This is a genomic window from Euzebya tangerina (assembly GCF_003074135.1).
GTDB lineage: Bacteria > Actinomycetota > Nitriliruptoria > Euzebyales > Euzebyaceae > Euzebya > Euzebya tangerina.
On sequence record NZ_PPDK01000001.1, the window covers coordinates 3,329,989 to 3,387,048 of the forward strand.

Here is a 57,060-nt window from a genome sequence, read left to right on the forward strand (position 1 = left end):
CATCTCGATCTCCTCCACCGTCCTGCACTTCGCCTACGGCGAGTGGCGCTTCAACCTGCTCGACACTCCCGGCCACGCCGACTTCTCCGAGGACACCTACCGCACCCTGTGCGCCGCGGACGCCGCGGTGATGGTGCTCGACTTCGCCAAGGGTCTCGAGCCGCAGACCCTGAAGCTGTTCAAGGTCTGCGCCGACCGGGGCCTGCCGATCGTCACCTTCATCAACAAGTGCGATCGTCTCGGCATGGCCCCCCTCGGCCTGCTGGACCAGATCACCGAGCAGATCGGCATGGAGCCCGTCCCGATCACCTGGCCGGTCGCCGATGGGCGCGAGTTCGCCGGCATCGTCGATCGGCGCACCGGGGACCTGCACCGCTACGAGGACACCGAGGGCGGCTCCAAGCGGGGCGACATCACCGTCGAGCCGTTTGCCGATGCCGATCCCGGCCGCTGTCCGATCGAGCGCTGGCAGGCCGCCGCGGAAGAGTTGGAACTGCTCGATCTCGAAGATCGTCAGCTTGACGACGAGGCCTTCCTGGCCGGCCGGCAGACCCCCGTCTTCTTCGGCTCGGCCCTGCAGAACTTCGGGGTCAAGATCCTGCTCGAGGGGTTCGCCGGTCTCGCCCCCGCCCCCGGCCCGGCCGTCGTCGACGAGCCCGAGGACCAGACCGCCCAGCCCGTCGAGGCACCGTTCAGCGGCCAGGTCTTCAAGGTCCAGGCCAACATGAACCCCCGCCACCGGGACCGGATGGCGTTCGTCCGGGTCAACTCCGGCGTGTTCGAGCGTGGGATGAGCGCCACGCTGGCTCGAACCGGCCGGTCCTATCAGCTGAAGTACGCCCACCAGCTGTTCGCCGCTGACCGCAACACCGTCGACGTGGCCGTGGCCGGCGACATCGTCGGCCTGACCGGCGCCACCGACATGGTTCCCGGCGACACCCTCTTCGTGGACGACGAGGTGCTGTACCCCCCAATTCCCACGTTCTCGCCCGAGAAGTTCGCCTCCGTCCGCTCCACCGACACCAAGCGCTACAAGCAGTTCCGACGCGGCCTGGTCCAGCTGGACGAGGAGGGCGTCATCCACGTCCTGCGCCGCCCCGAGTTCGGCGACCAGGAGCCGATCCTGGCCGGGGTCGGTCAGTTGCAGTTCGAGGTGGCCGAGCACCGCTTCGAGCACGAGTTCGGCTGCCCGGTCGCCATGAGCCCATTGCCCTGGGAGGTGGCCCGCCGCATCCCCGCCGACGCAGCCGACCAACTGCGCAACCAGTTCAAGACGATCATCGTGACCGACTCGCGGGACAACCACATGGCACTGTTCGCCTCCACCGTGGCCCTCGACAAGGCCCAGAAGGACCACCCGGACATTCCCTTCGAGCCGTTGGGGACGGGCCTGGCACGCCGGGTGGCCTGAGGCTGGCAGCGCATGGCTGAGGAGGTGACGCGGACCCTCTGGGTCGGGACCGCGCTGGCCGACCTCGGTGGCGTCGACCCCAGCCACCGGGCCATCCTGACCGCCGGCCCGCAGATCGTCTGGACCGGTCAGCCGGAGGAGGCCCCGACCCGCGATGTCACCGTCGACCTCGGTTCGGCGTGGCTCACCCCAGGGTTCGTCGACGCTCACGTCCACGCCACCGCGACGGGGATGCTCGAGTTGGGGCTCGACCTGACGGCCGTGGGCTCGGCAGCCGAGCTCCTGGCCCACGTCCGCCGGCACGCCACCGCTCGTGCGGCCGATGCGACCGGCGTGATCTACGGCGCCGGCTGGGACGACCTGACGTGGCCCGACGGCCTGCCCGATCCTGGCGCCCTCGCCGAAGCAGCAGGTGGAGCCACGGTGGTGCTGGTCCGCATCGACGGCCACTCGTGCCTGGTCGACCAGTCGACGTTGGCCCGGCTGGACCTCCGAGACGTCGAGCACTTCGTCGATCGTGGAGCTGATGGGCAGCCGACCGGCTGGCTGAAGGAAGATGCCACAGCTCGGGCCATGCAGGCACTGCGCGCCGCCACCTCACCGGCGCACCTGGCGCGGGCGCGGGCGGCCGCGGTCGATCTCGCGCTGCGGCAGGGGGTGACGACCATCCACGAGATGGGCATCCCCGAGCTCTCTGATCGCGATGACGCGACGTGCTGGGCGACGGGGACCTACGACATCACGGTCCACACCTACTGGGCGGACCTGAGTCTCGACCCGGAGGGTGTCCTGCGGCCCGGCGGGGACCTCTTCCTGGACGGCTCGATCGGCTCCTGCACGGCCGCCACCACGCGGCCCTACCGGACCAGCACCGGGGGGCAGACCCGTGGGGTGCTGTTCCACGACGATGACACGGTTGCCGAGTTCTTCATCACGGCCACGCACGCGGGACGCGGGGCGGGGGTCCACGCCATCGGCGACCGCGCCACGGCGCAGGCCGTCCGGGCCATCAGCACCGCAGCTGACGTGTGCGGCCGTTCCGCCGTGCGCGCGGCTCGGCACCGCGTGGAGCACGCCGAGATGATCAGCCGTGGCGACATCGACCGGATGGCTGACCTCGGCGTCGTGGCCAGCCTCCAACCAGCCTTCGATGCCGTCTGGAACGGCCCGGGAGGCCTGTACGAGCACCGCTTCGGCCGCCCGGCAGCCGACCAGACCAACCCGTTCGAATGGTTCGATCAGGCCGGGGTGGCGATGTGCTTCTCCTCGGACTCCACGGTCACGCCTATCGATCCGTGGGCTGGTATCCGCGCCGCGGAGCGCCATCACGGTGGACTCAAGATCACCCGCCGGGCGGCGCTCCACGCCGCGACCATCGGCGGCCATCACGTCATCGGGGCCGAGCATGAGGTCGGGGCCCTGCGACCCGGGATGGTGGCCGACATCGTCGCCTGGCCGGTCGATCCGCTGACAGCTGATCTGGACCAGGCCACACCCTCGCCCGTGGCGGTCATCACCCGAGGGCGCCATCGTGGCGTGACCTGACAGTGGTGGGTGGACCTATCCAGCCAGAGACGCGGGAAGTCAACCCACCCGATCGGGGCCCGCCGGCTGGACCACGGAGCGCAATCGGGCGGCTACCGTCGACCACCATGGCGAACCCACCCATCCCCGTCCGTGTGGCCGTCGTCGGGGCCGGCTTCAGCGGCATCGCCATGGCCCTCCGCCTCAAGCGTGCCGGCCTCGCGGACACGATGACCATCCTGGAGGCAGCCGAGGACATCGGGGGGACCTGGCGGGAGAACACCTACCCCGGCTGCGCCTGCGATGTCCCCTCCCACCTGTACTCCCTGTCCGACGAGCCCTACGACTGGCCGCGGCTGTACGCGCATCAGCCGGTCATCCAGGCCTACCTCCACCACATCGTCGAGTCCCACGACCTCGGTCGTCACATCCGCTTCAGCACCCGCGTCCTCTCCCAGACGTGGGACCACGCCCAGGCCCACTGGGACCTGCTCCTCGAAGACGGCGAGACCATGCAGGCCGAGGTGGTGATCAATGCGGTCGGTCCCCTCTCGACACCGGCATTCCCCGACCTGCCCGGTCAGGACACCTTCGCCGGTCGGAGCTTCCACTCATCGGCCTGGCCGGCGGACCTCGACCTGCACGGCACGCGGTTCGGCATCATCGGCACCGGCGCATCCGCGCTCCAGATCGTCCCCGCCATCGCCGGTCAGCCGGATCACCTGACCGTGTTCCAGCGGACACCCGCCTGGGTCCTCCCCCGCCCCGAGTACACCTTCTCGCGTGCCGAACGGTGGCTGTTGCGCAACGTGCCGGCTGCAGGCAAGGCGCTGCGGCAGGGCATCAACGCGGCGGTCGAGCACCTCGTGTGGCGGGTCCTCGCGATGGGTGAGGACGCCCAGGCTCGGGCCGTCGCCTCAGGCATGTGGAACATCCGACACGGCATCAGCGACCCTGCCCTGCGCGAGGCCGTCACCCCGACCCTCGCGCCGGGCTGCAAGCGGTTGATGTTCTCCAACACCTGGTACCCCACACTCGAACGGGACGACGTGACCCTCGAGACGACCGCCATCGAGGCGGTGACAGCTGAGGGGGTGCGCCTCGCCGACGGGAGGACCGCGCAGCTGGATGTCCTGGTCTACGGCACCGGGTTCGACGCCCATCACTTCTGGTTCCCCATGGAGATCGTCGGTCAGGACGGACGGCGACTGCGCGAGGAGTGGGCCGACGGGGGGAAGGCGTACATGGGCACAACGGTCACCGGCTTCCCCAACCTCTTCTTCCTGCTGGGGCCGAACACCGGTACCGGTCACAACTCGGTGATGCTGATGGCCGAGGCGCAGGCCGACTACATCATCGGCGCGCTCCGCTTCCTGCAGGAGGGGGCGGCCGCCTGGTTGATGCCGACCGCGCGGGCCTACCAGGCCTTCGCCGACGAGATGGCCGCCAGACACGATGATCTCGTGTGGGCCACCGGCTGCGGGTCCTGGTACCTCTCCGACTCGGGTGTGAACGACACCATCTACCCAGGGCAGGTCCGTGACTTCCGTCGCCGCCTGGGCCGGTTCGACATCGAGGCCTACACCTCGGGCCAGCGCGTGACCGCAGGCGCCTGAGCAGGCGGATTGCGCGGCCACGGGGGGTGACCAAGAGCGGACAGACCGCGTTACTGTTGAGGGTCGAATGGGCACCTCGTCACCTCTGGCTGATCGTCGCACAGCGAGGGTGGCCCTGCTCGGCCTGCTGGTTCTGGCGATCGTGATGCCGGCGCTGGCGCCCCTCCCGCAGAGCGCCCTACCGGCGGTCGATCTGGATGCGCTGCGGGGCACCCACGGCGGCGACCACGTCCGCTGGCGGCCCGACACCGACGCGGCCGGAGAGGATGCCTTCACCGCCCCGCTCGCCGCCCGCTTCACCCGCGACACCGAGCACTTCCGGATCCACTGGACCGACCAGACCGAGGACGCGGCCACACCCGAGTTCGTCGATCAGACCGCCGCCGTCTTCGAGGAGGTCTGGGAGGTCCAGATCGAGCAGTTGGGCTGGCCGGCACCACCCCCGGACAACGGCGCCGGCGGCAACGACCTGATCGACGTCTACCTGGTCGATCTCGGGATCGGCGCGTACGGCTACGCCTCGCCGGACATCGAGGCGCTCTGCGGCGGCTGCCCGGACCCGCACGGCTACCTGGTGCTCGACAACGACTACGCCGGCTTCGACCCGAGCCCTCGAGGTGCCCTCCAGGCCACCGCCTCCCACGAGTTCGGCCACCTCGTCCAGTTCGGACTGGCCTTCGAAGGGGAGGCGTGGGCCTACGAAGCCACCTCCGTCTGGCTGGAACAGCAGGTCTACCCCGACGTCGACGCCCGCTCGCAGTACCTGGTCGACTTCGCCCGCCACCCCCACCTCCCGATCACCGACTTCGGGGAAGACGGCGGCTTCGACCGGGCTTACGGGGCCTACGTCTGGAACCTCTGGCTGTCCGACCGGTACGGCCCGGACATCATCCGTCGTGCCTGGCTGGCGTCCACAGAGTCCAGCGACCACCTGCTGGAGGGCTACGACGCCGCGCTCCGAGACGTGGGCAGCAACTTCGTGAAGGAGTATCTGGCCTTTGCGGGCGCAACCGCCGGCTGGGAGGTCGGTGGCTTCCCGACGGAGCCCGGCGCCTACCCCCGCGTCGAGCGGACCGACCTGCTCACCAGCGGAGACGTGACCGAGATCACGCTCGACCACACCGGCATGTACCTGGCGGACATCGCGGTCCCGAGTGGTGCGTCGACGGTGACCGTCACCATCCACACCGACCGGTTCATCTCGGGCGGTGTGGCGCTCGTCGCCGCAGCCGGGTCCACCGTCCTCTCCACGAGCGATGGCACCCTGTTCGACGGCATCGGCACCGTCACGCTGGACGGCGTGGCCGGCCTCGACCGCGTCACCCTGATCCTGGTCAACGCAGACACGACCTTGGCGGTGCCGAAACCCCCTCGATCGGACAGTCCACGGTATTTTTTCACCCACGTGCCCTATCGCATAGGTGTCGATGTCGATCCTGGACCGCTTGAGAAACGTTGAGACCACCGTGCGTTACCCTGCGATGCAGGACAGGCTCGACGCAGAACGTCGTCGACCGACACCACCACCACACGTACAGACGAGGGATTGAATCCACCATGAGTGACCAGGGCTGGAACACGCCGCAGGACCCCAACGCCGACCAAGGCTGGAACACACCGCCACCGGGCGGTCAGGCGCCGCCTCCGGCGAACCCGGCGCCGCCCAACCCAGCCGGCGACTGGGGCCAGGCACCGGGCGGCAACCAACCGCAGTGGGGCCAGCAGCCACCTCCCTCTGCGCGACCGCAGCAGGGCACCCCTCAACAGGGCGGCCAGCCGCAGCAGTGGGGCCAGCAGCCACCACCTCCGCAGCAGGGTGGCGGGCAGTGGGGCCAGCAGCCCCCCGGACAGCAGAACTGGGGGCAGCAGGGCGGCGCGCCACAGCAATCTGGAGGCATCGACCCACCAATCGCCGGGATCCTGGCCTACCTGTTCGGCTGGATCGGCGGCCTCGTCGTCTACCTCGTGAACAAGGACAACCTGTCCCGCTTCCACGGGGCTCAGTCGATCCTGCTGAACATCGCGTTCGTCGCCTTCTACATCGCGATCTTCATCCTCGTGTTCGTCCTCAGCTTCATCTCGGACTTCTTCGGGTTCCTCTTCATCTTCGTCCCGTTCATCGGACTGGGAATCCTGGGGCTTGCGATCTACCTGATGGTCAAGGCCTACCAGGGCGAGAAGGTCGTCCTGCCGGTCATCGGCCCGATCGCGGAGAGCTGGGCCGCCAAGTAGGGCGCCTCCAGAGCAGTCAGTCGAAGTGGACCGGGTGCGCGCGCACCCGGTCCAACTCGTCCAGGAAGGTGCTGCGCGGAAGGATCTCCGCACCCATGGTGAGCAGATGCTCGGTGGGGAGTTGAGCATCGATCAGGGTGAAGCCGCGTGTGACCAGGTGGTCGTCCAGGGCCACCAGCGCGACCTTGGAGGCGTCGGAGACCCGGTGGAACATCGACTCCCCGGTGAACACCCCGCCGATCACGATGCCGTAGAGCCCACCGACCAGGTCGGCGTCCTGCCACACCTCGACCGAGTGGGCGTGGCCTGCCTCGTGCAGCACGGCGTACGCGGTCTGCATCGAGGGCGTGATCCAGGTCCCCTCGCCCGGCCGGTCCGCGCAGGCGCCCATGACCGCCTCGAAGGCCTCGTCCCGGGTCACCGTGAATCCGCCATGGCGGATTCGCTGCCGCAGGCTGCGTGAACGCCTGACCGACCCGACGCGGAAGGCGGCGCGGGGGTCCGGGGACCACCAGTAGACCTCTCCCCTGCCGTCGGGCCAGGGAAAGATGCCGTGGGCGTACGCCTCCAGCAGCACCTCGGGGGTGAAGTCCTCTCCGACGGCCAGCGGCGCGTCAGCCGGTGCCGTTCGCGGATCGGGGAAGATCCCGACGGCTACACACCCATGGCGTGGACACCGCCGTCGCAGTGGATGATCTCCCCGGTCACGCCGGGCATCCAGTCGCTCAGCAGTGCGCACACCGCTCGGCCGACCGGCTCGGTGTCGGTGATGTCCCAGCCCAAGGGCGCCCGGTCGTCCCAGGTGTCCTCGAACTGCGAGAAGCCCTCGATCTGTCGGGCTGCCATGGTCTTGAGCGGTCCGGCCGCGATCAGGTTGACCCTCGTGCCCTGCGCGCCGAGCTCGCGGGCGGTGTACCGACAGGCGGCCTCCAAGCCGGCCTTGGCGACGCCCATCCAGTCGTAGGACGGCCAGGCGACGGTGGCATCGAAGTCAAGCCCGACGTAGGAGCCACCACCGCTTGCCTTCAGCAGCGGCGCGAAGGCAGCGCCCAGTGCGGGGAAGGAGTAGGTGCTGATCTGCATCGCCGTGGCGACGTCCTCCCACGGCGTCTCCATGAACGTTCCGCCGATCGCACTGTTCGGCGCGAAGCCGATTGCGTGGACCAGGCCATCCAGCTTCCCCCAGCGGTCGTCCAGGTCCGCGACGACGGCGGCGACCATGTCCGGATCGCTGACGTCCATCTCCAGGACGTCGGGCTCGGTGGGCAGCCGTGTCGCCACCCGTCTGGTCAGGCGAATGCCCTTCCCGAACCCGGTCAGCACGATCTCGGCACCAGCCTCCTGCGCCAGTCGCGCGGTCGCGAACGCGATCGAGGCTTCGGTCAAGACCCCCGTGACGAGGATCTTCTTGCCGGCCAACATGCCGGACGTGTCACTGCTCACGGCGCTCTCCGTCTCAGCGTGGGCTGGTCAGGGCCAGCACGGCATTCTGCCCACCGAAGCCGAACGAGTCGCTGATGACGACATCGACGTCGGTCTCGCGGGGTGCTCCGCCGACGACGTCGATCTCGATCTCAGGGTCTTGGTTCTCGAGGTTCGCCGTCGGCGGCACGGTGTTGTGGTGGATCGTCAGGCCGCTGAAGATGGCCTCGATGGCGCCGGCGCCCCCGAGCGCATGCCCGGTGACCCCCTTGGTGGATGTCACCGATGGGCCGTGTGGCATGACACGGCTGATCATGCGCGACTCGCTGAGGTCGTTCAGCGGTGTCGAGGTGCCGTGTGCGTTGACGTGGTCGACGTCGGAGGCGGACAGGTCGGCGTCGGCCAGCGCCGCGCGGAGCGCACCTTCCCCACCAGCTCCCTCCGGATGTGGTGCGGTCACGTGGTGGCCGTCAGCGCTCGCGCCGTATCCGGCGACGTCGGCGTACCGGCGTACCGCACGAGCATCGGCATCGCGGGCCCGCTCGAGGATCACCACACCGGCGGCCTCCCCGGCCACGAACCCGTCGCGGTCGCTGTCGAACGGTCGTGATGCGGCCGCCGGGTCGTCAACGCGCCCCGACAGGGCCGTCATGTTCGCAAAGCCGGCGATCGAGAGCGGAGTGATTCCCGACTCCGTCCCGCCGGCGATCACGAGGTCGCAGCGGTCCAGCCGGAGCAGGTCCAGCGCCGAGCCGATGGCCGTGGCTCCCGACGCGCACGCGGTGGCGGTGCAGAAGTTCGGTCCGTGCGCATCGAACTCCATGGCCACGTGTCCCGCGGCCATGTTGGGGATCATGCGTGGGATGAGGTGCGGGGACACGCGGTCGTGGCCACGCTCCAGGAGCACCGAGTGCTCCTGCTCCCAGGTCGGTGCCCCACCCATGCCGCAGCCGATGACGACACCGATGCGGGCGCCGTCCCAGCTCTCCGGGTCAAGCCCGGCATCCTCGATGGCCTCCTTGGCAGCCACGAGGGTCAGCTGGACGAACCGGTCCAACTTCCGGGCGCGCCGGCCGAGCTGCTCCTTGCCGTCGAAGTCCTCCGCCCGGCAGGACATCGTGACGTCCAACCCCTCCAGGGCCGGGTCGGTGGTCGCCGTGCCCTCGCCTCGCAGCACAGCCTCCCACGACTGCTTCACGCCGATGCCGCCGGAGGTCACCATTCCCATACCCGTGATGGTGACGTCGGGTTTCGCTCCTCCGCCGTCAGACACTGGCGCCCTTGGCCTCCAGCAGCTTCGCCGCGTCATCCACGGTCTTCAGCTCGGCTGCTTCGTCGTCGGTGATCTTGACGCCGAGATCGTCCTCCACGGCCATGGAGAACTCGACGAGGTCCAGTGAGTCCAGATCGAGCTCCTCGAACGTGGAGTCCTTGGTGACCTCGTCGGCCGCGATCCCGAACTTGTCATCGAGCATTTCAACGATCTTGTCGTAGATGGTCATGGTGTCCCTCCAGGAACGGTTGGTGTTCCGCTGACGCGGTGTGGTTGACAGATGGTGGTCGGTATGGCGTGGCGTGCCTGAGGATGTTCTAGCCGCTCAGGCGGGCATCTCGGGGAGTTCCGGCCAGATCAGTGTGCCGGACCCCCAGGTGAGTCCGGCGCCGAACGCCGTCAGGAGGACCCGCTGGCCGGCCGTGGTGAAGCCCTGCTGGTGGGCGTGGGTCATGGCCAGGGGAATGGAGGCGCCCGAGGTGTTGCCCACCTTGTCCAGATTCACGAAGCTGATGGAGGTGTCGATGCCGAGTTCGCGACAGACGGCATCGAGGATCCGGACGTTGGCCTGGTGCCCGATCACGGCGTCGAGGTCGCCCAGCTCCCAGCCGCGTGCGGCCAGTGCCACACGGCTGGACTCGGCCATGGCGGGGATGGCTTGCCGGTAGACCTCGCGACCGGCCATGAACAGGTAGTCGTCGTCGGTGTTCTCGCGGGTCGGCTCGGGTGGGGTGCGACCGCCGAAGCCGTTGACGGTGATCAGGTCGCTGCCACCCCCGTCGGCACCGAGATCGAACGGCCCGAATGCGCCAGGCTCGTCCGGCTCACCGGCACGCACGACCACGGCCCCGGCACCGTCACCGAAGATGACTGCGGTGTTGCGGTCCTCCGGGTTGAGGAACGACGACATGACCTCGGTGCCGATGATCAGCACACGCTGGGCGGTGCCAGCCGCGATGAGTCCCTGGGCGGTCGCGGCGGCGTAGACGAACCCGCTGCACACCGCGGACACGTCGAACGCGGGGATGTGACCCAGTCCGAGCTCGGCCGCGACGTCGGGCGCGGTCGCCGGGCAGAGGCGGTCGGGTGTCATGGTCGCGAGCACCAGCGCGTCGACGTCGGTGCGCCCATCGTTGGTTGCCTTGAGGGCCTCACGCCCGGCCTCGACGGCCAGGTGCAGCGAGGTCTGGCCCTCGGCGGCGACCCGGCGCTCGCGGATCCCGGTCCGGCTGGCGATCCACTCGTCGGAGGTGTCCATCACCTTGGAGAGGTCGTCGTTGGTGACGATGCGCTCCGGCAGGTAGCCACCGACACCGACGAGGACCATGGCCGGCGGCCGGGCCGAGGTGGGATTGCTCACGGTTGCGTTCCTAGCGTTGGCAGTGCAGCTGTCCGGGGACGAGCGGCTGTGTCACGGCACGGTACCCATTCGAGCACTGCACCACTCGTGACCGAACGGTGTCCGGACGGGCGACTCAGCGAGCCGGTGTCGCCGCCGTTGCCCCGACCGCGACGTGGCAGGAACGGCACACCGGCTCGTAGCGCACGCGATCGCCCGTCACGTCGCCGACGAGGACCTGATCGCCGTCGGTCACCATCACACCGTCGACCAGTCGGGCGTTCAGCGTTGCGATCTCACCACAGGCACACAGCGGACCGGTCGGCAAGGTGACCAGACGGTCGGCGAGCTCCACCAATCGTGCGGAGGAGGGGAACAGCCGGGTCCGGAAGTCGGTGAGCAGCCCGAAGGCCTCGACGGTCACGTCCAACTCATCAGCGATGCGCGCCAACTGCTCGATCTGTTCGGGCGCGAAGAAGTGCGCCTCGTCGGCGACGACGTGCTTGACGCCGTCCTCCCGCACGGCCGCGGAGATCATCTCCCACAGGTCGGTGTCGCCATCGATCACCTCGGCTGGTGCGGAGACGCCGAGCCGCGAGGCGACCATGCCCTGCTCACGGGGTTGCATGACGATGAGCATGCCGGTCATGCCCCGGGCGCCGACGTGGTGGTGTCGCACCAGGGCTGCGAGGCTCTTGCCGCCGCCCATGGGCGCGTGGGAGAAGGTCAGGTGTGCCACGCATCAGAGTCTTGCATCCGGTGACCGTCGCAGCGGGGAGGTGACACGGCCGATCAGGCGGGCTCACCCAGCACGTCGCGGATGAAGTCCGGGATCGAACGCTTGCCGGTGCCGTCCGTGGCGATCACGACGTAGGTGGTGCTGGCCGTCACGTACGACTCCTCCCCCACCCGGGCGTCGAAGTCCAGCACGAAGCTGGTGGTCCCCAGCCGGGCTGTGGTCACCTGGATCCGAAGGTCGTCGCCCCATCGGACCCCGCGCCGCCACGTGGTCTCGTTGTGGACCAGCTGCACGTCGTAGCCGCGGTCCATCATCGCCTGGTACGGCAGCCCGCCGGCGCCCAGGAACGCGGTGAAGGCATCGTCGAAGTAGGCGAGGTACCAGGAGTTGAACACCACGCCCTGCTGGTCCACCTCCATGTATCTGACGGTGACCGGGTGGGTGAAGACGTCGCTGGACATGCCCGTAGGATGCCAAAGTCATGGCGACCCCTACCGCTGACATGACCGCCGCGCTCTCAGCCGCCCTGACCGCGGGTGCGGCTCAGGCCAGGGCCGACCTCGAGGAGCTGTGCCGGATCCCGGGCATCGCCTTCGATGGCTTCGACCCGTCACAGCTGCAGCGGTCGGCGGAGGCGACGGCGGCGCTGCTCGAACGGTCTGGCCTGCAGGGCGTCCGCATCCTGACGGACGGCGGTGCCGCCCCCGCGGTGTACGGCGAGCACGCCGCTGCCGGCCCGGGACAGCCGACGGTGCTGCTGTACGCCCACCACGACGTGCAGCCGACGGGTGAGGTGGACGCCTGGACCTCGCCCCCCTTCGAGCCGACCGAGCGGGACGGCCGGCTCTACGGCCGTGGCTGCGCCGACGACAAGGCCGGGGTGGTGGCGCACGCCAGCGCCGTGGCTGCCTGGATCGAGGCGGCTGGTGCTCCGCCGGTCAACGTCAAGGTCATCATCGAGGGCGAGGAGGAGATCGGCTCACCACACCTCGACGCCTTCTTGGAGGCCACCGGCGATCTGCTGACCGCCGACGCGGCGGTCATCGCCGACCTGGTCAACTGGCAGGTCGGGGTGCCCTCGCTGACCACCGTCCTGCGCGGCATGGTCGACGTCCACGTCACCGTCGAGGTCCTCGACCACGCCGTCCACAGCGGGATGTACGGCGGCCCGGTCCCAGATCCGCTCACGGCGCTCGCGAAGCTGGTCGCCTCCCTGACCGATGAGCACGGCGTCGCCACGGTGCCGGGCTTGCGCGCCGGACTGCGGGGCCCCTCCCCCTCCGAGCAGGCATCCCTCGATGCGTTGGACTTCCAGGTTGATCGCTTCCGCGCCGAAGCTGGCCTCCGCGACGGCGTGCCCTTCGGCGGGGATCCCGACCTCCCGGTGCTCCAGCGGATCTGGATGGAGCCGTTCCTCAGCGTCCTCGGGATCGATGCGCCGCCGACGCAGCAGGCCACCAACGCGATCCAGCCACACGCGTCAGCGAAGCTGGGCCTGCGCGTCGGCCCCGGTCAGGATGCCGCGGCGATTCGCGATGTCTTGGTCGACCACCTGAACGCCCAGACGCCGCTGGGTGCTCGTGTCGAGGCGCGGCCGGGGGCCGCCGGAGACCCCTTCGAGACCAACACCGACACCCGCGCCGCCCAGGCCATGCTGTCGGCGCTGGAGGAGGGGTACGACACCGCGCCGGTGCTGATGGGCTGTGGTGGCTCCATCCCCCTCCTCGGTCCTCTCCAGGCGGCCAACCCCGACGCGGCCATGCTGCTGGTGGGCGTGGAGGATCCCGACTCCCGGGCCCACGGGATCGATGAGTCCCTCCACCTCGCCGACTGGGAGTCAGCCCGCGCCTCGATCGCCCTGCTCCTGGGCAAGCTGGCGACGTGAGCCAGCAGTCGGAGTACGACGCCGCCTACTTCACCCTCCTTCGGGCCAGGGAGGATCTGGACCACCTGACCCGGTACACCGAGTTCCTCGAGACCGAACTCGCGCGGCTGGCGACCTTCGCCGCCACGATCGACACCGGGGCCGAGGACATACCCCGGAAGTTCCGCAAGTTGGTGGACTCGACCGACAAGGTCGTCATCGAGGCCATCGGGCGGCGCCGTGCGATCGTGCTCTCCGAGCGGGACAAGATGCCCGATCGAATCGCCGCGCAGGAGGCGTTCGTCGCCGAGTGTGAGGCGGAGGCCGACGCGCTGCGACCCTGACGCTCCAGGGCGGGACGCCTGACGCAGCGCTACTCCTGCGAGGGGACGACGTCCTCGAAGCGCAGGACCAGGTCGTTGGGCTGGACCGTGAGGGACACCTCATCCTTCGGCGCCCACAACGGGATGCAGTCGCCCTGCCCGGCGTGGCCGCACAGGCACACGACCAGGCCACCCTCCGGGGTCATGCCGATCAACTGGCGTGCGTAGCTGAGCAGCTCGGTCATGGTGACGTTGCCACCCATCCGACGGGAGTACGCCATCGCCCAGCGGGACTCGGGCCGACCGAGGATCGCGATCGCAGCCCCGGGATACAGCTTGGTCACGGCAGCCAGGCTGCGGACGTTGCCGGCGATGATCTTGTCCTGCTTCGGCTGCTTCCCGATCCGGGCGCCGACGACCGGCTTGCCCAGCCCGCCCGGAAGGTCCGCAAGGTCATAGTTGCCGGCAGCCTGAGCTGCCTTCTGCCGATCGATCTCGACCTCATAGACCTGCTTGGTGGCCACGGTTGAACTGCTCCTGACGTGTGTCTCGACGACGCCGCCCGTTGGAGGGCGGTCGCGGATTTTAATGGCCGGTGGCACCGCGTGCCGAGCTCGCTTTCAACCTCGGTTGCGCATCCCGCCCGTCAGTTGCGAGCCGATCCGATCACGTCCTGCAGGGTGTCGAAGCCGCTGGCCGCCAGACGACCAGCGAGCGCCCGGTTCAGCCGGCGTACGAAGAGCGGACCGCCGTACACCAGACCGGTATAGGTCTGGACCAGCGACGCGCCCGCTGCCAGCCGATTCCACACGTCAGCGGCGTCGGCGATCCCACCGACGGAGATGAGGACCAGACGGTCGCCGACGCGCTCGGCCAGGCGCTCCAGGATCTCGATCGCACGGTCCCTGACCGGCGGACCGCTGAGCCCCCCCGCACCGGCGGCGGCGATGGCCGACGGGGCACTGCGCAGGCCCGTGCGGGCGATCGTCGTGTTGGTGGCGATGATGCCGTCGAGGTCGAGGTCGACGGCCAGGTCGGCGACCGCGTCGACGTCCGCGTCCGCCAAGTCCGGTGCGATCTTCACCAACACCGGTGGCCGGTCGGGCCCCGCCTCATCCAGGACGGCTTCGAGGAGGGGGCGAAGGCTCTCGACAGCCTGCAGGTCACGCAGGCCGGGTGTGTTGGGCGAGCTGACGTTGACCACCAGGTAGTCCGCCAGCGCGCCCAGCCTCCTGGTGCTGGTCCGGTAGTCCTCGATGGCGTCGGTGGCGGTCTTGGTCTTGCCGATGTTGACCCCGACTATCTGGCCGGCCCTCGGGTGTGAACGCAGACGCGCTGCGGCGCGCGCAGACCCCTCGTTGTTGAAGCCCATGCGGTTGATGAGGGCGTCATCCGCGGGGAGGCGGACCATCCGCGGCGTCGGGTTGCCCGGCTGTCCCTCAGCTGTGATCGTCCCGACCTCGACGAACCCGAACCCGAAGGCTGCCAGCGCCGGGAAGACCGCGGCGTCCTTGTCGAAGCCGGCAGCGAGTCCGATGGGAGAGGGAAAGGTGCGGCCCAGCGCGTGCACCGCGAGTCCGTCGCCCGGTCGGCCGACGAGACGTCTGATGAGGGCGACCAGTGCGGGCTGACGGGCCAGGCGGGCGAGCAGGCGGATGGTCCAGTCGTGGGCCGTCTCGGCCTCGACGTGCAGCAGCACACGTCGGAGGAGCAGGTCGTACATGCGGTCGACACTGTAGGACGCGTCGGTCGGCGTTCTAGGGTGAGGCAGTGGCTGCCTGGAACATCGTGGTCGTGGGCGCGGCCCTCGTCTGCTTCGCGGCCGTCTCCAATCGGCTGCGGGGCACGGCCCTCACCATGCCGATCGTGTTCGTCGGACTCGGCGCACTCACCGCCCTGACCGGGGTGGTCACCCTCAGCCAGGCGGTGGACGTCGTGGCCCTCCTGGCTGAGATCACCCTCGCCGTGATCCTGTTCAGCGATGCCACCAGGTTGTCTCTGCCTCGCCTGCAGCACACCGTCGCGCTGCCAGCCCGCCTGTTGGGCATCGGCCTGCCGCTGACCGTCGCATTCGGTTCCGCCGTGGCCCTGCTGCTCTTCCCGGAGTGGCCACTGGCCGAGGTGGTGCTGTTGGCAGCGGTGCTGGCACCGACGGACGCCGCACTCGGGAGCGCAGTCGTGGCTGACCCGGGAGTACCGGCCCGTGACCGGTTGGCACTCAACGTGGAGTCGGGGCTGAACGACGGCCTTGTCGTCCCGGTGGTGGCCGTGACGGTCAGTCGGGTGATCGGTGAGTCTCGCTCGGTTGGCGAGTGGGTCACGTTCGTGGTCAGCCAGATCGGCGGTGGCATCGCCCTCGGCCTCGTCGCCGGCGTGGGCGGGATCATCCTCCTGCGGCGAGCCCATCGGGCCTCGTGGTCCGACGGCCGCTACGAGCAGATCGCAACGGTGGCGCTGCCGGTTGTGGCGTTTGCGGCGGCTGAAGCCGTCGGCGCCAACGGCTTCATCGCGGCGTTCGTCGGCGGGCTTGGGTTCGGCAGTGGCGGCCCCAGACGTCTGGTCGGCGGCGACAGGCCGGCCCTGGACGATGACATGGCCGGCCCCGACGAGGCCGAACACCTGGCTGAGTTCACCGAGGACGCGGCGGAGCTGCTCGCAGCAGTCACCTTCTTCGTGTTCGGCAACCTCTTCATCGACGAGGCGATCAGCGCGATCACCCCTCGGGTCGTCATCGCGGCTCTCGCGAGCCTCACCGTGGTCCGGATGGTCCCCGTGGCCGTGGCCCTCATCGGGTCCGGCTGTGATCGGGCAGCACGCCTGTTCATCGGCTGGTTCGGCCCGCGCGGACTGGCCTCGATCGTCTTCGCGATCCTCCTGCTCGAGGAGTTGGAGGAGATGACCGAGACCGCGAACCAGTTGGTCGGCACCATCTCGGTGACGGTGTTCGCCTCAGTGCTGCTCCACGGGGTGACCGCCGCGGCCGGCGCACGCGCATACGGTGCGCGGCAGCCGGTGAGCCGTCCGGAGGAGATCGATCCGGCGATGATGCCGCGAGTTCGTTCTGCTCCGTCTCGCGAGCGGGGCTAACCGCTCACGGCGTTGAGCAGGTCGCCGATCCGGTGGCCCCGCTCCAGCGGGTGTCGCAGTGTCAGGTCGAGGTGGACCTCGTAGTGATTGCGGCGTCCGTCTCGCTGCTTGCTGACGTAGCCGGCGTCGATGAGGTCGGTCAGGATCGCGTGAACGGCACGCTCCGTCACGCCGACGGCATCGGCGATGTCGCGAAGCCGCGCGTCCGGGTCTTGGGCGACGGCGACGAGGACGTGCCCGTGGTTGCTCAGCAGGGACCAGCTCGTAGCCATACCGCCCATGGTGACGCGAACGGAATACGAGTTCAAGTACTTGTTTGTGAATACATGAACCATGGATCGGGTATCTCGATTCATGTGAATGTCTCAACACCCACGCAGTCAGTGCACACGGAGCCCCGCCCGACCGCCCCCGACGACGACACCTCGTCCGGCACCGGTTGGCGGGGCTGGTCCCGCGAGACCGTCCGTGACGACCTGCTCGCCGGGATCACCGTCGCAGCGATGCTGGTCCCGCAGGCCATGGCCTACGCGCTGCTCGCGGGCCTACCTCCCGAGGTCGGTCTCTACGCCTCCACCATCCCCCTCTTCGTGTACGCGCTCATCGGCACGTCGCGCCAGTTGTCCGTCGGCCCCGTGGCCATCGTGTCGCTGGTGTCCGCGACGGCGCTCGCTCAGGTGGCGGAGGCCGGAACCGCCGGGTACATCACCGCTGCAGCGGTGCTTGCCGTCATGGTCGGTGTGATCCACATCGTCGTCGGGGCACTGCGAGCCGGATCGCTCATGCGCCTGCTCAGCCACCCGGTCCTGGTCGGGTTCACCGCCGCGGTCGCCGTGATCATCGGCACCAGTCAGGTACGGCACGTGGTCGGCACCACACCGGAGCGAGCGGACTCCTGGATCGGAACCGTTGCCGCTCTGGTTGGCAGCCTGACCCAGGTGCACCTGCTGACCCTGGTCGTCGGTGTCGCGGCACTCGCCCTGATGATCGGCGTTCGCGCGGTCCGCCCCGGTCTGCCCGCCGCCCTGCTGGCGGTCATCATCACCACCGCGGCCTCCGCCGCGCTCGGATTGGTCGAGCGCGGCGTCGACGTCGTCGGCGACATCCCCGCCGGGCTTCCGCCGATCACCATCCCGGATCTCGGCACGTTGACCGAACTGGTCGGGACCCTGGCTCCCTTCGCCTTCACCATCACCCTGGTGGCCATCCTCGAGGCTGTCGCGGTCGCCAAGGTCTACGCACGACAGAACCGCTACGACCTCGACCCGAACCGGGAGCTCATCGCACTGGGCGCCGCCAACCTCGCCGGCGGGCTGTTCGGCGGGTACCCGCTGGGGGGCGCCTCCTCCCGCACCGCGGTCGCCGCCGACGCGGGCGCACGAACCCGGCTGGCCGGCATCGTCTCGGGGCTGACCGTCCTCGCCGTCCTCATCGCCCTCACACCCCTGTTCGAGCAACTCCCGCAGGCCACGCTCGGGGCCATCGTCCTCGTGGCGGTCGTCGGGCTGGTCGACCGCGACGCCATGCGCCGCATCCGACAGGTCAGCCGACAGGATGCGGCGACCATGGTCGGCGCCTTCGTCGCCACACTCCTGCTGGGCGTCGACCTGGGGATCCTGGTCGCAATCGTCGGCTCGTTGGCCGTGGTCGCATACCGACTGATGGAGCCCCACGTCGCGGTGCTGGGACACCTCCCCGACACCGGCCGCTGGCGCGACGTCGAGCGGTACGACGAGGCGTCCCAGGCGCCAGGCGTGACCGTGGTCCGCTTCGACACCTCGCTGAACTACCTCAACGTCGAGGTCATGAAGGAGCAGATCAGACGGCTCCTGGCCCAGGATCCGCACGCACTCGTGCTGGACCTGTCGTCCGTCAACGGCATCGACACCTCGGCACTGGACACCCTCGACGAGCTCATGGACGAGATGGACGAGCTGGGCGTCGCGGTTCACCTCGCCACCTACCAAGGTCCGGTGACCGAGATCCTGCAGCGCTCGCACCTGCTCTCACGCGTCGCTGGACTCCACGACGACGTCGACACCGCGGCCAGGGCTGCGGCCACCGGTCCGCAGCCGCCCGGCGCCACCACCGACCACGTCAACGCCCGCCTGGCCCCCGGACGATCAGTTCCCGGCCGGACCGTCAAGCGTCAACGCCCCGCGCATCCACCCGCTTCGGACCGCGACTCCGTCCCGACGGCCTAGCTCCCGAACACCACACAACCAACACCTCACCCGCCACCATCCTCCCGAAGGGACCATGCCCGTGTCCACCGAACCAACCACCTCGCCGAAGCGGCCGTCGTCCGCTTCCGCCCAATCATCGTCGTCACGCCTCCGCGGCGACCTCATCGGCGGTCTGGTCGCCGCGGTCGTTGCCCTTCCCCTGGCGCTCGCCTTCGGTGTCCAGTCAGGACTGGGCGCCGAAGCGGGCCTGTACGGGGCCATCGGAGCGGGGATCGTGGCCGCACTCTTCGGTGGCACGCCGACACAGGTGACCGGCCCAACCGGTCCGATGACCGTGGTCAGCGCGACGGTCGTCTCGCTCGCCATCGCCGAGGCCGGATCCGTCGAGAGCGCCCTCGGCATCATCCTGCTCACATTCGCCGTGGGTGGCGTTCTGCAGATCGTGTTCGGGGTGCTCGGCGTCGCCAAGTACGTCCGCTACTTCCCCTATCCCGTCGTCTCCGGCTTCATGAGCGGGGTCGGACTGATCATCGTCGTGCTGCAGATCTGGCCCTTCCTCGGCTCAGACTCACCCAGCTCCACGCTCGAGGTGATCACGCGGATCGGTGAACCCCTGTCCAACATCGACCCGGCCGCCGTCGGGATCGGCTTGTTCACCGTCGCCGCGTTCTACCTGCTGCCGAAGGTGACCACCATCATCCCGCCCGCCCTCGGCGCGCTGCTGGCCGGCACCATCGCCGCGGTCGTCGCCGACCTCGACGTCCCCGTCATCGGGGACATCCCCCAGGGGCTGCCCACCCTGCAGATCGGCGAGATGCTGACCGTCGACCCATCCATGTGGCTGCTGGTCGTCGAGTACGGCCTGATCCTGGCGATCCTCGGCTCCATCGACTCGCTGCTGACGTCGGTGATCGCCGACAACATCACGCGGACCAAGCACGACTCCAACCGAGAGCTGATCGGCCAGGGCCTCGGCAACCTCGCCGCGGCACTCATCGGTGGCCTGCCCGGCGCCGGCGCCACGAAGGGCACCGTCGTCAACATCGACGCCGGCGGCACCACCCGCCTGTCCGGAACCTTCCACGGCGTCCTGCTGCTGGTGATGCTGCTGGGTGCGGGCTCGCTCGTCTCGGTCGTCCCGCTCGCGGTCCTGGCAGGGATCCTGATCCCCATCGGCTTCGCGATCGTCGACACCAAGGGCCTCAAGCACCTCCGCGACGTGCCCCGAGCCGACGCCATCGTCCTGGTGACGGTGTTGCTGATCACCGTCTTCGGGGACCTCATCATCGCCGTCGGAACCGGCCTGGTGATGGCGTGCGTGCTGTTCATGAAGAAGCTCGCCGACCTGGGCGAGGAGCGCGCTGTGCTGGTCCCGCTGTCCGATGACGGCACCGCGCTGTCCGACACCGCCCTGCAGACCATCGGTGACCACGTGCACCTCAAGCGCGTGTACGGGCCGCTGTTCTTCGGTGTGGTCGCCCGGTTCCGTGAGCTGTCCGAGCAGCTGCCCGAGGACGCCAGGGTCCTGATCATCGACCTGACCGAGGTCCCCTCGATCGACCAGTCCGGCCTGTACGCCATCGAGGACGTCGTCCTCGACCTCGAGCAGAGCGGCGTGGAGGTGCATCTGGTCGGGCTCGGTGACCAGCCCCTCGACATGCTGAAGGACACCGAACTCGTGGGTGCCCTCATCGCACCCGACGAAGTCCACCCGACCCTGAACGACGCCGTGGCAGCAATCGGTGCGGCCACCGACACCAACGAAGGAGCACTGTCATCATGACAACAATGACCGACGTCACACTCCCCCTGCCTGGCCAGGTACCGTCCGCCGAACAGCAAGCTGCCGCCACGCCCGAAGGGGTGCTGGAGTGGTTGCGGGCCGGAAACGAGCGTGTCCTCTCAAGCCAGACCGCGACCCGTGACCTCCTGGCGGACGCGGGCATCGGTGCCGGTGGGCAGTATCCGCTCGCAGCCGTGCTCGGCTGCGTCGACAGCCGCGTTCCGGTCGAGCAGGTGTTCGACCTCGGAATCGGAGACATCTTCGTCGCTCGGACAGCTGGCAACGTTGCCGGGCCCGACGTGCTCGGGTCCTTCGAGTTCGCCACGGCCGTGGCCGGTTCGAAAGCCATCCTGGTGCTGGGGCACTCCGCCTGCGGGGCCGTGAAGGGCGCCTGCGACGGTGTTGAGCTCGGACACCTGACGGGCCTGCTGGCCAAGATCACACCAGCCGTGGAGGCTGTGACCGGCGAGACCGCTCCGGGTTCGGACGACGACTCGGTCGTCGCTCAGGTGGTGGAGCAGAACGTGCGCAACGTCATCGCCGGCCTGACTGCGGACAGCGAGGTGCTGGCCGACCGGGTCGAATCAGGCGAACTGCTGATCGCTGGCGCCGTGGTCGACCTGGCCACCGTGCAGGTGGACTGGTTGGAGGACGCCGCCTAGCCCAACTCCCCGGGACAGTCGAGCGCGGCTGTGGTGATCGTGCACACGTCCTGGCCGGCCAGGACGATGACGACACCGAGGTGGGATGCGCACGCACACTGGCGCGCGCATCCCACCATCGCTCTCGAAGGAACCACCACCCATGTTGATCGCTCTGACCCTGCTGGCCGCTGCCGTCGTCGGGTTCGGCCTGGAGTGGCTGAACGTTCCCGGCGGACTGATCATCGGCGGCATGGTCGGAGCCGCTGTCGTGACACTCGCGGGCGGGGTTGAGGACCTCTCCCTGCCACGGCCGCTCGTGACCGGCGCCTACGTGGTGCTCGGAGCCCAGATCGGTACATCCATCACGCGGGAGTTCATCGGCGACCTGGGCCGGGTCGCCATCGGGGCGGTGCTGTCCGCCGCCATGTTCATCGCCTTGGGCCTGGCGGTCGCCTGGCTCCTCGGCGTCCTCGGCATCGCTCCCGAGGGATCGATCCTGGCCACCTCCCCCGGCGCACTGACGGTGATGTCCGCGGCAGCGGAGCAACAGGGAACTGGCCCCCAGGTCGCCGTCTTCCACCTCGTGCGGCTCGTGCTGGTGATCCTCTCGTTGCCGCTCCTGATCCGGCTCTCCACCCAGGCGGGCTGAGCCGGCCGCCTGACAGGTCCCGTCAGGCGGCGGCGTCACCAACCAGGTTGACGCCCGCGCAAGCGGTAGGAGAGAACGGCCGGCCCCAGACTCGAGGGAGGCTCGGGGCCGAGCACGGCGTAGTTGGTCAGCAGCAGACGACTGCCGCGCCGCCGGGTCGGGTCCAGGGCCACGGATGCCGGATTCCACAGACCATCGTCCGCGTCGAGCAGCGTGACGACTGCTCCGGTGCGGCCCTCGATTCGGACCAGCCGGTTCTGCAGCACCAGAGTCGCGTAGACCGTGCCGGTCCGGTCGACGGCGATGCCGTCGAGGCCGTACAGGTCATCGCCGCCCTTGCAGTCCTCGTCCCCTGCCACGATGATGGGAGTGCCGGCCGCACCATCGGGGCGGATCGGGACGCGCAGCAGAAGCCCCCGCTCGCTGTTCGCGACGTACACCTGGCCACGACGCACGGCGATGCCGTTGGCCCCGACCTGCCCCGCCTCGCAGCCGGCCAGCAGCGGATGGGAGAGCCACGGTCCGGCCCTGCCGGTGGTGTCCCTGCCGACCCGTTCCCGCCACGGGATCCGCCAGATCTGCCCCAGGAGCGAATCGCTGACGAAGAGTGCGCCGCGATGCCCCAGCGCCAGGCCGTTGGGGACGGCCATGCCCTCCGTCCCGGCGATGCGGGTGGCGGACCCCTCTCGGCCCACGCGATAGACGCCGGCATCAGGTCCGCCCGGGTCGGGCACGGCGACGTAGACGCGCCGCCGGGCATCGACGACCACACCTGCGGGGGCCGGGCCATCCGGGAACTCGACGAGTGTCTCGTACCCACCGTCCCGACCCAGCCGCACGACAGCGCCATACCCGCCGCCGGTGAAGAACGGTGGGCCCAGCGTGGCATAGATGTCTCCTCGGCGGTCGACCGCGACACCCTCCGGCAGATCGGTCGCGACGCCGGTGGGTCGTGGGTCGGCGAAGGCCACGACGGTTTGAAGGCGCCCGGGTGGTTCGCTCGGTCCGCCCGCCCCACCCCACGCCGTTGACAGGAGTGCTGCGATGAGGACGCCCCCAAGGCCGCGATGCCATCGTCGGGCTCGACGGACGGGGCGGCCCGCGGTTCCAGGGTCGGGGTTCCCGATCTGCATGACGTTCTCCTTTGTGCTGGTGCCCGTTGCTCGTGCTCGTACGGACACGCTGGCGCAGGAGGTGGCAGGTTGGAATACGACGAAAAGCGAACGCCGAGACGGATCACCCCGAGGCCGGGGTCAGCGTGCGGGAAGGGTTGCCGCCACTCGGGCAATCGCCTGGACCCGGCTGTGAACGCCGAGGCGCCGATACACGTGCTCCAGGTGCTTGCGAACCGTGCTCTCCGTGACCCCGAGGTGGCGTGCGACCTGTCGGTTGGTGGCGCCCGCCGCAACGGCGTGCAGCAGCTCCAACTGCCGAGGTGTCAGCAGAGCTGCGCCGTCCCGGTCGGACTGGATCCGGTCGCGGATCCCGGTCAGGTGTGGTCGCAGCAGACGAAGGAGCAGCTTGTCGCGATCTGTGAAGCCAGGCTCCCCGCGCTCCCGGCCGATCTGCAGGCGACGCTCCACCCCGCCACGCGGCGGAAGGCGCACCATCATGCGGTGATACGTCCCCTGCCGTCGGTACAGCTCTGACATCTGCAGGGCCGAGAACGCGCGGTCGGAGTAGAAGTCCTGCCACGCACAGACCTGGCCGGCTTCATCCAGCGCGGCCAGGCCAGACACGGCAACGCACTCCTCGTAGCCGCCCCAGAACAGCTGCGCCATGCCATCATCCCAGCCAGGGTCGTCGGTGAAGGTCACCCGGTGACAGGTCAGGACCTCCCGCTTTCGTTCATCCCAGGCCGCGAAGCTCACGCCCGAGCACGGAATGAGTGTTCCCAGCCGACGGAGGACCTCCTCCGGCATCTCAAGCACATCTGACGAGACCGCCTCTGGAGAGACGACGTCCATGACGCGACGAAGATCGCGCTCGCTCAGGCCCATGCTGGTCACCTCCAGATGCCCTGGGACGCTACGCCCCTCGCACGTGGTCGTAAAGGGCGTCTGCCCGCTGGCGCGCGTTCACACAGGCCCAGCCGAGGTGGCAGCACCTCCATGGGCCTGCCCCGCTGACACCCGCCCTCGTCAGGCGGCGGCGCAGCGATGGGCTGCCTCACGCAGACGGACCTGTCGCGGGTCCTCGGTCGGGTAGTAGTCCAGCCGGTTCATGGCGTAGCCGAAGCCGAGTCCGGTCTCCGGGTCGGCGAACCCGAGGGACCCGCCGGCGCCTGGCGTACCGAAGGCCTGGTCGGATCCGAAGTCGAACGACGGCCACGGCTTGCAGAACCCCAGCGAGAACCGCGTCGACTCTCGCTGGACCACGTCGTACAACCCCTCGGTCGGATCAGGCGCAGCTCGTCGCAAGGACGCCAATGTGCGGTCGTCGAGATCGAGCACGCTCCCGCCGCACGCGAACTCGCCATAGGCCTTGGCGATGGCGCGAACCTCGCCGGTGCCGTTGGCTGCAGGCAGCTCGATACGGCGCATGGCCTCGTCGTTGTAGCGCGCGGGTTTGCCCAGCACCTTCGGGTTTGCGTACGTCCGCGCGGTGATCGATCGTGGATTGAGGAAGCCAGCGACGAATGCTCGAGGCAGCTTCGCCAGGTTGAACAGCATCCGCAGTCGGTACCAGTCGGCCTGGATCTGGGCGATCCGTCGGCGGTCGACCTGTGCGGGGACCCCGATGTAGAACTCCACGTCCAGTGGCAGCGCCACTTCGTCGTTGAAGTACTGCCCGAGCGTTCGGGACTTGGGGTCCACACGTCGGATGAGCTCGGACTCGTAGAAGCCGAGGCTCAGCCCGTGGTAGCCATGTCTCACGCCGGGTTCCCATGCCGGCTCCTGCGCCGCGATCGCAGCGGCGACAGCCTCCGGGTCGGCCAGTGCGTCGAGGTCCAATGGCTCGTCGATGGCGGGTAGTCCTGCCTGGTGCGACAGCAGTTGGCGGATCGTGATGTGATCCTTGCCGGCCTGACCGAACTCCGGCCAGTGCTCCACAACCAGGTCGTCGTACTCGAACAGCCCCCGGGAGTGAGCCAGGGCGACCGCAAGGGACGACATGCCCTTCGTCGTGGAGAACACGGTCACCAACGTGTCCTCCTCCCATGGCAATCCCCGCTTCGGGTCGCGCAGGCCACCCCACACATCCACGACCTTCCGGTCGCCCACGTACACCGCGCAGGCCGCGCCGACCTCCTCCCCCGACTCGAAGTTGGCGCGAAACGCGTCGGCGACCGCTCCCCAGCCGTCGTCGACGTCACCCTGCACGTGCACGCTCACGCCGGTCCCAGCAGGTGCCCGCATCCCTGGTGGTGCGATCGAGCAACTCCCTGCCGTGCGTTCATCGCCTGAAGGTACAGGGCCAGAGCTCGCGGGGTCCACGGGGTGACGAGGCAGCCGTTGGCCACAGTCGCTCCAACCAGAGCACTCTGTTCGACCGCCGGTCCACCGAGCGGTGTCTCGCCGACGTGCTGGACGTACACCGCCAGCATCATGTTCCGAGCCGGATGATGTGACGTGCTCATGGTCACTCGTCCATCCCCGCCGGCGGGCGGCTGCCAAGCACCGCGATCCCGACGATGCCGATGGCGAAGCCGATGCTTTCAGTCATGGTTCTTGGGAGGAGGAGCAGCGCTCCGAGGGGGGAGCTGCCGATGCCGAGGACGGTCTGGTCACGCCGCGACAGCTTCATGGCGCGACCCTTCTTTACTCGGTGCGACATGGCGAGTCGCACGGCGTGCGGCTCGCCCTGCCATCCGTGGCCATGCGCCGCGGTCGAGGCATGGCGCGTGAACCTGCACCAGCACCGGGCCAGGGCCTGGGATCGGTACCGGCTGGGGTGCGATGTCGATGCCGGCGGGCGGGCCGTACTGGTGCCGGACAGGAGCCAACGAATCTTCGGAGCGCGTTGGCACCACGTCGCGGGAGCCTGCCTCCGTCACTCCCATCGGAAGAAGCGGGCGGCGAGCCCGCCGGCCGTGGCAGCCGTGACCGCGAGCACGAGCAGGCTGGTACTGGTTGGTGCGGTCCCGGCCCATGCGTCACTGAGTGCGTTGACTGCAGCACCCGGCGGGGTCCAGCTGCTGATGGCCTGCAGGCTGGCCGGCATGATCTCCAGTGGCAGGTAGATGCCCGCGAAGAACAGCATCGGGAAGTACAACAGCATCCCGGCCCCGGCCCCGGCCTGCGCATTGGGGACCAGCGCCCCGACCAGCGCGCCGATTGCGAGCAGCGCCCAGGTCGACAGCACGAAGGACAGGACGAACCAGCCCGGGCTCTGCGGGAGCGGAACGTCGAAGGCCAGCACCGCCACGAGGACCGCGCCAACCGTGGCGACCGTCACGGCGGCTGCTTGCACCGCGATGTGTGCGGTGACCAGCAACCCGGGGTGGGCGGGGGTCGCGGACAGCCGGCGGAGGATGCCGCGTTCACGGTCCAGGCCGAGCGCCTGGGGGAGCATCGCGATACCGAGGGTGAGCAGCGCCATCACCGCGGCCGCTGGGGCGTAGATCTCGACCAGGCTCTGGTTGCCGAGTTCGGCGTTGACCTCGGTGGCCCCGGGGAACACGTTGCCGATCACGAGCAGCAAGACGGCGGGGAAGACGAGCCCGAAGACCACCACCACGGGTTCACGGAGGAAGACCTTGGTCTGCGTACGGGTCAGGGTTGTCAGGGCGCTCATCGGGCCACCTCCGGGGTGTTGTCATCGGCTGCGTGCAACGTGCGGCCGGCGAGGGCCACGAACGCGTCGTCGAGGGTGGGCTGGTCGACCTGCAACCGGCCGGGGACGATGTCGTGTGCCGCGAGCAGCGACACGACCGAGAACAGCATCCGCTCGTCGCCGGTGACGATGAACTCGTCATGGTCGCGTGCGACGCCGGAGACCTCCGGCAGACGGCGGATCCAGTCCTCGTCCAGCGACGCTGTGGTCGAGAACCGCAGCTGCTGCTCGAGGCCGGCGCCCGCGACCAGCCCCTCGGGGGTGTCAAGCGCGACGACGCGGCCACGGTCGATGAGGGCAAGACGGTCCGCCAGTCGCTCGGCCTCCTCCATGACGTGCGTCACGAGCACGACGGTGACGCCGGTGTCGCGCAACTCCTCGACCAAGGTCCAGGTGTCCCGGCGGGACTGCGGGTCGAGGCCGGTGGTCAGCTCGTCGAGGATGACGGCGCGTGGCCGTCCGACGAGCGCGACAGCGATTGACACGCGCTGCTGCTGGCCGCCGGAGAGCTTGGCGTAGCGGGTCCCCGCGGAGGGGCCGAGGCCCAACCGCTCCAGCAGCTCGTCGGTGGACAGCGGATCCGGGTACAGGCCGCGGTAGGTGTCGACGATCTCCCGGACGGTCAGCTTGTCCTGGAAGCTGCTCTCCTGGAGCTGCACGCCGAGCAGCTGCCGGACCGTGGCCCGATCGGCGAGTGGGTCGTGCCCGAACACGCGGACGACGCCGGTGTCGGGTGTGCGCAGCCCGGCGATCGACTCGACCGTGGTCGTCTTGCCGGCGCCGTTGGGTCCGAGGATGGCGAAGATCTCGCCCTGCTCGACCGAGAACGACACGCCGTCGACGACAGTCCGCCCCGCGTAGACCTTGGTCAATCCCTCGACGACGACTGCCCTACTCGTTGTTGGTCGGTGAGCGATCGCGTCGCCGTGTTCCACGGCGGTCATCGGGCCACCGTGCGCGGCGTCGGGTGGACCAGCAGCTCTCGTCCGACCGCGGCGAACCAGACGATGCAGCCGAGGCCGAAGACCATCCCGACCTCGGTGAGAGCGGGGACGACGGTCACGATGCCGGCGACCGCTGTGACGGCGCCGAGGAGGTTCAGCCAGGCGGGCATTGTGCGGCCGCGCTGCGCCGCGACGCTGACGAGCAGGATCCAGAGGCCGCCGACGAGCTCGTTGCCGCCCCCGAGTGCGTTGCCGACGGTGTCGATCGCGGTCCAGAGCGCCTGCGCCTGCTCCGCGTCGCCGGCCAGATCCGCGATTGCCCCCAGGCCGATGGTGAGGATCATCCCCGTGGCGAACATCAGCCCGATCCAGACGTGGCCGAATACGCTCGCGTGGGCGGCGAGCTCCGGCTGGGACCCTCGGACGCGCTGCTGCAGCGCGCGGACGAGCGGCACGATCGCGATGCCGAAGACGAGGTAGATGACGGCGTACCAGACGAACAGGATCGACTCGTTGGCGACGAGGAACCGGACTGCGCTCGCCGGGGTTAGGTCGGCGGCGGTGTAGTCGGCAAGGCTGGTGACGGCGAGCGCGATTCCGAACACGAAGGAGGCGGTGGCCAGCAGCGCCCCGACGGCGCCTGCGCGAGCGGACGCGGTGGCGTCTCTCGGCTGGTCGCCCTGCCGGTGTGCACGAGCGGGTGTGGGGTGGGTGGGGGTCATGGCGTGTCCTTGCTGTTGGGATCTGTCTGGGCAGTTGCGTCGTCGTCGACGCGGTTGACGTGGTCGAGTTCGAGTGCAAACGACGTCAGGTGCTGGAGGACGCCGTGGAGCTGTGACGGATCCACGATGTTCCCGGTCAGTCGCGTGCGGCCGTCCGCGTGGGTGACCACGAAGTCGTCGAGGAGGGGGCGCAGGAGCCGGTGGCTCACGTGCCCGCGGATGACGATCTCGTAGTGACGCGGAGTGGCGTGCTCGACCATGTCCATACCGTCCGCCATCGAGGCGCGCGGCGCCTCGCACGACCGCTCATCTCACCCGGGTGAGCCGTGCTTGACAGCCCCGATAGCGCCGTCGAGAGTTCTCGCCATGGATAGAGGGTCCACGATCCCGTCGCTGGCGGCGACGAAGCTCAGCGCCCCGACCCCTCCTGTCCGGCTTGTCCAACGGGGTCGTCTCCACGCCGTGCTCGATGCCGCGGTGGCCGCGCGCGGACGTCGGACAGTGCTTGTGAGTGCCCCGGCCGGCGCCGGCAAGTCCACGCTGCTCTCCGACTGGCTCTCTCGTCGCGAGGAACGTGGAGCCTGGCTCCAGCTGGACCGGTTCGACCGCGACCCGGCGCGCTTCTGGGCCGCGGTGGTCGCGTCGCTCGACCGCGTCGTGGAGGGTCTGGACGATGCGGTGGGGGCGGCGACGAGCCAGGCCGCGCTCGACCCCTCCCCGGTCGTCGCCCGGATCGTGAACGCGATCGCGATCGACGCCCGTCCGCTCGTCCTCGTGCTCGACGACCTCCATCTGGTCGAGGAGCCGGCGGTCCTCGACGGCCTGGAGCACCTCCTGGCGATGGCGCCCCCGCAGCTGGTGGTCGTCCTGGCGACGCGGGTCGACCCCGCGCTGCCGCTCGGGCGGCTGCGCGTGCGCGGCGAGCTCGCCGAGGTGCGTGCAGCGGACCTCCGCTTCAACGCCGACGAGGCGAGGGCGCTCGTGGAGGTGGACGGCGACGCGCTCGACGTGGACGATCTCGCGACGCTCTGCGAGCGGACCGAGGGATGGGCCGCCGGCCTGGTACTGGCTTCGCTCTCTCTTGCGTCAGCGCAGGACCGCTCAGGCGTGGTGGCAGCGTTTAGGGGCGACGACCGCCTCGTCGTGGACTATCTCTCCGAGGAGTTTCTCTCCCAGCAGGAGTCCGGCGACCGCGATCGACTACTACGGACGTCAGTGCTCGAACGCTTCTCGGCTCCCCTGGTCGACGCGGTCTGCGGCACCGATGACGGGTGGGCATGGCTGCGCCGGATGGCAGCCACCAATCAGATGGTCATCAGCCTCGACCGCACGGCCACATGGTTCCGGTACCACCACCTGCTCAGCGACCTGCTCTTGCTCGAGGCGCGGGCCGAGCTGGGCGACGAGCTCGAGGCGCTGCATCGCGCCGCGGCAACGTGGCACGAATCGTACGGCGACCCGCACGACGCCGTGGAGCACCGCCTCGCGGCTGGCGACCTCGACATCGCCATCGATTTGCTCTGGGACCACGCCGCGGACCTCATGAACCGGGGACAGATCCGCACCGTGGTCGGTCAGCTCGAACGACTCGGCCCGCTCCGTCGCCGACACCCGCGCTCGCTGCTCATGGACGGCTGGATCGCACTGCTGGCCGGCCGGGCCGCCGACGCATGGCGCTGCCTGGACGCTGCCCGGGAGGAGGATCTCGACGAGGAGGAGGCCGGGCACGTCGTGGCGCTGACGATCATGCGCGGCCTGGCGGAGGGCGACGTCGCCGCAGCCCTGTCCGCCGCGGCCGCGTCGGGTCCGCCTGTTGATTCGACCCAGGCGATGGCGCTCGGCGGCGTGCTGGTTCACGCGGGGAAGCACGACGAGGCACGAGGGCGGCTGGCCGAGGCCGCCGCCGCTGCGCTCGAGGAGCGCCACCTGTTCGTTCAGGCTGCCACCCCGATCTACCAGGCCATCTCGGACCTCGAGCAAGGGCGCGACGCGTCCGCCCTGCAGCACGCCCGCCAGTCGGTGGCCGTCGCGGAGCGAAACGCGCTCGAGCGCACGCCCCAGCTCGCGCTGGCCCACAGCATCATCGCAAGGACTGCCGACGACCCGGCCGAGTGCGCGGCGGCAGCCCGGCACGGCGCTGCGCTCGCCCGTGGGGCGCCAGGGCGGATCACGCTCGCCTACGCGCTGACGTCCGCCGCTGACGTCCTGTGCGACCTCGACGCCCCCGACGGTCCCGACATCCTGGCGGAGGCGCGGCGTGTCGTCGACCGCTGCGTGGACCCGGGGATCACTGCCCCCTATCTCGGGCGCGTCGAAGCCCGTCTCGGGGACGTGGTCGTTCCGTCCGCAGCGCAAGCCATGGTCGAGCCCCCGACGGAGCGGGAGATCGCGGTCTTGCGGCACCTCCCCACGCGGCTCTCACAACGAGAGATCGCCGGCCAGCTGTTCGTGTCGCTCAACACGGTCAAAACACATACGCGGTCGCTCTACCGCAAGCTCGGCGTCGGCACTCGCAAGGAAGCCGTGCAGGCGGCAAGAGACGTCGGTCTCCTGTGACCCCTGGTACCGACTCCTCCTGTCAGCATGCACTCGGACCACAGCGCTACCGCGGGGGCCCCGAGCCAGGCGCCGCACCGGCTCCTAGCGACGCGGGTCTCGCACGAGCTGCTTTGAGCGGTCACACTGCTCGGCTTGCTCTCGGCACGCACGCAGGATCCACGTCTCACGATGCTCACCCTAAATGCGTCTGACCTGCTGTTTCTCTGGTAGTCCCGACGGGATTCGAACCCGCGCCGCCGGCTTGAAAGGCCGGTATCCTAGGCCAGCTAGATGACGGGACCAGGGTGCAGTCGGCAGCTCGGGGCCGCGGACTGACGGCCGACAGTGTAGCGCCCAGCACTCGATCGGTCGCACGACGTCACCTGGCAGACTGGGCTACCCGATGACTGACCTGCCGTTCGCCCACGAGCCCGCCCCGCCGGTGGATGAGCCACCCCTGGCCGACCCGATCGACTCGCTGGACGAGGCCGGTCAGGAGCGCTACCGGAAGATGCAGGAGCTCTCCCATCTCCTGGACAACCAGTTCCGCATCCCCGGCACGGACATCACCTTCGGGGTGGACGCCATCGTCGGGTTCATCCCCTGGTTCGGTGGCGCAACAGGACTCGCGATGGCCGCCGTGGTGATCGGCCACGGCATCATGATCGGTGCCCGCGGCGCCACCGTCGTCCGCATGGTCGTCAACGCGCTGTTCGACGCCGCGCTCAACGCCGTCCCCGTCCTTGGCTACGTCTCTGACCTGTTCTTCAAGGCCAACGAGCGCAATGTCAGGCTGCTGACCACCCACGCCATCGACCCCGACCGCACCCGGGCCGAGAGCCGCCGGATGCTCGTCATCACGGCCCTGTGCGTCCTCGGCGCGGGCATCCTGGCGCTGGCCGCCGCCCTCGGCGTGATCGTCTGGCTCATCAGCCTGATCGGGTGACGATCAGGCCCAGAGGCAGCGCGTTGCCGAGCGTGGGGTCCCCCGTCTACACTTGCGCACCCGCGCGGGAGCGCGTCTGCTTGCATGCTCCCCGGGAACCAGCTTCCAACTGTCCCCACCAATTCGAGGAGCCCTGCTGTGAGCAAGGTGTGTCAGGTCACGGGCAAGCGCCCGGTGTCCGGTAACAACGTGTCGTTCTCCAACCGCAAGACCAAGCGTCGGTTCGAGCCGAACCTGCAGACCAAGCGCTACTTCGTGCCGTCGGAGAACCGCTGGGTCACGCTCACGGTGTCGACCAAGGGCATGAAGACGATCAACAAGCGCGGGATCGAGTCCGTTCTCGCCGAGATGAAGCGCCGAGGAGTGAAGGTCTGATGGCTGCCGGAGACAACCGGATCAAGGTCAAGCTGCGTTCCACCGAAGGAACGGGCTACACCTACATGACCACGAAGAACAAGCAGACGCAGCGTGAGCGCATCACCATGAAGAAGTACGACCCGGTGGTCCGGCGTCACGTCGAGTTCAAGGAAGAGAAGTAAGCCATGCGCCAGGGCATCCACCCCGAGTACCGGCCTGTGGTCTTCCAGGACCCCAGTGCAGAGTTCTCGTTCATCACCCGCTCCACGATCGAGACCTCCGAGACGATCGAGTGGACCGACGGCAACACCTACCCCCTGAAGCGGGTCGAGATCTCTGCCGCCAGCCACCCCTACTTCACCGGCAAGATGAAGATGGTCGACACCGCGGGTCGTGTGGACCGGTACAACCGCCGCTACGCGAAGAAGAAGTAGCCCCGCTCGCGCACCGCGAGGATCAGGCCGACCAGGCTCGTCAGCAGCACCAGGCGCGCTGGCCACGGGCCCAGTCGGGTCGCGATCGTGACCTCGCGGATCAGCGGCACATCCCGCTGGATGGCTGCCGGTTCGAACAAGCCGGTCTCCTGCAGGATCTCACCCTCCGGTGAGATGAAGCCGGAGATGCCGGAGATGCCGGCATGCACCACCCAGCGGCCGGTCTCGACCGCACGCACCTGGCTGAAGGCGACGTGCTGCGCTGACATCGGTGTGACGCCGAACGACGAGTTGTTCGTGGAGACGACGAGAACGTCAGCACCCGCGTCCACCTGATCCCGGGCGAGTGCCGGGAAGGTGTTCTCGAAGCAGATGACCGGTCCGATGGTGGCGCCGGCCAGCTCGATGGTCTGCGGCCCCTCCCCCTGCAGGACGTCATTCGGGATCTGTTCGAGTGGTGGGATCCAGTCGAGGTATGAGCGCCCCGGGATGTACTCGGCGAAGGGGACAGGACGCCGCTTGTTGTAGGAGTCGCCGATCTCGACTTCGGCGCCCACAGCGCCGTCGTCCGAGGCGGCGGCCCGGAAGACGGTCATGCGATTCCACAAGGTCCCATCCCGCGGTCCCCGGGCCGTCTCACCACCCAGGATCGGGGTTGGCGCCACGCGATCCAGAGCGTCACGGAGCAACCCGGCCACCGTCTCCCCCCGCTCGGTACGGACGTCGCTGTCCAACGAGTTCTCGGGCCAGATGACCACATCGAGGTCCTCATCCTCGAGTTCACGCGTCCGCTCCTCCATCAGCTCGGTCACCCGGATGATCCGATCCGTGTCGATGCGATTCACGCCTGCCGCGGACGTCGCCCGCGTATCACCACCCTGCACGACGCCGATGGCCAACGTCTCGTCCGTTGGACCGGGCGGCTCAGCAGCGACGAGCACACTGATGGCCAGCACCGCCAGGATGGTCAAGAGGGGTGTCCTGATCGCCCCGAAGACCGCGTCGGCGGGAACATCGGTCTCACGGGCACCCTCCCAGCTGCGCAGCGCGCCTCGTATGGCTGCTTCGACCGCCACGGCCACGGCTGCGAGCAGGAGCGACACGCCGACGGTTCCGACGGTCCTCGCCGCACCCAGCGCCAACCCGCCGTCCGCTTGGGTGTAGGCCACCACCCCCCAGGAGAACCCACCGAGGGGCCAGGACCCGCGTACGACTTCGAGGGCGACCCACGAGGCGGCCGTCCAGACCCCTCGCCCAGGCATCTCGCCGAACAGGGCCACCAGGGCGACGAACGCTGCGGTGTAGAGCGCCTGGACGACCGACAGCAGACCGAACGCCAGGAAGCCGAACGGGATGAGCCAGTACAGCAGCAGGCCGTAGGTGATGACCCCGGCGAGCAGGCCGTACGGGAGGGCTCGCCGAACAGGGCCCGCGGAGAGGTTCCGGCCCAAGGCAACCAGCGGGGCGATGGCCACGAACCCTGCCCACCCGAAGCCGATCGGGGGGTGACCGACGACCAGGAGAAGACCACCGAGGAGCGCCAACCCGACGCTCGTGATCACTCGGTTCGACCCCTCACCGGAGTGGGTCGCAGCACGTCACACGCAGTCGAAGCACAACATGGCGTCGGCATCCGCCAGCTGTGACGGCTTCTTCACCAGGAAGCACGACCGACAGGTGAACTCGTCATCGTCGATCAGCTCCGGCTTGCGGCGCGGCTTGGACGGCCCGACCGGCCCGTCATCGGTGTCGAGCGGCTGGACCTCCTCGTCCTCCTCGAGCAGCTCGTCCAGTTCGTCGTCGCCGTCGCCATCGTCGTCGTCGTCCGACTCGTCTTCTTCATCCTCGTCGGAGTCGTCGTCCAGAGCCTCGTCGTCCTCGTCATTCAGGTCGACGTCGTCGTCGTCGAGGTAGTCCGCGTCGTCGTCATCGTCGACCCCGAGCTCCTCCTCCTCCAGGGCCTCGAGCGACTCGTCAGCGTCGAGGTCGTCGTCGAGGTCGTCATCCTCGAGATCGTCGAGGTCGTCCGCAGCGGCGCTGGACTGCAGGTCCTGCTCTGACAAAGGGAATCCTCCGTGGTCGTGGTCAACCGGCGCGGGCGCATGTGTACTCGCTGGGCGGTGCCGACGCAATAACCACCCCCGAAAGCGCGGGCTCAGGGTGCGGTCTGCACCCTGAGCCCGATGTTTCGAAGCTTCGCTCGGGCAGTTGGTACCGATAGGCACATCAGCAGAGCTGATCACACCCACGTTCTCTACTACGCCCGGTCCAGCTCCGAAGTGACGATGCTGATTCGTACACAAACATCACACTCAGTAGTGAGGCATCGCTGCCGAGCCCGGTTGCCCGGTCACGCCGCGAGCCACCCCTACTGCTGGACCAGGCACGCCGTCGCGGCTGGTCCGAATCGGTGATGTGAGTCGACACGCTACGGTCCGTTCACCTGTCCGTCAACTGGCCAATAGCGCCCGGCCGGTCAGCTGACCAGGTCTTTTGCACGAGGCTAGCCCGCTGACCTGCACAAACGAGTGGCAGAAAAAAGTGCGGGCCTACGGGTGTCCGTCGTCTGGCCCTGACCCCGCTGGTGTCGTCGGCCCGACGTGGAAGGGCGAGCGCGTCAGCTCGGAAGCGGACGACCACTCCTTACGGTCAGTGCCGTGCGACCCCGATGAGTCATCAGCTGGGGAGTAGGACGCCACCAGCTCGACCAGGTCGGACTCCGCCTCCTCAGCAGCGGCCCGCAACTCGAAGTCGGAGAAGGCGGCGCCGAGTCGGCGGCCGTCGGCCACATCCCGTGCCGCAGCCGCCATCTCCACGCCCCAACGTGCGGCCAAGGCGGTGCTGACCGTTGCCACCCCGTGGGTCAACCACCCCTGGTCCTCCAGCGTGCTGACCACCGCTCGAGCCGCCTCGTCGTCCAGCCCGAGTAGCCGCCCGACGGCGACCTCGTCGTCGCGACTGATCAGGCTCACGCGGCGGTGTCCAGCAGCGCCGCGCCGTGCACCACGGTGCCGGCGACCATCGTCAACACGCACTTGCCCGGCCCTTCGCCCTGGGCCTCGAATGCCGCCAGATCGGCTCGATTGCCGGGTCGCAGCGCCCCCACGCTCCCCTGCCGCGCTGCCGCTCGCCCACCGATGGTCGCAGCCTGCAGCGCCTGGTCCCAGGTCATCCTGCTGTCCGGTTCGTGGTGGGCTCCGGCCGCGCGAACCCAGGCCCAGGGATCGAACGCGCCGATGTCGTCCGCCCCGAACGCCATCTGCACGCCGGCCCGTGAGAGCAAGCCCAGCGGGTTGGCCGCGCGGGCTCGGCCCGCACCCAGGCGCCGTTCGTACGAACCGCCCGACCGCCCCAGGCCCAGGTCGCTGACGGGTTGTGCCGTCACGACGATCCCGAGCTCGGCCAGCACCGCCACGTCACCCTCGTCGACCAGCGCCGCGTACTCGAGTCGGTGCCGACTGTTCCGCAGCTGCTCCGGCCCGGCATCCTCCGCGGCCGCCATAAAGACCCGGATGGCCTGATGGACCGCCCGGTCCCCGATGGCGTGCAGCCCGACCTGCATGCCACGACGCGTGGCGTTCTGGACGAACTCGATCAGCTCAGCGGTGTCGCGGTACAGCTGTCCTGATCCTGGTCGGTCCGCGTACGGGGACTCCAAGGCGGCGCTGTGCGCCCCGATCGTCCCGTCGAGCAGCAGCGATCCGCCGGCCTGGCGAAGTCCCCGAGCTGCTGCGAAGTCGAGGTCGGTGTCGCCCCAGTAGGGCACCACCTCGATGGCCCATTGACCGTCGAGCCACGCGTCGAAGTCGTCGGCGCCCATGCGGTGGGGGCCGCCCATCTCGTGGGCCGACGCAACACCGGCGGCCGCCAGTTCTCGGGCAGCCGCCCGTCTGGCACGGTGGAGCGTGGCCTCTGGCAGGAGCGCACCGAACCAGCGCCGCGCCACGTGTGCGGCCTCCTGACGGAGCAGGCCGGTCGGCTGCCCGGTGGCGTCCCGCTCCACGCCGCGAGAGCGGGCCAGCGGCAGCGCTCTGAGCGACTCGGCGTCGACCAGGACGCAGTGCCCGTCGGAGCGGGTCAGGATCACCGGGCGGCCTTGGCCAGCCGCCTTCAACTCCTCCGCAGATGGCAGGCGCTGGTCCGGCCAGGCGGTCTCGTCCCACCCCGCACCCCAGATGACGGGATCGGTGGTCACGTCGATGCTGACCCGGATCGCGGCAAGGCAGTCCTCGAGTGAGGTGGCGACCCCGACGTCGAGGGAGTCCAGGATGAGACCCAGCCCGGTGAGGTGGGTGTGCGCGTTCACGAAGGCGGGCTGCAGCGTGACTCCGGGCAGCTCGACCCGCCACCTCGCCTCGTCGGCAACCTCGTTCGGATCGTCCCCGAGCCACGTGAGGCGGCGACGCTGGACCAAGACGGCGCGTGCCGCCGGACGGGCCGGGTCCATGGTGATGATGCGGTCGGCCACGATGAGGAGTGGATCGTCGCCCACGGGTACGCCGTCGAACGGGGACTGCATCACCACAGATCCTACGACGTTTCCTCCGATCGATGTCGGAGGTGTGTTCAGATCGGCGCTGAACCCACAGGACGCGGCGAACTCAGAGGACGTCGCGGAGGTAGGCCGTGGACAACGCGTCGGCGTACTCGTTCCACCGGTTGCCCGAGTGGGCCTTGATCCACTCCAGGGTGACCTCGGGTCGCGCCTCGACGATCTCGAACAGCGGTCGGACCAGATCGAGGTTCTGGATCGCTCCTCCCTTGCGACGCCAGCCCCGCTTGCGCCAGCCGTAGGCCCAGTTGGTGAGCGTGTCGACCGCCAACTTCGAGTCGGTGTAGACGACGGTCGAGGTCCCGTCCGGGATCAGGTCGTAGGCGGCTCGGATCGCAGTCAGTTCCATCCGATTGTTGGTCGTGTCGGGATCGTGCCCGTAGGCCTGCTGGATGACCTCATCGTCGCGGACGTAGACCGCGCCCCAACCACCTGGGCCCGGATTCGGGGTTGCGCTGCCGTCGGTGAACACACCGGTCGTCGGACCCCTGGTGTAGCGCCGGAGGACCTCGGCCACGGTCAGGTTCTCGGGTTGGATCACGTCGCCCTCACTGTTCGGCGATCACCTGCAGCATCGCCGCGGGGAGGATCGGTGACACGAAGGCGACGGCGAAGGCGATCCCCGCGGGGATCAGGCGCCCGCGCCCAGGCACCTCGCCGGCCAACAGATCCAGGATGACGGAGAGGATCAGCCAGCCTGCCGTCACCAGGGTTCCGACCACGACCGAGCTGAGCACCCAGACCATGGCCGTCTGCCCGTCACCGCCGAAGGCCAGGTTGCCGATCACCGTCAGGACCGAGAGCACCCCCGCGCTCCACAGGCCGGCTCGGATCGCCCGGCCGGTGGTCCGGCGGTCCGCTTCCGGATCGTGACTCATGAACGGCCTGCCTCGACGCTCACCAGATCCGTGGAGGTGCAATTGAGTCGCTCGACCCCGGTGTCGGTGACGGCCACGATGTCCTCGATGCGCATCCCGAATCTCCCGGCGAGGTAGATGCCGGGTTCGACGGAGAACGTCATCCCGGGCTCCAGGATGAGGTCGTTGCCGGCGGTGATGTAGGGCTCCTCATGGACGTCGAGGCCGATCCCATGCCCCGTCCGATGGATGAAGGCCGCGCCATAGCCGGCCGCCTCGATGTGCTGCCGGGCCACCGCATCGACCGACTCGGCGGTCACACCGGGTCGGACGTGCTCGACCGCGGCACGCTGTGCCGCTTGGAGGACCTCGAAGGCCGTCAGGTACGCCTCGTCGGGCGTGCCGATCACGTAGTTCCTGGTGCAATCGCTGAACCACCCGCTCACAGGCCCGCCGATGTCGATCACGATGCCCTCCCCGGCCTGCAGCGGGCGGTCGGAGATCCCGTGGTGCGGCGAGGCGCCGTTCGGGCCCCCGGCAACGATCACGAAGTCCACGGCGTCGTGACCGGCGGCTCGCATCGCCGCGTCGATGTCCCGGCCCACCTCCCGTTCCGTACGACCCGCCACCAGCAGGTCGGGGATCTGGCGGTGGACCGCATCGATGGCCGCTGCGGCAGCCCGCAGACCGGCCACACCGGCCGCGTCCTTGACCATCCGAAGTGCGCGCGTCACGGCCGAGCCTCGCGTCCACACCGCCTCCGGCAGGTGGCCCTGCAGAGCGAGGAGGAACTGTGACCAGAGTTGGTCGCCCACCGCAATCGCCCCACTGCCCAGGTGGTGGCCGATCAGCTCCGCCGCCAGCAACGCGGAGTCGTCGGACTCGCCGAAGGTCCGCAGGGGAATGCCCGGCGCACCGGTGGCCGCTGCCGCCTCCTCCAACTCGGGCACGACCATGACCGGATCACCGGCCCGTGGGACGACCAGCAGCGTCATCCGCTCGGAGGCGTGTGCGTCGTACCCGCACGCAGCCTGCAGGTCCGAGCCGGGACCGAGCACGAGGACGTCGACGTCCGCCGCGTCCATGCTCCGGCGGAGCACCGCGACGGCTCGGTCGGTCCCGCTGCCATCAACCACCTGCGCGATCGAGCTGTTCACGCGGCTATCGTAGTGGCCACGCTGCCGCCATCACCGGGGTGAGCTCCGTGCATGAACGCCGTGCCCCACCTACACTCTCGGGTCGGTCCGCGCACCGCCGTGTGCCTGCGTTTCTCCACGCGACCACCACCTCTACTTCACCAGCCGAGACAGGGAGGCCTTCGTGGCCAAGAAGAGCAAGATCGCCCGCAACCAGCAGCGCGCCGTCATGGTCGCGCGGCAGGCCGAGAAGCGCGCCGAACTGAAGGCCATCATCAAGAACGAGGACACCCCGTTCGAGGAGAAGCTGCTGGCCCGCGATCAGCTGAACAAGATGAAGGTCAACGGCAGCCCGGTCCGGCTCCGCAAGCGTGATCGCCTCGACGGCCGCCCTCGTGGCCACGTCGGCTTCGCCGGCCTCTCCCGTGTGAACTTCCGTGAGATGGCGCACGAAGGCGAGTTGCCCGGGATCACCAAGTCCTCCTGGTAGATCCCGCAAACGACACCACCCGAAGCGCTGCCGGTCCCGCCGGCGGCGCTTGTTGTTTCTCTGCCCGTCGCCATCGCGCGGACAGACCACTAGCGTCGTCCGGGTGCCTGCGCCCTTCTACCTCCGCCACCCCGCCGTCATCGGCGACCAGGTCGTGGTCGTCGCCGACGACGACCTCTGGCTGACCGCACTGTCCGGCGGCCGCGCCCACCGGATCACCGACGGTCGGGCCGCCGCCAGCCATCCGATCCCGAGTCCGGACGGGACGACCGTGGCCTTCACCGGGCTCGACGCCCACCACCCGGAGGCGTTCGTGGCCCCATTGGAGGGTGGCCCCATGGATCGCCTGAGCTACCTCGGGGCCACGGTGACCGTCACCCGAGCGTGGGATCGGGAGGGGCGCCCGGTGGTCTCCACCAACGCCGGCCTGCCCTTCTCGCGTGATGCGCAGCTCGTGGCCCTCGGACCGCAGCCCGGCCATCGGGAGCCGTTGGGGTACGGCAGCGCCCACGAGATCGCGTTCGGGAAGAGGGCCACCCTGCTCGGCCGGCACACCACCAACCAGGGCCGCTGGAAGCGCTACCGCGGTGGCACGGCGGGGCAGCTGTGGGTGGACGCCGACGGTGACGGCGCGTTCCAGCGGCTGCTGCCTGACCTGGCGGCGGACATCGCCTCACCCATGCTGATCGGCGACCGTGCCTACTTCATCGCCGATCACACCGGCGTCGGCAACATCTGGTCCTGTGCGCTGGACGGCTCCGACCTGCAGCAGCACACCCACCACGACACCTTCTACGCTCGCTTCGCCAGCACGGACGGCCACCACATCGTCTACACCTGTGGCGGTGACCTGTACCGACTGGATCCCGCCCGTGAGGATCCCGAGCCGGTCGACGTGGAGGTCCACGCCCCCAGGACGGCACGAGCCGCCACCTATGTGCCCGCGGCCAGCTGGCTGCAGTCCTACGAGGTTCACCCCCGGGGCACGCACATCGCTGCCCGCGTGCGCGGCCAGGCGATCGTCCTGCCGCTGCACGACGGCCCGGCAACCCACATCGGCCAGCGCTCCGGGGCCAGCCACCGGCTGATCACCTGGCTGGCCGACGGCGAGACCGTCGTGCTCCTCAGCGACAGCTCTGGTGAGGAGCGACTTGAGGTGTTCACGGCCGACGGGACCATGACCGTCCTGGACCGCGAGATCGGTGTTGTGGTGGACCTCGTGGCCGCACCCACCAACTCGTCGGTGGCGCTGACCAACCAGGACGGCGAGCTGGTGGTCATCGACCTGGCCGACCCGAGTAGCCCCGGCATCACCGAGGTGGCCACCTCCATCTACGGCATCGACGGTCCATCGTGGTCAGCCGACGGCCGGTGGCTGGCCTACAGCGAGCGGACCAGCAACTGGTACACGGCACGGGTCGCGATCTGGGACAGCCAGGACCCGGAGTCCGAGCCGATCGCCGTCAGCCCGGGCGATTCGGCCAACCGCAGTCCGTCGTTCGATCCCGCAGGTCGCCACCTCTACTGGATCGCCTCCACACGCTTCTTTCCCACGGTCGACGGGGTCTACTTCGACCGCTCGTTCGCTCACCCCGACGTCATCATGGCGTGCGTGCTGCGGGAGGCGGACCATCCGCCGCTGCATCGGGAGCCACGGAGCCCGGGTGGTCGCCCACCGCGGTCATCCCGCCCGAACGGGCCCGAGGACGCCGACGCGACGGAAGAGGTCCCCTCGGATCCGGCCAAGACACCAGACACCACATCCGACACCACGTCGGGAACCGGCACGTCCACGCCCGTCGAGGTCGACCTCGACGGACTGCAGGAGCGCACCGTCACACTGCCCTTCCCCAGTGGCCGCTACCGCGCCGTCGTCGGCCTCCACGGCAAGGTCCAGGCGTTGGCACTGCCCCTCCGCCCCCCACGCCTGCCGCACCACGGGCCACGCGAGCAGCCACCGACCGGCCAACTCGAGGTGCTCGACCTCGACACCGGGAAGCACGAGGTCATCGTCAGTCGGGTCAGCTCGGTTGCGGTCTCCGCGGACCGGAAGACCACGGTGTACGCCTCGAAGAAGCGGCTTCGGGCCGTCCGCGCAGGCGTGAAGCCGCCTGAGGGGCCTGCAGCCGAGGGGCCCACTCGCATCAGCGGCTGGATCGACCTGGGACGCGTCTCCGTCCGTGTCGACCCGCCGGCGGAGTGGCGCCAACTGTTCGACGAAGCCTGGCGGCTGCAGCGGGACCTGTTCTGGCACCACCAGATGCCCGGCGTGGACTGGGACAGCGTCCGAGACCGCTACCGTGCGCTGATCGATCGCATCGCCACCCGTGGCGAGCTCACCGATCTGCTGTGGGAGATGTTCGGGGAGCTGGGGACCGGCCACGCCTACGTCCGCGGTGGCGATCACCCCAAGGCGCCGAAGATGCCCCTGGGATTCCTCGGAGCGGACCTGGTCTGGGGGCCGGATGGCTGGCGTGTCGACCGGATCCTGCGCGCCGAGTCCACCGATCCGCTCCGTCGCCGTCCGCTGCTGGAGCCCGGTGTGCGGATCCGCGAGGGCGACATCATCACCGCGATCGACGGGGTTGCACTGGGTGCCGACGTCTCCCCCTGGGAGCAGCTGGTCAACCGGTCCGACAGCGAGGTCCGCGTCGCCGTGACCCGGGCGGACGACACGGCGCGGGAGGTCACGGTGCGCACCCTCAGCAGTGACCAGCCGCTGCGCTACGCGGACTGGGTGATCGGCAACCGCACGCTGGTGGCCGAGGCGTCGAACGGCCGGGTCGGGTACGTCCACATCCCCGACATGGGGCCGCTCGGGTTCGCCGAGTTCCACCGTCAGTACCTCGCCGAGGCGCACGCCGACGCCCTCGTCGTCGATGTGCGCTTCAACGGCGGGGGCAACGTCTCCTCACTCCTGCTGGAGAAGCTCGCGAGCCGCCGGATCGGGTATCAGATGCGACGCTCCGGCGCTCTTGAGCCCTACCCGCACCATGCACCAGCGGGCCCCCTGGTGGCCGTGACCAACGAGAAGTGCGGCTCCGACGGCGACATCTTCACCCACGCGTGGAAGCGACTGGATCTCGGCCCGGTGGTCGGGACCCGAACGTGGGGCGGCGTCATCGGCATCCAGCCACGTCTGACGGCGGCCGATGGCATGGTCACCACCCAACCAGCCTTCGCCTTCTGGTTCGATGACGTCGGCTGGGGGGTCGAGAACTACGGGACCGACCCGACGCACCCGGTGGAGATCACACCGCAGGACGCGGTGGCTGGACATGATCCGCAACTGGCCACCGCAGTGGATCTGGCCCTGTCCGCGCTGGACACCGAGCCTCCCAGGGACCGCCCGACCCGTCCGGCCTGACACACCAGAACCAATGTGGCCCTTGATTGGCCACTAGTGGCTGAGCAATGGTTGGCCCATGGCTCGCGCACTGACCACCATGGCCCAGACCACTGTCGACCAGTCGTTCGTCAGCGACGAGTGGATGGCGGAGCGGCTGCACGATTGGCCCGACGGCACAGGCCCCATGTACGCCCGGCTTGCCGGCGCCATCACCCGTCTGCTCGACAGCGGTGAGGTCTGCAAGGGCGCCAGGCTTCCGGCAGAGCGACAGCTGTCAGCCGTCCTCCGAGTGTCCCGGACCACCGTGGCGTCGGCCTACGACATGCTGGCCGACGCGAGCGTGGTCGAGCGTCGCCACGGGAGCGGCACTTACGTCAACCGGGTTGCCGAGTCGACCCCCAGCCCACCGCGCGAGTCGGTCTTGATGCGCAGTCTGGAGCGCAACGAGATCTTCGACGGCCTGCTCGACCCACCCCGCCAACTGCTGGACTTCCGCGCCGCGGCGTTGGTCGACACCGACCCGTTGCCGCAGGAGGCGCTCGACGGGCTGGCGGAGGAGTTCGCCATGGCCAGCGCGAGCCACGGCTACGTGCCGGCCGGGCTCCTCGCGCTCCGGGCCGCCATCGCCGATCGGTACACCGCTCGCGGACTGCCGACCACACCCGAGCAGGTGCTCGTGACGACCGGTGCTCAGCAGGCCATCGCCGTGGTCAGCATGCTGCACGTGCGGCCGGACGACCTGATCGTGACCGAGGCGCTCACCCACACCGGCGCCATCGACCTGTTCGGTGCGGCTGGCGCGGACATCCACACCGTGCCCGTGGGACACGACGGTGCCGACGTCGATGCCATCGCCGAGGCGCTCGAGCGGACGCCACGGATGCTGTACCTGATCCCGTCGATCCACAACCCGGTCGGCGGCGTCATGTCCGCTCGATCTCGTCGGCGGCTTGCGGCGCTGGTCGGCGATCACCCGGACGTGGTGGTCATCGCGGATGACACGCTGGCCGACACCTACCGTGACCGGCGTCCGCCCGCGCCGTTGGCCACCTTCCCCGGTGCTGAGTCGGTGCTGCACATCGGCAGTCTGAGCAAGCTGTTCTGGGCGGGTCTCCGGATCGGCTGGGTTCGCGGTCCGGCGCAGACCATTCGGCGGCTGGCCAGGCTGAAGGCGCTCAGCGACCTCGGGACGAGCGTGCCGAGTCAGATGCTGGCGCTCCGTGTCCTCGGCCTGGGTGAGGTGTTCGAGGACTCTCGCCGTGAGATGCTCGCGGCTCGAGGGCGGGCGCTCGAGGGCCTGCTCGCACAGGAGCTCCCCAGCTGGCGGTTCTCGACGCCGGAGGGCGGGGTGTGCCTGTGGATCCACCTGCCGCAGTCGGACACCGACGTCGAAGTCGCCCGGGCCCCGATCACCGCCCGCGACGTCGCCATGGCCGCCAGCCGGCACGGCATCGCTCTGGCGCCAGGCAGCATCCAATCACCGGACCGCGCCTTCGAAGACTGCCTGCGCCTGCCCTACGGCTATCCCGAGCCGGTCCTGGCCGATGCCGTCGGGCGCTTGTCCGCTGCCTGGTCCGCCCTCGTCGACGGTGCCCGTCCCGGCGCACCCCTGGACGAGATGTGTGTGGTGGTCTAGATCTTCAGTTGGAGTGGCGTGGAGAGCAGGCTGAACCTGGCGGGCGTCCGGCCGAGGAACTCGCCGTCGGCCTCGACCAGCATCGGTGTCTCGGGCGCAACAGCGGCGGTCGCCGACTGCCACTCGGCGATGTGTGGATCTGGCAGGTGTTCGCCGGCGTAGAGCTTGGGGGTGAGGGTGAACACCTGGCTTCTGGTCCCGGTGAAGGCGAGGACGTTGAACAGACCGTCGTCCGGTAGGGCACGCGGGGCGACCTTCATGCCGCCACCGAAGAACTGGCCGTTGGCCACGACCAGCTCGACCAGCGGGACCGTGGCGGTGGTGCGCTGGAGTTCCAGTGCCACCTCCTGCCGGTTGACCGCCCGGATCGCGGACCAAGCGGCCAGCAGGTAGCGGACCCGGCCGGTGAATCGTGGGAGTCGAGCGGCGCGGCGCACCACCTGGGCACCCCACCCGACCTGGGCGATGTTGGCGAAGAAGCGGGTGGTCTCCTCCCCCGTCGCGGGATCGGTGAACGTGGCGACCCCGACGTCCATGCCAACGCTGTCGGTGGTGGTCAGGTGCCGTCGGACCAGTCGCTCGATCGGCAGATCGAGCCCGTAGGTGCGCACCAGGTCACAGCCGGAGCCGGCGGCCACCACGGCCAGCACGACATCGGCGGCCCGCGCGCGTCCGTCCTGATCCAGCAAGCCGTTGACGACCTCGTTTACCGTGCCGTCCCCACCGACAGCGAGGACGTAGCGGCCCCCGTCATCCACGATCTGCCGGGCGAGCTCGGTCGCGTGTCCGGCGCGGGTGGTCGTGTGCACCCGGTGGTCCAGCCCCTCCGCGTCGAGCTGCCGGGTCAGCTGCGGGATCGTCCGCTTGACGGCGCCTCGCCCCGCGCGGGGGTTGACGATCAGGTGCAGCGTGCCGAACGGGTGACTCATCAGCCCCTCAGGATAGGTGGGGCGACTAGTAGGCGACGACGCCGCGGACCAGCGACCGGTTGGCCTCCGCCGCCGTCCGGGCGACATCGCCATCAGCCGCCTCCCGGATCTGGCGAACCAAGTCGGCGACCATCTTGACGGAGCGAACGAAGTCGCCCGGCGTGAGGTCTGCGGTGCCGAGCGCGGTGTCGAGGTCCGCGCCACGGGCCCAGCGGTACACAACGGCCGCCAGTCCCGCATCGAGGTCCCGCGTTGCTGGCAGACCGAACTGCGTCTCCAGGTCCACGATGCGCTGGAGGTGGGTCTCGACGGTGTCGACGCGTTCATCGAGCAGCCGGGTGGGGATGTGGGCAGGCTGCGGCTCCGGCGAGCGGGACTCGAAGGTGAAGATGCTGACGAGCGCGGCCAGCTCGGGGGCGCTCAGTCCGTCGAAGACACCCCATCGGAGGCACTCGGCCAGGACGAGGTCGGTCTCGCTGTACAGCCCCGCAAGCCGGAGCCCGTGACCGGTCGGGGTGGGCTCGTCATCCAGGTAGTCGAGCTCCTGCAGCAGCTCGACGATCAGGTTGAAGCGGGTGACCAGGGTCGTCGTGCGGCGGCGGAGGTTGCGTTCCAGCCGGTTCGTGGTCTCCTCCAACTCGTCATGGCGGCGCGCCCACACGGCGATCTCGGGCAGCTCGGGGTCGCTGTGCACCGGGTGGGCCTTCATGCGCTCCCGGAGCTCGGCGACCTGCCGCGCTGTCGCGTCTTCGACGGGAACGTCCTCGCCGCGGCCGTCGCCGGCCGGGGTCACGTCGAAGAGCAGCCGTTGCACCCTCTTGCGGAAGGCCGGTTGCCGGTGCCCGCCATCGGCCGGCAGTCGCACACGGCCGACCGAGACCGGCGGTCGATCGAACTCGCGAGGACCAACCCGGCTGGATCGGCGGTCATCCGTCACGACCGTGGCCAGCGGTGTCCCGGACTTCGAGTTGGAGAGCGCCACCACCGCCGCCAGGCGTGTGCTGCCTCGTCGGCCGCCGTCGAGCACGATCACATCCCCTGGGGTCAATGCGTCGATGGCGTTCTCGATCGCGGTTGATCGTCGGGCCCGGCGGTTCTTGGCGGCGGAGGACTCGATACGAGAGATCTCCTTGCGGATGGCCCAGTACTCGGCAAAGTCGCCCCGGTCGGAGTGCAGGTGTTTGGCGTACCCCTCCAGCGCCTGCAGGTTCTTCTGGATCTCCGCTCCCTGCCCGCCGGACTGGGCGTCGGCCTGGAACTGGGCGAAGGACTGCTCCAGCAGATCCACGGCGTCGTCCACCCGGGTCCGTCCCGGTGCGGACGGCGGGGGGCGCCGCAGCAGGTTGACCGCCATGTTGTAGGACGGCGCGAAGCGCGAGACCAGCCGTTCCGTGCGACGGCCGACCAGCCCGGCCACCACGGGGAACTCGACGTCGCGCTGGTAGCAGACCACCGCATGACCCAGCTTGTCCTTGCCGCGACGGCCGGCCCGTCCGGTCAGCTGGGTGAACTGCCCCGGGGTGAGCAGTTCGTGACGCTGGCCGTTCCACTTCTCCAGTCGTTCGATGACGACGGTCCGGGCGGGCATGTTGATGCCGAGCGCCAGCGTCTCGGTGGCGTAGACCATCTTGACCAGACCGGCGGCGAAGAGCTCCTCCACCGTCTCCTTGAACGCCGGAACCATGCCGGCATGATGGGCCGCGACGCCCTTCTCCAGCGCGTAGGCCCAGGGGCCGTAGCCGAGGACCTCGAGGTCCTCTGGCGCCAGATCCGTGGTCCGGCGGTCGATGACCTGGCGGATCTTGCTGCGCTCCTTGTCGGTGGTCAACTCGACCCCGGAGCGGATGACCTGATCGACGGCGTCGTCACACCCCTGGCGGCTGAAGATGAAGGTGATGGCAGGCAGCCAGCGACGGTCGGCCAGCATCCGGATCAGGTCGCTGCGACGGGGGTAGCGCAGCCGCTGACCGGAGGAGACTCGCCGGCCCTTCCGTGTTACGCGGTTCCGTTGGCCGGCCCGACGCTCCATCATCAGGATCTCGGGGTTCGGCTTGCCGCCGCGGGCCTGCCGGGCCGCTGCCTGGTCGTCGCTGTCCGCCTTCTTGCCGCCGGCGCCCTTGGACCCCTTGCGGAACACCGGATAGAGCTGTTCGTTGATGGCGTAGTGGTGTTCCAGCGGCACCGGCCGGACCTCCGAGATGACCACGTCACAGCCGCCGCGCACCTCCGCCATCCAGGCCCCGAACTCCTCCGCATTCGACACGGTCGCCGAGAGTGCGGCGACGCTGACCGCTGGGGGGAGTTGGACGATGACCTCTTCCCACACCGCGCCGCGTGACCGGTCGCCCAGGTAGTGCACCTCGTCGAGGACGACGTGCGACAGGCCCTGGAGGGTCGAGGAGCTCTCGTACAGCATGTTGCGGAGGACCTCGGTGGTCATCACCACGATGGGCGCCTCACCGTTGATCACGTTGTCGCCGGTCAGCAGTCCGACGTTCTGTGCACCGTGGACGGCTTTGAGGTCGCCGTACTTCTGGTTGGACAGCGCCTTGATCGGTGTGGTGTAGAAGGCCTTGCGACCGTGCTGCAGCGCCAGCCACAGCGCGAACTCCCCGACCACGGTCTTGCCGGCCCCGGTGGGGGCGGCGACCAGGACGCTCCGACCCTCCACCAGGGCCGTGTTGGCCGTGATCTGGAAGTGGTCGAGCGGGTGGTCCAACTGCTCGGCGAACGTGGCCAGCAGTCGGTCGTCAGCCGGCGCGTCGGCGCCGTGATCGTGAGAGGTGCTCACGCGGCAGCGACATCCCGTCGTCCGCGTCCCCGTTCGATCACCTTGGCGAACACGATGCAGATCTCGTAGAAGCCGGCCAACGGGAGCGCCATCACGCACATCGTGAAGGGGTCCTGCGACGGCGTGATGATCGCTGCGGCGACGAATGCGGAGAAGAAGGCGTGTCGCCGGTACTTCTTGAGCAGGTCGTGGCTGACGATGTCCATCAGGACCAGGATGGCGATGACCAGGGGGTACTCGAAGCTGATGCCGAAGGCCAGCATGGTGCGGATGAGGAAGGTGATGTAGGCCTCGGCGTCGAGCACCGGAACGAAGTCGTCACCGGCGAACTGCAGCAGGAACTCGAGGCCCCGGGGGATGATGAACAGGCTGAATGCCGCGCCGGCCAGGAACAGCACCTGCGTGAGGATGACGAAGGGGGCGGCGTACTTCTTCTCCTTCGCCTTCAGACCCGGCACGATGAACGCCCACAGTTGATAGAACATGATCGGGGCGCCGAAGGTGATGGCGACGATCAGGGCGCCCTTGAGCCGGACGACGAACCCCCCGAGCACGTTGATGAAGATCAGCTGGCACTCGCCACTGGAGTCCGTCCCGATGCCACCGCGGACCTCCTCGGGCAGTTGGCAGTAGGGGTCGGTGAGAATCTCGGTGACGATGTCGTTGAAGATGAAGCCGATGACGAAGAAGAAGCCGAAGCCGAGGGTGGCCTTGATCAGGCGACTGCGGAGCTCGGCGAGGTGCTCGAAGAGCGTCATCTCCTCGCCCTGGTAGTCGTCCCCGTCGGAGGGGACGGCAGGGTCGGCGGTTGCGGTCATCGCGTCACGTCGGATCGCCCGCCCGGACGGACGGTGTGTCGAGCGGCGCTCTAGCTCTGGTCGGCCGTGCGGTCGGTCTCTGCCTCGGCGGTGGAGTCGGAGGAGGCTTCGACCTGCAGTGCCTCGTCCTCCTCTCGGGCGTCGGCAAGGCCACGCTTGAAGCTCGTGATGGTCTTGCCCACCGAGCTGCCGAGTTCAGGCAGCTTGCGGCTCCCGAACAGGAGCAGCGCAAGGACGATAATGCCGATGATCTCTGGTGCACCAAGACTCATGCCGGGATCCTTGTGTGGTCTGGCCGCCTGGAAAGCAGTTCGGGCCGGCGATGACGCCGACCCGGGGATGATGAATGACTGGTGTGTTGGCGGCTGCCGCCGAGTGTAGCGCCGCTGGGCCGCTACTGGTTGGTGAGGTCGGTGAGCTCGTGGAACCAGTCGTCGCTCTTGAGCGCCTGGTGGAAGTCCAGCAGGTCGTCGTGGGTCAGACGGGGGTGGTCGAAGCGGTCACGCAGACGAACGCGGACGGGCTCCGGCACCACGGGGAGCGCCGGGACGCCACCGCTGACGAGGAGGCGGACGACACGCTCGTCGGCCGGCTTGCGGACCTCGGAGGCGCAGCTGGGGCAGGCGAACCCGTAGAACGATCCGTCGGACGCGGAATCATCGACACGAAGCTCGATGTCATCCGGGGTCAGCGCCACCTCACCGCAGGTGGGGCACGTTGCCTTGATCGTGGTCATGGGGGTCGGTTTCCTTCTACTCAGCAGGGGTCTGGGGCTGTGTAGAGAGAATCGGCCCGGCGGGTAGCCACCTTGAGGGCTGAAATCGGAAGTTCTTCGCATGGCGCGTGCGGCCTGCTCAGGCGGCCATCGGACCAGCTTCAGGGGTAGGCATCCCGGATGGCTCCGGCCTGCTCCAACCAGCGGTCCACCAGCGCCGGGGGGCGCACCACGCGTGCGGATCGCCCCAGCCGCATGAGCAACGAGACGGCCCAATCCAGGCCGGCCGTGCGGAACGACAGCCTGGTCCAGCCGTCATCGGTGACCTCCCGATCGTCCAGGACCACGTGGTCGCCGACCCAGGCGGCGTGCGGCTGGACGTCGATCACGACCTGTGGGTCGTCGTCGGAGGGGCGGTACAGCGGAGGAGGGACGTGGTCCGGTGGGGCGGGGGCCCGCTCGGAGGTAACCTCCAGCGCTTGGATCCGGTCGAGCCTGAATGACCGCTGGTGCTGGGCTCGACGACAGAAGCCCTGCAGGTACCAGGCGCCGCCGACCGACCGGACCGTCCACGGCTCGACCGCTCGATCGGTCACCTCGTCCCTCGTCGGTGACCAGTACCGCAGGTTGACGACCCGTGGGTCCGATACCAGAGGCCAGAGCTGGGCCAGGTGATCCTCACCCTCGGTCCGGAGATCCATCGCGACGGGAACCGCGGCCTCCGCGCCCAGATGTGTCTCCAACTTCTCTATGGCCGTCGACAGCGCCTCGAAGTCAGCCAGAACGCCACTGTCCCGCGCGGCTCGCGCAGCCAACAGCAGCGACAGCCCCTCCCGCATCGAGATGGCCAGGGGCCGTGAGAAGAACTCGGCCATGCGGACGACGACCTGGCCACCGCTGACCGAGGCTTCGATCAGGTCCCCTCCCCCATACCCCGGCAGGCCGCAGTACCCCAGCACATCCAGGTCGTCGAGCACCTCGTTGGGGGTCACCTCGAACCGTCGTGCAACCTCCTCGACGCTGACGCCGGGGTGCTCCAGCAGCCACGGGACCATGACCAGCACCCGACGCAGCCGGACCAGCGTGGCGTTCACGATGGCGCCCCCGACGGGTGCTCCGCCACAGGAACGGGCTCGGCCAGGATCTGATCCAGGTGCTCGACCAGGCGGTTGCGAACCGGGTCGGGTCCGACCAGCCGAACGCCAGGTCCGAGCGTGAGCAGCCAGCCGATCAGCTCGTCGGGATCCCAGGTGCGGATGGTGAAGCGGCGCCAGCTGCCGGCGCCACCCCCATCGGGCGCCGGAACGCCGGCGCCATCCCGATCGGGCGCCGGAACGCCGGCGCCACTGCTGCGGCGCGCCACCTGCCACGCGGTCGCCTCATCCGCATCCACCACAGCATCGATGGGCTCACCTGTGGCACCAGGCACCACCTCGGCCGGATCCGGGGGGACGTCGGGGACGTCCACGACCCCAGGGTCGCCGGTGGGACGGACCTCGCCGTCGATCCGGTCCAGCCGGAAGGTCCGCTCCGCGGCCTTGTCGACGTCGACGCCCCGGAGATACCAGCGGCCACGCCAGTGCAGGAGGGCGTGTGGCTCGACCAGCCGTGTGGTCGCCGTGGCTGCCGTCGCAGTCTGCGCCACCGACCGGTAGGCGAACCGGACACGCTGCTTGGCCAGCAACGCATCGGTCAGCACCGCCCGGTTGGGGGCGTCCATGCCGAGTTCGAGCGGCACGCGCTGCTGGACGCGCTGCTCCCCGACCAGGTTCGCGTCCACGGCCAGCTTGTCGAGGGCTGGCGCGGCCTCGTCTGCCAGGCCGGTGAGCTGCACCGACAACGCCAACGCCGTCAGCTCCGTCGGGTCCAGTGCGATCGGCGAGAGGTCGTAGTCCTTCGGGTCGATCCGGTATCCCAGGGTCTCGTCGAAGCGGTCCAACTTCTCGGTCTCCAGCGGGATTCCCAGTGCACGCAGGTCGGCCTTGTCACGCTCGAACATGCGTCGCCAGGCCGAGTCGCGCTCACCCTGGTAGCCGGCCACGCGCTGGTTGATCTGATCCACCGTCAGCGGTCGCCGAGTCTCACGCAGGGCAATCACAAGATTTACTAAGCGTTCAAGACGGTCAACCACATGGTGAAGGGTAGTCGCGGCGGTGGAAGGTTCCGACGTACCGTTGCACCATGGGGGCAGGACCTGCCCGGAGAGTCAAGGGAAACCGTGACCACCGTCGATACTCGTGACCTTGCTACGCGCGCCGCCAAGGGCGGCGCGTTGATTCTGCTGCGGACGAGTGCACTCTTCGCCGGGCTGGTCGTCGGCTTCCTCATCCTCGGGTGGGTCGCAACGATGCTGCTCACCCCGGCGACGACGGGGTTCGCCAACAGCGTCGGGTACGGCTTCCAGGTCCCCCCGGCGGTCCAGCTCGCCGGGCTCGACCAGACGTCCACGGTGTACGCCGCCGACGGCAGCATCATCGCCGTGCTCCACGACGAGGTCGACCGGACCATCGTCGACCTCGACTCCGTCCCACCCCACGTCCAGAACGCCGTCCTGGCGGCCGAGGACCGGCGCTTCTACCAGCACGAGGGCTACGACGTCGAGGGCCTGGGCCGCGCCCTCTTCCAGAACGTCCGCAGTGGTGACATCAACCAGGGTGGGTCGACGATCACCCAACAGCTCGCCAAGAGCGAGGTCGGTGATGAGCTGTCGCTGCAGCGCAAGCTGACCGAGATCGCCTTCGCCCGTGCGCTGGAGGCACAGCTGACCAAGGAGGAGATCCTCGAGCGGTACCTCAACCAGGTCTACTTCGGCAGCGGCGCCTACGGCATCGCTGCGGCCGCGGAGGAGTTCTTCCGGGTGGACGTGGCGGACCTCACGCCATCGCAGGCCGCAACCCTGGCCGGCCAGATCCGCTCACCCGGTGCAACGAACCCTCGCAGCTTCCCCGACATCGCCCTCCGTCGTCGTGACGAGATCCTGGTCGCGATGGTCGAGGAGGGGTGGCTCGAGGAGGGCCGTCTGGCCGCCGAGTTGGACACCCCCCTGGAGATCGCGCCGCAGATCATCGAGCAGCCCTCCGACCCCTACATCGCGGAGGCCGTCAAGCAGGAGTTCTACACCCTCGAGGCGTTCGGCGACAACCGGCTCGAGCGCAACGACGCGCTGCTCAACGGCGGCCTCGAGATCGAGACGTCCTTCGACCCCCGCCTGCAGGCCATCGCCCGCGACGCCGTCCTGCGCTACATGCCCGAGCAGAGCCCGACCGCAGCGCTCAGCTCCGTGGATCCCCGGACCGGTCAGATCCGTGCCATCTTCGGCGGCACCGACTTCGAGCAGGAGCAGTTCAACTTCGCCACGCAGGGTCGGCGGCAGCCAGGGTCGGGCTGGAAGCCGTTCGTCATGGCGACGGCGCTCGAGATCGGCTTCTCCCCCTCCATGGCACTGCCGGGCACCAGCCCGATGACCTTCCCCACCGGGGACACCTGGGAGACGCGCGGCGTCAAGAACTTCGGCAACGCCAGCTACGGCAACCTGACCATGAGCAGCGCCCTCGTGCGATCGGTCAACACCGCGTTCGCCCAACTGATGCTGATCGTCGGTCCGGAGAACGTGGTGTCGTTGACCGAGGAGCTCGGCGTCAACGTCGAAGCCGCACTTCGCAACCCCGACACCGGCGAGATGATCATCAATCCTTCCATCGCCCTGGGGGGCCTGAGCGTGGGCGTCACGACCTTGGAGATGGCCGGGGCGTACGGCGCGTTCGCCAACGCTGGCGCCTTCATCCGGCCGACCCTGATCGACCGCGTGACCGACCAGCAGGGCAACGTGTTGTACGAGCGGGACCTCACCCCTCAGCAGGTCCACGACCCCGTGGTCAATCAGATCATGGTCGACACCATGCAAGGTGTGGTCTCCGGCGGGACGGCCACGCGGGCCAGCATCGCCAACCTTGGCTGGCGCGCAGCCGGCAAGACCGGCACCTCGCAGTCCAACGCCGACGCCTGGTTCACCGGGTACACGCCGGTCCTGTCGACCTCGGTGTGGGTCGGCCGGCCCGAGGGTCAGATCGCCATGAGTGGGGTCTCCAGCGGCCGGCAGCCGGCCCAGATCTGGCACGACTTCATGGAGCAGGCCCTGGCCGGGGTCGAGCCGATCCCGTTCCCCACAGAGCCACCCGGCGGGTTCGAGCAGGCCGAGGCCGAAGAGGGGGAGGTCGAGGTCCCCGACGTTCGTCAGCTGCAGGAGTTCGACGCGCTGCGGGAGCTGGCCGACATCGGCTTGTCCGCCTCCACCACTGAGGTGGACAGCGCGCGGCCGGCGGGCAGTGTGGTGTGGCAGCAGCCTCGTGGCGGGACCGTGGTGAACACCGGGGAGCAGGTCGTCCTCGGGATCTCCACCGGGCGGGCACCCCCGACCCCCGTCCCCGTCGCGGCAACCGAGGAGCCCACGGAGGAGCCGGAGGAGACCGAGGTCCCCGAACCGGTCGTCACGCCTCCCCCGGAGGCACCACCGGTCGACGCGGCACCACCACCTCCGCCGCCAGCGGACCCTGCACCACCACCGAACAACAACCCGCCACCGGGTGAGCAGGCGCCGGGCAACCCCGAGCCACCTCCGCCGGAGGAGCCGGCTCCGCTCCCACCGGAGCCCGAACCGCAGCCGGAGCCCGAGCCGCAGCCGGAGCCCGAACCGGCGCCTCCGCCCGAGGCCCCACCGGCCGCGCCACCTCCCGAGGCTCCGGCACCCGAGCCGCCACCGCCTGATCCGGCCGGGGCGGGCCGTGACGGTGCTGCCGGCGGCGGGGCTTGAGCCGCGCAAAGCCGGCTGCTGATCGGCGGATCCTGATGGTCGTGCCGACGCTCAACGAGGACGCGTCGGTCGAGAAGGTGCTCAGCGGGGTGCTGGACACCGGGGCCGATGTCCTGGTTGTGGATGATGGCTCGCAGGACCAGACCGTGCCGATCGTGGAGCGTGTGGCTGCCAGTCGGCCGGGGGTCCACCTGATGCAGCGGGGGCGGAAGCTGGGTCTGGGCTCGGCCTACCGCGACGGGTTCCGGTGGGGGATGCGGCGTGGCTACGACGTGTTCGGGGAGATGGACGCCGACCTGTCCCACGACCCTGGCAGTCTGCCCGATCTGATCGCGGGGCTCGAGGTCGCGGACCTCGTCATCGGCTCGCGGTACGTGGCCGGCGGGGCAGTTGAGGCCTGGCCGGTCTCACGACGCTGGCTGTCGCAGGGTGGCAACGCCTACGTGCGGCTGTGGACCGGTCTGCCGGTGCGGGACTGCACCGCCGGGTTTCGGCTGTACCACCGCGAGGTCATCCAGGCGATCGACATGGCCTTGGTCCACTCCGAGGGGTACGCCTTCCAGATCGAGATGGGCCTGCGGACCTGGCGGCTGGGGTTCGACATCCTCGAGGTTCCGATCACCTTCACCGAACGGCAGGAGGGCGTGTCGAAGATGAGCAAGGCGATCGTGGCCGAAGCGCTCTGGCGGGTCCCGATGTGGGCCCGCCACCGTGGCGTCCGCCAGCGGCGTCGCTGATCCGGGGGCCGCTCTACTCCCGGTACACGGTCGCTGATCCGGGGCCCGCTCTACTTTCGGTACACGGTCTCGCCGGCCCACTCTCGGTACACGATCTCATCGGCCCACTTTCGGTACACGATCTCGCCGGCCCACTCTCGGTACACGATCTCATCGGCCCCACTTTCGGTACGCAAGTGGCGGCGGCTCACGGCTCGGTGTGCTGAGAGTTCTCCCTGAGCCGCACCCTTCGAACTCTGGGAACACGCTGTGAGACGAGCAGCCGCCTGTCGTGTACCGAAAGTCCTCGTCACCCCTGCCCGTCCGCTAGGTGGGGTGTGGGGTGCGCTACCCCGTCGGAGCCAACGTGTGGAGGTCGGTACGCCGAAGCTCGGACGCAGGGAGTGCCGGACAGACGAGTTCGCCTTTGAGGATCTGCTGTTCCCTCCAACGCCGGACTCCGTGGATGAACTCAGCCAGGCCAGCTGGATCTTGGAGCATGGACTTCGTGACGACGATCACTCGGTACCCAAGGCGCTCGAGTGCGTAGCGTCGGGAGGCGTCCCGATCCGCCGAACCGTCATGGGGGCTTCCGTCGTACTCGATGATCAAGCCCGCGGAGAGGAAGACGAAGTCCACCCGGAGCTTCCCGTGAACGGTGACCTGACAGTCGGGCAGGGGCGGGAACGGCTCGAACACCTCGCGGAACAGTCGTCGTTCGCCCTCGCTCTCCTGGTTGAACGCCCCGGAGGACCAGAAGTCCAGCAGCCGTTTCGCTCCTGCTCCGGGGAGACTTCGCCAGTGCTCCACCGCCTCCTCGAGGCGAAGCACTCGCGCGCTGCGCAACGAGTCGACCGCTGAGCGGACCGCGGGGTCTGACAGTTGGCCGGGCAGCGCCGCGTCCGCCAACGCCCGGGCAGGACTCGCGAGCGGTAGCCCTCGGACTCGCCAGACATCTACGTCGTCCATGCGGACCCTCCGGGGTCGGTACACCTCCGGCGCGGTGCGTGGACTTCGAGAACGGTCCACCAGGACCAGGGGTCTCATCGGAAGGGTGAAGCCGGCCGCGTCGAAGAGTGCCAGAGCGGCCCCGCCGGTGATCGCGACCGCATCCTTGCCCTCAACAGCTCGCTGGGAGAGGTAGCGGACCGGAACGTGGAGGCACTGATCAGGTGGGCGGCGACCCTGAGCCAATCGGTAGATGCCGTGCAGGAGCCGCTCGGTGTCTCCGTCATGGGCCCACGAGGCCGCCACGAGTCGATTGACCCCCACCCGTCTCAGCTGTGCGGCGGAGAGGATGCGGCCGGGATCGGCCTTGAATGCGTCGATGACGTGCTTTGGAATCATGCTGTCAGGGTGCGCGATCGCAGGCGACGTCCGAGGCGCCCTGTGGACAACCTGTGAATAACCGAGCCCACGCGGTCGCCGCAGGCGTTCTGGCGACTTGGCCCC

At 69.1% G+C, this 57,060-nt stretch carries 54 protein-coding genes, 1 tRNA gene and 2 pseudogenes (1 of these 57 only partly in view); 23 read left to right on the forward strand and 34 right to left on the reverse strand.

Annotation, left to right across the window (positions count from 1 at the left end; all coding sequences use genetic code 11):
- The 5 genes from C1746_RS15365 to C1746_RS15385 form a co-directional block, all read left to right on the forward strand.
- Positions 1-1,411, forward strand: the 3' portion of a protein-coding gene (locus C1746_RS15365) for a peptide chain release factor 3 (protein WP_116715394.1). Its footprint begins 221 nt before the window's first position; 1,411 of the gene's 1,632 nt are visible here — the last part of the coding sequence; its start codon lies beyond the left edge, outside the window; it ends in the stop codon at positions 1,409-1,411.
- Between the two features lie 12 nt (positions 1,412-1,423).
- Positions 1,424-2,956, forward strand: a complete 1,533-nt coding sequence (locus C1746_RS15370) for an amidohydrolase (protein WP_116715395.1) — start codon at positions 1,424-1,426, stop codon at positions 2,954-2,956.
- A 107-nt stretch (positions 2,957-3,063) separates the two neighbouring features.
- Complete coding sequence (locus C1746_RS15375; protein WP_116715396.1) at positions 3,064-4,551, forward strand: flavin-containing monooxygenase; 1,488 nt, start codon at positions 3,064-3,066, stop codon at positions 4,549-4,551.
- Between the two features lie 67 nt (positions 4,552-4,618).
- Positions 4,619-6,010 (forward strand): MXAN_6640 family putative metalloprotease, encoded by a 1,392-nt coding sequence (locus tag C1746_RS15380; protein ID WP_162867802.1) that lies wholly within the window; start codon positions 4,619-4,621, stop codon positions 6,008-6,010.
- Between the two features lie 98 nt (positions 6,011-6,108).
- Positions 6,109-6,783 carry a DUF4870 domain-containing protein gene (locus C1746_RS15385; RefSeq protein WP_116715398.1) on the forward strand — a complete coding sequence of 225 codons (675 nt, stop codon included), beginning with the start codon at positions 6,109-6,111 and terminating at the stop codon, positions 6,781-6,783.
- Positions 6,784-6,799: 16 nt separating this feature from the next.
- Here C1746_RS15385 and aat read toward each other — a convergent pair whose 3' ends face one another.
- From aat to C1746_RS15420, 7 genes are all read right to left on the reverse strand, one after another.
- Positions 6,800-7,522, reverse strand: coding sequence for a leucyl/phenylalanyl-tRNA--protein transferase (gene aat / locus C1746_RS15390; protein WP_162867803.1), 723 nt, complete (start codon positions 7,520-7,522; stop codon positions 6,800-6,802).
- Positions 7,438-8,205: an enoyl-ACP reductase FabI gene (fabI, locus tag C1746_RS15395; protein WP_116715400.1), complete on the reverse strand. Its 768-nt coding sequence runs from the start codon at positions 8,203-8,205 to the stop codon at positions 7,438-7,440. The genes aat and fabI overlap by 85 nt, the downstream gene beginning before the upstream one ends.
- Before the next feature lie 34 nt (positions 8,206-8,239).
- Entirely contained in the window at positions 8,240-9,514 is a 1,275-nt protein-coding gene (locus C1746_RS15400; RefSeq protein ID WP_116715401.1) for a beta-ketoacyl-[acyl-carrier-protein] synthase family protein, read from the reverse strand.
- The gene (locus C1746_RS15405; RefSeq protein ID WP_116715402.1) at positions 9,471-9,707 is read right to left on the reverse strand and encodes an acyl carrier protein; all 237 of its coding nucleotides are present in this window, start codon (positions 9,705-9,707) and stop codon (positions 9,471-9,473) included. The genes C1746_RS15400 and C1746_RS15405 overlap by 44 nt, the downstream gene beginning before the upstream one ends.
- 96 nt (positions 9,708-9,803) lie before the next feature.
- Positions 9,804-10,838 carry a beta-ketoacyl-ACP synthase III gene (locus tag C1746_RS15410; RefSeq protein WP_205711878.1) on the reverse strand — a complete coding sequence of 345 codons (1,035 nt, stop codon included), beginning with the start codon at positions 10,836-10,838 and terminating at the stop codon, positions 9,804-9,806.
- A gap of 115 nt (positions 10,839-10,953) precedes the next feature.
- Positions 10,954-11,556: a thymidine kinase gene (locus C1746_RS15415; protein ID WP_205711879.1), complete on the reverse strand. Its 603-nt coding sequence runs from the start codon at positions 11,554-11,556 to the stop codon at positions 10,954-10,956.
- Positions 11,557-11,609: 53 nt separating this feature from the next.
- Positions 11,610-12,017: an acyl-CoA thioesterase gene (locus C1746_RS15420; RefSeq protein WP_116715404.1), complete on the reverse strand. Its 408-nt coding sequence runs from the start codon at positions 12,015-12,017 to the stop codon at positions 11,610-11,612.
- A gap of 20 nt (positions 12,018-12,037) precedes the next feature.
- Here C1746_RS15420 and C1746_RS15425 point away from each other — a divergent pair, with 20 nt between their 5' ends.
- Both C1746_RS15425 and C1746_RS15430 read left to right on the forward strand, forming a co-directional pair.
- Positions 12,038-13,441 (forward strand): M20/M25/M40 family metallo-hydrolase, encoded by a 1,404-nt coding sequence (locus C1746_RS15425; RefSeq protein ID WP_205711880.1) that lies wholly within the window; start codon positions 12,038-12,040, stop codon positions 13,439-13,441.
- The gene (locus C1746_RS15430; RefSeq protein ID WP_116715406.1) at positions 13,438-13,764 is read left to right on the forward strand and encodes a hypothetical protein; all 327 of its coding nucleotides are present in this window, start codon (positions 13,438-13,440) and stop codon (positions 13,762-13,764) included. The genes C1746_RS15425 and C1746_RS15430 overlap by 4 nt, the downstream gene beginning before the upstream one ends.
- Positions 13,765-13,793: 29 nt before the next feature.
- Here the strand turns inward: C1746_RS15430 and C1746_RS15435 are convergent, their stop codons facing one another.
- Together C1746_RS15435 and C1746_RS15440 are read right to left on the reverse strand one after the other, a co-directional pair.
- Positions 13,794-14,267, reverse strand: a complete 474-nt coding sequence (locus C1746_RS15435; RefSeq protein ID WP_116715407.1) for a hypothetical protein — start codon at positions 14,265-14,267, stop codon at positions 13,794-13,796.
- Positions 14,268-14,389: 122 nt separating this feature from the next.
- The gene (locus C1746_RS15440; RefSeq protein WP_116715408.1) at positions 14,390-15,466 is read right to left on the reverse strand and encodes a quinone-dependent dihydroorotate dehydrogenase; all 1,077 of its coding nucleotides are present in this window, start codon (positions 15,464-15,466) and stop codon (positions 14,390-14,392) included.
- A gap of 47 nt (positions 15,467-15,513) precedes the next feature.
- Here C1746_RS15440 and C1746_RS15445 point away from each other — a divergent pair, with 47 nt between their 5' ends.
- On the forward strand, positions 15,514-16,830 hold the full coding sequence (locus C1746_RS15445; protein ID WP_116715409.1) for a cation:proton antiporter: 1,317 nt from the start codon (positions 15,514-15,516) through the stop codon (positions 16,828-16,830).
- Here C1746_RS15445 and C1746_RS15450 read toward each other — a convergent pair.
- The gene (locus C1746_RS15450; protein ID WP_116715410.1) at positions 16,827-17,102 is read right to left on the reverse strand and encodes a helix-turn-helix transcriptional regulator; all 276 of its coding nucleotides are present in this window, start codon (positions 17,100-17,102) and stop codon (positions 16,827-16,829) included. The genes C1746_RS15445 and C1746_RS15450 overlap by 4 nt on opposite strands.
- A gap of 111 nt (positions 17,103-17,213) precedes the next feature.
- On the opposite strand from C1746_RS15450, the gene C1746_RS15455 reads away from it, so the two are divergent.
- The 4 genes from C1746_RS15455 (at position 17,214) to C1746_RS15470 (ending at position 22,092) form a co-directional block, all read left to right on the forward strand.
- Positions 17,214-19,034, forward strand: a complete 1,821-nt coding sequence (locus C1746_RS15455) for a SulP family inorganic anion transporter (protein ID WP_162867805.1) — start codon at positions 17,214-17,216, stop codon at positions 19,032-19,034.
- Between the two features lie 61 nt (positions 19,035-19,095).
- Complete coding sequence (locus C1746_RS15460; RefSeq protein WP_205711881.1) at positions 19,096-20,799, forward strand: SulP family inorganic anion transporter; 1,704 nt, start codon at positions 19,096-19,098, stop codon at positions 20,797-20,799.
- A complete protein-coding gene (locus C1746_RS15465) occupies positions 20,796-21,461 on the forward strand; it encodes a carbonic anhydrase (RefSeq protein ID WP_116715413.1) in 666 nt (221 codons plus the stop codon). Before C1746_RS15460 ends, C1746_RS15465 begins: the two co-directional genes overlap by 4 nt.
- A gap of 85 nt (positions 21,462-21,546) precedes the next feature.
- On the forward strand, positions 21,547-22,092 hold the full coding sequence (locus C1746_RS15470) for an AbrB family transcriptional regulator (protein WP_116715414.1): 546 nt from the start codon (positions 21,547-21,549) through the stop codon (positions 22,090-22,092).
- A gap of 35 nt (positions 22,093-22,127) precedes the next feature.
- Here C1746_RS15470 and C1746_RS15475 read toward each other — a convergent pair whose 3' ends face one another.
- The 8 genes from C1746_RS15475 to C1746_RS15510 form a co-directional block, all read right to left on the reverse strand.
- On the reverse strand, positions 22,128-23,225 hold the full coding sequence (locus C1746_RS15475; protein WP_162867807.1) for an SMP-30/gluconolactonase/LRE family protein: 1,098 nt from the start codon (positions 23,223-23,225) through the stop codon (positions 22,128-22,130).
- A gap of 120 nt (positions 23,226-23,345) precedes the next feature.
- Positions 23,346-24,092, reverse strand: a complete 747-nt coding sequence (locus C1746_RS15480) for a helix-turn-helix transcriptional regulator (protein WP_162867808.1) — start codon at positions 24,090-24,092, stop codon at positions 23,346-23,348.
- A 141-nt stretch (positions 24,093-24,233) separates the two neighbouring features.
- A complete protein-coding gene (locus C1746_RS15485; RefSeq protein WP_205711882.1) occupies positions 24,234-25,427 on the reverse strand; it encodes a serine hydrolase domain-containing protein in 1,194 nt (397 codons plus the stop codon).
- A gap of 247 nt (positions 25,428-25,674) precedes the next feature.
- The gene (locus tag C1746_RS22150) at positions 25,675-25,869 is read right to left on the reverse strand and encodes a hypothetical protein (RefSeq protein ID WP_162867809.1); all 195 of its coding nucleotides are present in this window, start codon (positions 25,867-25,869) and stop codon (positions 25,675-25,677) included.
- Between the two features lie 216 nt (positions 25,870-26,085).
- The gene (locus tag C1746_RS15495; RefSeq protein WP_116715419.1) at positions 26,086-26,829 is read right to left on the reverse strand and encodes an ABC transporter permease; all 744 of its coding nucleotides are present in this window, start codon (positions 26,827-26,829) and stop codon (positions 26,086-26,088) included.
- Positions 26,826-27,812: an ABC transporter ATP-binding protein gene (locus C1746_RS15500; RefSeq protein ID WP_116715420.1), complete on the reverse strand. Its 987-nt coding sequence runs from the start codon at positions 27,810-27,812 to the stop codon at positions 26,826-26,828. Before C1746_RS15500 ends, C1746_RS15495 begins: the two co-directional genes overlap by 4 nt.
- Positions 27,809-28,534 carry a DUF4386 family protein gene (locus C1746_RS15505; protein ID WP_116715421.1) on the reverse strand — a complete coding sequence of 242 codons (726 nt, stop codon included), beginning with the start codon at positions 28,532-28,534 and terminating at the stop codon, positions 27,809-27,811. The genes C1746_RS15500 and C1746_RS15505 overlap by 4 nt, the downstream gene beginning before the upstream one ends.
- Entirely contained in the window at positions 28,531-28,794 is a 264-nt protein-coding gene (locus C1746_RS15510; RefSeq protein WP_116715422.1) for a hypothetical protein, read from the reverse strand. The genes C1746_RS15505 and C1746_RS15510 overlap by 4 nt, the downstream gene beginning before the upstream one ends.
- Before the next feature lie 106 nt (positions 28,795-28,900).
- Here C1746_RS15510 and C1746_RS15515 point away from each other — a divergent pair, with 106 nt between their 5' ends.
- Positions 28,901-31,090, forward strand: coding sequence for a winged helix-turn-helix domain-containing protein (locus C1746_RS15515; RefSeq protein WP_162867810.1), 2,190 nt, complete (start codon positions 28,901-28,903; stop codon positions 31,088-31,090).
- A gap of 207 nt (positions 31,091-31,297) precedes the next feature.
- Here the strand turns inward: C1746_RS15515 and C1746_RS15520 are convergent.
- A tRNA-Glu gene (locus C1746_RS15520) sits at positions 31,298-31,374 on the reverse strand.
- Between the two features lie 101 nt (positions 31,375-31,475).
- Here C1746_RS15520 and C1746_RS15525 point away from each other — a divergent pair.
- The 4 genes from C1746_RS15525 to C1746_RS15540 all read left to right on the forward strand — a co-directional run bounded on the left by C1746_RS15525 (position 31,476) and on the right by C1746_RS15540 (position 32,809).
- Complete coding sequence (locus C1746_RS15525) at positions 31,476-32,018, forward strand: DUF4112 domain-containing protein (protein WP_116715424.1); 543 nt, start codon at positions 31,476-31,478, stop codon at positions 32,016-32,018.
- Positions 32,019-32,156: 138 nt separating this feature from the next.
- The gene (gene rpmB, locus C1746_RS15530) at positions 32,157-32,393 is read left to right on the forward strand and encodes a 50S ribosomal protein L28 (RefSeq protein ID WP_116715425.1); all 237 of its coding nucleotides are present in this window, start codon (positions 32,157-32,159) and stop codon (positions 32,391-32,393) included.
- The gene (gene rpmG / locus C1746_RS15535; RefSeq protein WP_116715426.1) at positions 32,393-32,557 is read left to right on the forward strand and encodes a 50S ribosomal protein L33; all 165 of its coding nucleotides are present in this window, start codon (positions 32,393-32,395) and stop codon (positions 32,555-32,557) included. The genes rpmB and rpmG overlap by 1 nt, the downstream gene beginning before the upstream one ends.
- A 3-nt stretch (positions 32,558-32,560) precedes the next feature.
- Entirely contained in the window at positions 32,561-32,809 is a 249-nt protein-coding gene (locus tag C1746_RS15540; RefSeq protein WP_116715427.1) for a type B 50S ribosomal protein L31, read from the forward strand.
- Here C1746_RS15540 and lnt read toward each other — a convergent pair.
- The 7 genes from lnt to C1746_RS15575 form a co-directional block, all read right to left on the reverse strand.
- The gene (gene lnt, locus C1746_RS15545) at positions 32,791-34,371 is read right to left on the reverse strand and encodes an apolipoprotein N-acyltransferase (protein WP_116715428.1); all 1,581 of its coding nucleotides are present in this window, start codon (positions 34,369-34,371) and stop codon (positions 32,791-32,793) included. The genes C1746_RS15540 and lnt overlap by 19 nt on opposite strands.
- Before the next feature lie 36 nt (positions 34,372-34,407).
- Complete coding sequence (locus C1746_RS22560) at positions 34,408-34,872, reverse strand: DUF4193 family protein (protein WP_205711883.1); 465 nt, start codon at positions 34,870-34,872, stop codon at positions 34,408-34,410.
- 486 nt (positions 34,873-35,358) lie between these two features.
- On the reverse strand, positions 35,359-35,781 hold the full coding sequence (locus tag C1746_RS15555) for a hypothetical protein (protein ID WP_116715429.1): 423 nt from the start codon (positions 35,779-35,781) through the stop codon (positions 35,359-35,361).
- Positions 35,778-37,328 (reverse strand): amidohydrolase, encoded by a 1,551-nt coding sequence (locus tag C1746_RS15560; RefSeq protein ID WP_162867811.1) that lies wholly within the window; start codon positions 37,326-37,328, stop codon positions 35,778-35,780. The genes C1746_RS15555 and C1746_RS15560 overlap by 4 nt, the downstream gene beginning before the upstream one ends.
- A gap of 82 nt (positions 37,329-37,410) precedes the next feature.
- Positions 37,411-37,902, reverse strand: coding sequence for a ribonuclease H family protein (locus C1746_RS15565; protein WP_205711884.1), 492 nt, complete (start codon positions 37,900-37,902; stop codon positions 37,411-37,413).
- A gap of 7 nt (positions 37,903-37,909) precedes the next feature.
- Positions 37,910-38,239, reverse strand: a complete 330-nt coding sequence (locus tag C1746_RS15570; RefSeq protein WP_116715431.1) for a hypothetical protein — start codon at positions 38,237-38,239, stop codon at positions 37,910-37,912.
- Positions 38,236-39,303 carry a M24 family metallopeptidase gene (locus tag C1746_RS15575; RefSeq protein ID WP_116715762.1) on the reverse strand — a complete coding sequence of 356 codons (1,068 nt, stop codon included), beginning with the start codon at positions 39,301-39,303 and terminating at the stop codon, positions 38,236-38,238. Before C1746_RS15575 ends, C1746_RS15570 begins: the two co-directional genes overlap by 4 nt.
- 235 nt (positions 39,304-39,538) lie before the next feature.
- Here C1746_RS15575 and C1746_RS23225 point away from each other — a divergent pair.
- The 4 genes and pseudogenes from C1746_RS23225 to C1746_RS15590 all read left to right on the forward strand — a co-directional run.
- Positions 39,539-39,629: pseudogene (locus tag C1746_RS23225) on the forward strand (30S ribosomal protein S14); the annotation flags it as partial.
- Positions 39,602-39,844, forward strand: a pseudogene (gene rpsN / locus C1746_RS15580) (30S ribosomal protein S14); the annotation flags it as partial. The pseudogenes C1746_RS23225 and rpsN, both read left to right, overlap by 28 nt.
- A 103-nt stretch (positions 39,845-39,947) precedes the next feature.
- A complete protein-coding gene (locus C1746_RS15585) occupies positions 39,948-43,211 on the forward strand; it encodes a S41 family peptidase (RefSeq protein WP_116715433.1) in 3,264 nt (1,087 codons plus the stop codon).
- A gap of 58 nt (positions 43,212-43,269) precedes the next feature.
- Positions 43,270-44,829 carry an aminotransferase-like domain-containing protein gene (locus tag C1746_RS15590; protein WP_116715434.1) on the forward strand — a complete coding sequence of 520 codons (1,560 nt, stop codon included), beginning with the start codon at positions 43,270-43,272 and terminating at the stop codon, positions 44,827-44,829.
- Here C1746_RS15590 and C1746_RS15595 read toward each other — a convergent pair.
- From C1746_RS15595 to C1746_RS15625, 7 genes are all read right to left on the reverse strand, one after another.
- Positions 44,826-45,758, reverse strand: coding sequence for a diacylglycerol/lipid kinase family protein (locus tag C1746_RS15595; protein ID WP_162867812.1), 933 nt, complete (start codon positions 45,756-45,758; stop codon positions 44,826-44,828). The genes C1746_RS15590 and C1746_RS15595 overlap by 4 nt on opposite strands.
- 25 nt (positions 45,759-45,783) lie before the next feature.
- Positions 45,784-48,549, reverse strand: a complete 2,766-nt coding sequence (locus C1746_RS15600; protein ID WP_162867813.1) for a DEAD/DEAH box helicase — start codon at positions 48,547-48,549, stop codon at positions 45,784-45,786.
- On the reverse strand, positions 48,546-49,367 hold the full coding sequence (gene tatC / locus C1746_RS15605; RefSeq protein WP_116715437.1) for a twin-arginine translocase subunit TatC: 822 nt from the start codon (positions 49,365-49,367) through the stop codon (positions 48,546-48,548). Before tatC ends, C1746_RS15600 begins: the two co-directional genes overlap by 4 nt.
- A 50-nt stretch (positions 49,368-49,417) precedes the next feature.
- Positions 49,418-49,639, reverse strand: a complete 222-nt coding sequence (gene tatA, locus C1746_RS15610) for a twin-arginine translocase TatA/TatE family subunit (RefSeq protein ID WP_116715438.1) — start codon at positions 49,637-49,639, stop codon at positions 49,418-49,420.
- Between the two features lie 122 nt (positions 49,640-49,761).
- A complete protein-coding gene (locus tag C1746_RS15615) occupies positions 49,762-50,103 on the reverse strand; it encodes a hypothetical protein (RefSeq protein WP_116715439.1) in 342 nt (113 codons plus the stop codon).
- A gap of 140 nt (positions 50,104-50,243) precedes the next feature.
- Positions 50,244-51,176: a helix-turn-helix transcriptional regulator gene (locus C1746_RS15620; protein WP_116715440.1), complete on the reverse strand. Its 933-nt coding sequence runs from the start codon at positions 51,174-51,176 to the stop codon at positions 50,244-50,246.
- Positions 51,173-52,144 carry a helix-turn-helix transcriptional regulator gene (locus tag C1746_RS15625; RefSeq protein ID WP_162867814.1) on the reverse strand — a complete coding sequence of 324 codons (972 nt, stop codon included), beginning with the start codon at positions 52,142-52,144 and terminating at the stop codon, positions 51,173-51,175. The genes C1746_RS15620 and C1746_RS15625 overlap by 4 nt, the downstream gene beginning before the upstream one ends.
- A gap of 156 nt (positions 52,145-52,300) precedes the next feature.
- Here C1746_RS15625 and C1746_RS15630 point away from each other — a divergent pair, with 156 nt between their 5' ends.
- Together C1746_RS15630 and C1746_RS15635 are read left to right on the forward strand one after the other, a co-directional pair.
- Complete coding sequence (locus C1746_RS15630; protein ID WP_162867815.1) at positions 52,301-54,892, forward strand: penicillin-binding protein; 2,592 nt, start codon at positions 52,301-52,303, stop codon at positions 54,890-54,892.
- A complete protein-coding gene (locus C1746_RS15635; protein WP_205711886.1) occupies positions 54,889-55,629 on the forward strand; it encodes a polyprenol monophosphomannose synthase in 741 nt (246 codons plus the stop codon). Before C1746_RS15630 ends, C1746_RS15635 begins: the two co-directional genes overlap by 4 nt.
- A gap of 327 nt (positions 55,630-55,956) precedes the next feature.
- Here C1746_RS15635 and C1746_RS15640 read toward each other — a convergent pair whose 3' ends face one another.
- On the reverse strand, positions 55,957-56,955 hold the full coding sequence (locus C1746_RS15640; RefSeq protein WP_116715444.1) for a DUF559 domain-containing protein: 999 nt from the start codon (positions 56,953-56,955) through the stop codon (positions 55,957-55,959).
- Between the last annotated feature and the right edge of the window lie 105 nt (positions 56,956-57,060).

Coding starts and splice junctions, on each gene's coding strand:
- C1746_RS15370 (WP_116715395.1), top strand. CDS start 1,424: ATGGCTGAGGAGGTGACGCGGACCCTCTGGGTCGGGACCGCGCTGGCC.
- C1746_RS15375 (WP_116715396.1), top strand. CDS start 3,064: ATGGCGAACCCACCCATCCCCGTCCGTGTGGCCGTCGTCGGGGCCGGC.
- C1746_RS15380 (WP_162867802.1), top strand. CDS start 4,619: ATGGGCACCTCGTCACCTCTGGCTGATCGTCGCACAGCGAGGGTGGCC.
- C1746_RS15385 (WP_116715398.1), top strand. CDS start 6,109: ATGAGTGACCAGGGCTGGAACACGCCGCAGGACCCCAACGCCGACCAA.
- fabI (WP_116715400.1), bottom strand. CDS start 8,205: ATGTTGGCCGGCAAGAAGATCCTCGTCACGGGGGTCTTGACCGAAGCC.
- C1746_RS15400 (WP_116715401.1), bottom strand. CDS start 9,514: ATGACGCGGCGAAGCTGCTGGAGGCCAAGGGCGCCAGTGTCTGACGGC.
- C1746_RS15405 (WP_116715402.1), bottom strand. CDS start 9,707: ATGACCATCTACGACAAGATCGTTGAAATGCTCGATGACAAGTTCGGG.
- C1746_RS15420 (WP_116715404.1), bottom strand. CDS start 12,017: ATGTCCAGCGACGTCTTCACCCACCCGGTCACCGTCAGATACATGGAG.
- C1746_RS15425 (WP_205711880.1), top strand. CDS start 12,038: ATGGCGACCCCTACCGCTGACATGACCGCCGCGCTCTCAGCCGCCCTG.
- C1746_RS15440 (WP_116715408.1), bottom strand. CDS start 15,466: ATGTACGACCTGCTCCTCCGACGTGTGCTGCTGCACGTCGAGGCCGAG.
- C1746_RS15450 (WP_116715410.1), bottom strand. CDS start 17,102: ATGGCTACGAGCTGGTCCCTGCTGAGCAACCACGGGCACGTCCTCGTC.
- C1746_RS15465 (WP_116715413.1), top strand. CDS start 20,796: ATGACAACAATGACCGACGTCACACTCCCCCTGCCTGGCCAGGTACCG.
- C1746_RS15470 (WP_116715414.1), top strand. CDS start 21,547: ATGCGCACGCACACTGGCGCGCGCATCCCACCATCGCTCTCGAAGGAA.
- C1746_RS15475 (WP_162867807.1), bottom strand. CDS start 23,225: ATGCAGATCGGGAACCCCGACCCTGGAACCGCGGGCCGCCCCGTCCGT.
- C1746_RS15480 (WP_162867808.1), bottom strand. CDS start 24,092: ATGGGCCTGAGCGAGCGCGATCTTCGTCGCGTCATGGACGTCGTCTCT.
- C1746_RS22150 (WP_162867809.1), bottom strand. CDS start 25,869: ATGTCGCACCGAGTAAAGAAGGGTCGCGCCATGAAGCTGTCGCGGCGT.
- C1746_RS15495 (WP_116715419.1), bottom strand. CDS start 26,829: ATGAGCGCCCTGACAACCCTGACCCGTACGCAGACCAAGGTCTTCCTC.
- C1746_RS15500 (WP_116715420.1), bottom strand. CDS start 27,812: ATGACCGCCGTGGAACACGGCGACGCGATCGCTCACCGACCAACAACG.
- C1746_RS15505 (WP_116715421.1), bottom strand. CDS start 28,534: ATGACCCCCACCCACCCCACACCCGCTCGTGCACACCGGCAGGGCGAC.
- C1746_RS15510 (WP_116715422.1), bottom strand. CDS start 28,794: ATGGTCGAGCACGCCACTCCGCGTCACTACGAGATCGTCATCCGCGGG.
- C1746_RS15515 (WP_162867810.1), top strand. CDS start 28,901: ATGGATAGAGGGTCCACGATCCCGTCGCTGGCGGCGACGAAGCTCAGC.
- C1746_RS15525 (WP_116715424.1), top strand. CDS start 31,476: ATGACTGACCTGCCGTTCGCCCACGAGCCCGCCCCGCCGGTGGATGAG.
- rpmG (WP_116715426.1), top strand. CDS start 32,393: ATGGCTGCCGGAGACAACCGGATCAAGGTCAAGCTGCGTTCCACCGAA.
- C1746_RS15540 (WP_116715427.1), top strand. CDS start 32,561: ATGCGCCAGGGCATCCACCCCGAGTACCGGCCTGTGGTCTTCCAGGAC.
- C1746_RS15560 (WP_162867811.1), bottom strand. CDS start 37,328: ATGCAGTCCCCGTTCGACGGCGTACCCGTGGGCGACGATCCACTCCTC.
- C1746_RS15570 (WP_116715431.1), bottom strand. CDS start 38,239: ATGAGTCACGATCCGGAAGCGGACCGCCGGACCACCGGCCGGGCGATC.
- C1746_RS15575 (WP_116715762.1), bottom strand. CDS start 39,303: ATGGACGCGGCGGACGTCGACGTCCTCGTGCTCGGTCCCGGCTCGGAC.
- C1746_RS15590 (WP_116715434.1), top strand. CDS start 43,270: ATGGCTCGCGCACTGACCACCATGGCCCAGACCACTGTCGACCAGTCG.
- C1746_RS15595 (WP_162867812.1), bottom strand. CDS start 45,758: ATGAGTCACCCGTTCGGCACGCTGCACCTGATCGTCAACCCCCGCGCG.
- tatC (WP_116715437.1), bottom strand. CDS start 49,367: ATGACCGCAACCGCCGACCCTGCCGTCCCCTCCGACGGGGACGACTAC.
- tatA (WP_116715438.1), bottom strand. CDS start 49,639: ATGAGTCTTGGTGCACCAGAGATCATCGGCATTATCGTCCTTGCGCTG.
- C1746_RS15615 (WP_116715439.1), bottom strand. CDS start 50,103: ATGACCACGATCAAGGCAACGTGCCCCACCTGCGGTGAGGTGGCGCTG.
- C1746_RS15640 (WP_116715444.1), bottom strand. CDS start 56,955: ATGATTCCAAAGCACGTCATCGACGCATTCAAGGCCGATCCCGGCCGC.